Annotated in this window: 42 protein-coding genes and 2 tRNA genes; 6 read left to right on the forward strand and 38 right to left on the reverse strand. The window is 58.2% G+C overall.

Going from position 1 to position 48,344, the window contains the following annotated elements:
* The 34 genes from N3G78_12160 to trmFO form a co-directional block, all read right to left on the reverse strand.
* Positions 1 to 871 (reverse strand): hypothetical protein (locus N3G78_12160; protein MCX8118670.1); only part of this gene is annotated, 871 nt, incomplete at its 3' end.
* 13 nt (positions 872 to 884) lie between these two features.
* Positions 885 to 2,033 carry a DUF1887 family CARF protein gene (locus N3G78_12165; GenBank protein MCX8118671.1) on the reverse strand — a complete coding sequence of 383 codons (1,149 nt, stop codon included), beginning with the start codon at positions 2,031 to 2,033 and terminating at the stop codon, positions 885 to 887.
* A gap of 95 nt (positions 2,034 to 2,128) precedes the next feature.
* Positions 2,129 to 3,133, reverse strand: a complete 1,005-nt coding sequence (gene cas6, locus N3G78_12170; protein ID MCX8118672.1) for a CRISPR system precrRNA processing endoribonuclease RAMP protein Cas6 — start codon at positions 3,131 to 3,133, stop codon at positions 2,129 to 2,131.
* Between the two features lie 357 nt (positions 3,134 to 3,490).
* Positions 3,491 to 4,471 (reverse strand): electron transfer flavoprotein subunit alpha/FixB family protein, encoded by a 981-nt coding sequence (locus N3G78_12175; protein ID MCX8118673.1) that lies wholly within the window; start codon positions 4,469 to 4,471, stop codon positions 3,491 to 3,493.
* Positions 4,472 to 4,504: 33 nt separating this feature from the next.
* On the reverse strand, positions 4,505 to 5,299 hold the full coding sequence (locus N3G78_12180; GenBank protein ID MCX8118674.1) for an electron transfer flavoprotein subunit beta/FixA family protein: 795 nt from the start codon (positions 5,297 to 5,299) through the stop codon (positions 4,505 to 4,507).
* Between the two features lie 72 nt (positions 5,300 to 5,371).
* Positions 5,372 to 7,435: a (Fe-S)-binding protein gene (locus N3G78_12185; protein ID MCX8118675.1), complete on the reverse strand. Its 2,064-nt coding sequence runs from the start codon at positions 7,433 to 7,435 to the stop codon at positions 5,372 to 5,374.
* Positions 7,436 to 7,453: 18 nt separating this feature from the next.
* Positions 7,454 to 8,290: a hydrogenase iron-sulfur subunit gene (locus N3G78_12190; GenBank protein MCX8118676.1), complete on the reverse strand. Its 837-nt coding sequence runs from the start codon at positions 8,288 to 8,290 to the stop codon at positions 7,454 to 7,456.
* A gap of 8 nt (positions 8,291 to 8,298) precedes the next feature.
* Complete coding sequence (locus N3G78_12195) at positions 8,299 to 11,427, reverse strand: CoB--CoM heterodisulfide reductase iron-sulfur subunit A family protein (GenBank protein ID MCX8118677.1); 3,129 nt, start codon at positions 11,425 to 11,427, stop codon at positions 8,299 to 8,301.
* A 64-nt stretch (positions 11,428 to 11,491) separates the two neighbouring features.
* Entirely contained in the window at positions 11,492 to 12,649 is a 1,158-nt protein-coding gene (locus N3G78_12200) for a (Fe-S)-binding protein (GenBank protein ID MCX8118678.1), read from the reverse strand.
* Between the two features lie 22 nt (positions 12,650 to 12,671).
* Positions 12,672 to 13,220 carry a (4Fe-4S)-binding protein gene (locus N3G78_12205; protein ID MCX8118679.1) on the reverse strand — a complete coding sequence of 183 codons (549 nt, stop codon included), beginning with the start codon at positions 13,218 to 13,220 and terminating at the stop codon, positions 12,672 to 12,674.
* Positions 13,213 to 15,174, reverse strand: a complete 1,962-nt coding sequence (locus N3G78_12210; GenBank protein MCX8118680.1) for an aldehyde dehydrogenase — start codon at positions 15,172 to 15,174, stop codon at positions 13,213 to 13,215. Before N3G78_12210 ends, N3G78_12205 begins: the two co-directional genes overlap by 8 nt.
* Positions 15,175 to 15,264: 90 nt before the next feature.
* The gene (locus N3G78_12215) at positions 15,265 to 15,705 is read right to left on the reverse strand and encodes a GNAT family N-acetyltransferase (protein ID MCX8118681.1); all 441 of its coding nucleotides are present in this window, start codon (positions 15,703 to 15,705) and stop codon (positions 15,265 to 15,267) included.
* A gap of 7 nt (positions 15,706 to 15,712) precedes the next feature.
* Positions 15,713 to 15,898 carry a DUF2080 family transposase-associated protein gene (locus N3G78_12220; protein MCX8118682.1) on the reverse strand — a complete coding sequence of 62 codons (186 nt, stop codon included), beginning with the start codon at positions 15,896 to 15,898 and terminating at the stop codon, positions 15,713 to 15,715.
* 285 nt (positions 15,899 to 16,183) lie between these two features.
* Positions 16,184 to 16,258 (reverse strand) — tRNA-Cys (locus N3G78_12225).
* Between the two features lie 2 nt (positions 16,259 to 16,260).
* Positions 16,261 to 16,335 (reverse strand) — tRNA-Gly (locus tag N3G78_12230).
* A gap of 96 nt (positions 16,336 to 16,431) precedes the next feature.
* Positions 16,432 to 16,995 carry a CDP-diacylglycerol--glycerol-3-phosphate 3-phosphatidyltransferase gene (gene pgsA / locus N3G78_12235; protein ID MCX8118683.1) on the reverse strand — a complete coding sequence of 188 codons (564 nt, stop codon included), beginning with the start codon at positions 16,993 to 16,995 and terminating at the stop codon, positions 16,432 to 16,434.
* A 16-nt stretch (positions 16,996 to 17,011) separates the two neighbouring features.
* Positions 17,012 to 17,614 (reverse strand): lytic transglycosylase domain-containing protein, encoded by a 603-nt coding sequence (locus N3G78_12240; GenBank protein ID MCX8118684.1) that lies wholly within the window; start codon positions 17,612 to 17,614, stop codon positions 17,012 to 17,014.
* Positions 17,615 to 17,760: 146 nt separating this feature from the next.
* Positions 17,761 to 20,847 (reverse strand): efflux RND transporter permease subunit, encoded by a 3,087-nt coding sequence (locus N3G78_12245; protein MCX8118685.1) that lies wholly within the window; start codon positions 20,845 to 20,847, stop codon positions 17,761 to 17,763.
* Between the two features lie 16 nt (positions 20,848 to 20,863).
* A complete protein-coding gene (locus tag N3G78_12250) occupies positions 20,864 to 21,976 on the reverse strand; it encodes an efflux RND transporter periplasmic adaptor subunit (protein ID MCX8118686.1) in 1,113 nt (370 codons plus the stop codon).
* Positions 21,977 to 22,009: 33 nt separating this feature from the next.
* Positions 22,010 to 23,326 carry a TolC family protein gene (locus N3G78_12255; protein MCX8118687.1) on the reverse strand — a complete coding sequence of 439 codons (1,317 nt, stop codon included), beginning with the start codon at positions 23,324 to 23,326 and terminating at the stop codon, positions 22,010 to 22,012.
* Between the two features lie 19 nt (positions 23,327 to 23,345).
* A complete protein-coding gene (locus tag N3G78_12260; protein MCX8118688.1) occupies positions 23,346 to 23,957 on the reverse strand; it encodes a TetR/AcrR family transcriptional regulator in 612 nt (203 codons plus the stop codon).
* Positions 23,958 to 24,012: 55 nt separating this feature from the next.
* The gene (locus N3G78_12265; GenBank protein ID MCX8118689.1) at positions 24,013 to 24,480 is read right to left on the reverse strand and encodes a DUF488 domain-containing protein; all 468 of its coding nucleotides are present in this window, start codon (positions 24,478 to 24,480) and stop codon (positions 24,013 to 24,015) included.
* Complete coding sequence (locus N3G78_12270; GenBank protein MCX8118690.1) at positions 24,473 to 25,090, reverse strand: hypothetical protein; 618 nt, start codon at positions 25,088 to 25,090, stop codon at positions 24,473 to 24,475. The genes N3G78_12265 and N3G78_12270 overlap by 8 nt, the downstream gene beginning before the upstream one ends.
* Before the next feature lie 17 nt (positions 25,091 to 25,107).
* Complete coding sequence (locus tag N3G78_12275) at positions 25,108 to 26,361, reverse strand: endonuclease Q family protein (GenBank protein ID MCX8118691.1); 1,254 nt, start codon at positions 26,359 to 26,361, stop codon at positions 25,108 to 25,110.
* Positions 26,362 to 26,436: 75 nt separating this feature from the next.
* Positions 26,437 to 27,528: a DUF763 domain-containing protein gene (locus tag N3G78_12280; GenBank protein ID MCX8118692.1), complete on the reverse strand. Its 1,092-nt coding sequence runs from the start codon at positions 27,526 to 27,528 to the stop codon at positions 26,437 to 26,439.
* Positions 27,529 to 27,565: 37 nt separating this feature from the next.
* Complete coding sequence (locus N3G78_12285; protein MCX8118693.1) at positions 27,566 to 27,823, reverse strand: EF-Tu/IF-2/RF-3 family GTPase; 258 nt, start codon at positions 27,821 to 27,823, stop codon at positions 27,566 to 27,568.
* A gap of 37 nt (positions 27,824 to 27,860) precedes the next feature.
* On the reverse strand, positions 27,861 to 28,901 hold the full coding sequence (locus N3G78_12290) for a glycosyltransferase family 9 protein (GenBank protein ID MCX8118694.1): 1,041 nt from the start codon (positions 28,899 to 28,901) through the stop codon (positions 27,861 to 27,863).
* Positions 28,898 to 29,866: a tetratricopeptide repeat protein gene (locus N3G78_12295; GenBank protein ID MCX8118695.1), complete on the reverse strand. Its 969-nt coding sequence runs from the start codon at positions 29,864 to 29,866 to the stop codon at positions 28,898 to 28,900. The genes N3G78_12290 and N3G78_12295 overlap by 4 nt, the downstream gene beginning before the upstream one ends.
* The gene (locus N3G78_12300; protein ID MCX8118696.1) at positions 29,838 to 30,236 is read right to left on the reverse strand and encodes a hypothetical protein; all 399 of its coding nucleotides are present in this window, start codon (positions 30,234 to 30,236) and stop codon (positions 29,838 to 29,840) included. The genes N3G78_12295 and N3G78_12300 overlap by 29 nt, the downstream gene beginning before the upstream one ends.
* Positions 30,233 to 30,628: a response regulator transcription factor gene (locus N3G78_12305; GenBank protein ID MCX8118697.1), complete on the reverse strand. Its 396-nt coding sequence runs from the start codon at positions 30,626 to 30,628 to the stop codon at positions 30,233 to 30,235. The genes N3G78_12300 and N3G78_12305 overlap by 4 nt, the downstream gene beginning before the upstream one ends.
* Positions 30,628 to 31,944, reverse strand: a complete 1,317-nt coding sequence (locus tag N3G78_12310; protein ID MCX8118698.1) for a M23 family metallopeptidase — start codon at positions 31,942 to 31,944, stop codon at positions 30,628 to 30,630. The genes N3G78_12305 and N3G78_12310 overlap by 1 nt, the downstream gene beginning before the upstream one ends.
* On the reverse strand, positions 31,941 to 32,927 hold the full coding sequence (galT, locus tag N3G78_12315) for a galactose-1-phosphate uridylyltransferase (GenBank protein ID MCX8118699.1): 987 nt from the start codon (positions 32,925 to 32,927) through the stop codon (positions 31,941 to 31,943). Before galT ends, N3G78_12310 begins: the two co-directional genes overlap by 4 nt.
* Positions 32,928 to 33,036: 109 nt before the next feature.
* Entirely contained in the window at positions 33,037 to 33,348 is a 312-nt protein-coding gene (locus N3G78_12320) for a hypothetical protein (GenBank protein MCX8118700.1), read from the reverse strand.
* A gap of 12 nt (positions 33,349 to 33,360) precedes the next feature.
* Complete coding sequence (gene trmFO, locus N3G78_12325) at positions 33,361 to 34,668, reverse strand: methylenetetrahydrofolate--tRNA-(uracil(54)-C(5))-methyltransferase (FADH(2)-oxidizing) TrmFO (GenBank protein ID MCX8118701.1); 1,308 nt, start codon at positions 34,666 to 34,668, stop codon at positions 33,361 to 33,363.
* A gap of 89 nt (positions 34,669 to 34,757) precedes the next feature.
* On the opposite strand from trmFO, the gene N3G78_12330 reads away from it, so the two are divergent.
* Positions 34,758 to 36,074, forward strand: coding sequence for a B12-binding domain-containing radical SAM protein (locus tag N3G78_12330; protein ID MCX8118702.1), 1,317 nt, complete (start codon positions 34,758 to 34,760; stop codon positions 36,072 to 36,074).
* On the opposite strand, the gene topA is transcribed toward N3G78_12330, so the two are convergent.
* The 3 genes from topA to N3G78_12345 form a co-directional block, all read right to left on the reverse strand.
* The gene (topA, locus tag N3G78_12335) at positions 36,066 to 38,297 is read right to left on the reverse strand and encodes a type I DNA topoisomerase (GenBank protein MCX8118703.1); all 2,232 of its coding nucleotides are present in this window, start codon (positions 38,295 to 38,297) and stop codon (positions 36,066 to 36,068) included. The genes N3G78_12330 and topA overlap by 9 nt on opposite strands.
* A gap of 63 nt (positions 38,298 to 38,360) precedes the next feature.
* Complete coding sequence (gene dprA, locus N3G78_12340; GenBank protein ID MCX8118704.1) at positions 38,361 to 39,464, reverse strand: DNA-processing protein DprA; 1,104 nt, start codon at positions 39,462 to 39,464, stop codon at positions 38,361 to 38,363.
* A gap of 129 nt (positions 39,465 to 39,593) precedes the next feature.
* Positions 39,594 to 40,394 carry a LysM peptidoglycan-binding domain-containing protein gene (locus N3G78_12345; protein MCX8118705.1) on the reverse strand — a complete coding sequence of 267 codons (801 nt, stop codon included), beginning with the start codon at positions 40,392 to 40,394 and terminating at the stop codon, positions 39,594 to 39,596.
* 291 nt (positions 40,395 to 40,685) lie between these two features.
* On the opposite strand from N3G78_12345, the gene N3G78_12350 reads away from it, so the two are divergent.
* The 5 genes from N3G78_12350 (at position 40,686) to N3G78_12370 (ending at position 47,361) form a co-directional block, all read left to right on the forward strand.
* A complete protein-coding gene (locus tag N3G78_12350; GenBank protein MCX8118706.1) occupies positions 40,686 to 40,979 on the forward strand; it encodes a hypothetical protein in 294 nt (97 codons plus the stop codon).
* A 1,298-nt stretch (positions 40,980 to 42,277) separates the two neighbouring features.
* Positions 42,278 to 43,762: an ABC transporter substrate-binding protein gene (locus N3G78_12355; protein ID MCX8118707.1), complete on the forward strand. Its 1,485-nt coding sequence runs from the start codon at positions 42,278 to 42,280 to the stop codon at positions 43,760 to 43,762.
* A 4-nt stretch (positions 43,763 to 43,766) separates the two neighbouring features.
* On the forward strand, positions 43,767 to 44,708 hold the full coding sequence (locus N3G78_12360) for an ABC transporter permease (protein MCX8118708.1): 942 nt from the start codon (positions 43,767 to 43,769) through the stop codon (positions 44,706 to 44,708).
* A gap of 8 nt (positions 44,709 to 44,716) precedes the next feature.
* Complete coding sequence (locus N3G78_12365) at positions 44,717 to 45,652, forward strand: ABC transporter permease (protein ID MCX8118709.1); 936 nt, start codon at positions 44,717 to 44,719, stop codon at positions 45,650 to 45,652.
* A gap of 53 nt (positions 45,653 to 45,705) precedes the next feature.
* Positions 45,706 to 47,361: an ABC transporter ATP-binding protein gene (locus tag N3G78_12370; protein ID MCX8118710.1), complete on the forward strand. Its 1,656-nt coding sequence runs from the start codon at positions 45,706 to 45,708 to the stop codon at positions 47,359 to 47,361.
* A 473-nt stretch (positions 47,362 to 47,834) separates the two neighbouring features.
* Here the strand turns inward: N3G78_12370 and N3G78_12375 are convergent, their stop codons facing one another.
* Positions 47,835 to 48,200 carry a four helix bundle protein gene (locus tag N3G78_12375; protein ID MCX8118711.1) on the reverse strand — a complete coding sequence of 122 codons (366 nt, stop codon included), beginning with the start codon at positions 48,198 to 48,200 and terminating at the stop codon, positions 47,835 to 47,837.
* Between the last annotated feature and the right edge of the window lie 144 nt (positions 48,201 to 48,344).

Raw genomic sequence — 48,344 nt, forward strand, 5'->3', positions numbered from 1 at the left:
ATGTGTATAAGAGACAGCCATCTATGCAATGGATCAGTTGCTGATAAGTAGCATTCAAAGCTTCTTGTGTTACCCTGGCAACCGATTGGGAAAATGCACGAATGGCTTGCACATAAACGCGATTGTCCTCCGGCCTTGGATAGGTGTTGGCGATGGCCGCTATGCGCCTGCCCATCCCATTGCCGTCGGTATGGACGACTGCGATGTAACTGGACTCGCCCTTGGTGCGACCAAAATCATCAAAATCTTTTGGAATCTCATACCCGTTGAGCGTTAACTTCTCTGTTAGCCGTTTATGGGCTGCCTCAAAGGCTGCTTCTTTGGCTTTCACCTCGGCAGAAACGCGTTTACCATTCTGATTCTTATCCACTGCTGGCAGGTCAGTGTACTGGCAATCCGCCGTTACGCCTAGGCCCAGCAGCGGGGTAGAAACAATGGGATCATTTTTCTTACGCCGGACTTGCTCAAGGGAATCCTGCACCACCTGCGACAGAGCCTGGGTATCCCAGTCAAACTCGTTGTGCGCGATGACCAATCGCAAGCCGGGAGCATTTTGAAGCGTGCGGTGGGTCAGGCGGCGGGTAAACTCACGCGCCTTTTCCGGCGAGCGGAACAGCACCACCGTGTTGCCGCCGCCGGCATACACTAGTTCGGAGACCAAACTGCCTCCTTCAATGGCAACTTGGTCATCAATCCGACCACCTTGATCCACATTGGTCGCGCCCAGCGCCGCCAACTCCTGGTAAACCCAATCCTGCGTGGCGCAGCGCACCAGTTCTGATGCGCCCACGTTCTGTTTAAGGACGTTGCTGCCAAAGATGTAACCTTGGATTCCGATGGTATCTATGACGGTCACGGTCAGTTTTGCCATTGCACGTCTCCTTTCACGACGGTTGGGAGTTGAACCAATCCCGCAAATGGTCAGGTAAATTCGGCAAGTGTTCGGCGCCAAACACACGCACCTTGCCCGCAGCGTCCCAGGATTCTTCAATTTCCTTCTGAATTGCGGTCGGGTTACTATCCGGATTGTCTTCTGCTTTTGGGGCGCAGCAGACCAGCCCTATTCGGGCCTCGTCGCCGCCCATCTGCCGGGCGCGCACAAAAACTTCAAACAGCTTTTGCTTGGTAAGGCTACGCTTGGTTTCCGTCGTACACGAGATGGCAAATAACTGATACCCCCGCATAGCCACCACATCAAATTCAAAGTTGCGCTCCTTGGGGGTAATACTCATCGCAGTTTCGTGAATCTGGCAGTCTTTCGCTATTTGCTGCAACGACCATAGCGTATAGTGTTCCAGCCATTTACCATCCAACCATTTAGCCACTTCTATCACTTCCCTGTTCCATTGGGTTGCCAAGTCTTTCAAAAACCGGGCGCCTTGCCAATCTATAAAGTTAGGGAGGGAAAGGTCATCTAAACCTTTTTTGCGGATTGGGGTATCAGGCCCATTGCGGAGATTGTCGTCGCACCAACTTCGGAAGTTTTTGCAATTTATCCGTGCTAAAGTCTGAGCAATCTCTGTCCCGAATACGTCAGTTGCCGGTGGCCGCTTGAGCGTATAGCCGTGCAGCACAAGCAGAGTCTCAACTGTAGGCTGTACCTGAAGACCAACAGGGAATAACCGGCTGGGTTGGTCTCCTTGATCCACAACCATACTCAGTGTCCGTGCATCCAAGTAACTGAATACTGCCCCTTGACAATACTCCTCCACGGCCCGATATGCGTGAACGGCCATCGTCTTGGTGCCTCCTGTGTAATTCAGGCCGACATCTTGTTTGCCTTTTACATGCTCCGCTATTTTGTTGAAAATTTCTTCCCCCTGGGCTTCTTTGACTTCGATTTTGGTTACCCGACCTTTTTCAGCCTGCAAAGCCGCAATCAGACGGTCGGCCACCGTGGCGGTCTCGTCGGTGTGGAACAGGTAGATGTGTCCGCCCGGTTTTAACAGCAATTTCGCGGCGACATAGTTGGGCAGAGGATTTGTCCCCACCAAGAGAAAGAGGTTTTCTGATTGAGGAATATTATGGCTCATATCTTGTTGTTCTCCCGAGGGGCTGGGGTCCTGAAAGACAAAATATCGACATTAATCCTCTTCCAATAATGACTTACGGACCAAGCCGTAGTTCGTCAAAAAGATCGGGGGGTTTGGAGAAAACGTGAAGTTATTTGCTCCCCAATTTCATACCACCCATTGCCGAAGACGGCGTCTTCGCCGACGTGGAGGTATTCTCCGGCCAGAAGCAGAGGAAGGAATTCCTCTAGGTCCCCTTCAAAGGTCATCTCTCCTATGAATCCGCTTTGGTCGTGATAGGTTTCCTGGGTTCGGCTTCTTCGCCGCATCCCGACCCATTCGAGGTTGGAATGAACTTTCATAACCTTTGTGGCCCGCTCGGCAAGCCCAGAAAAATCAACCTCCAGGGGTCCTCCGCAATAGGAGACGGAGAGGGCATTGATCCGATCCCGAAGCCGTCGGACAAGATGGTGGAATTCGGGGTCTCTGACGAGCCTGCTCTCCCCTTTCCGTCCGGTGGGGTTGTATCGGACCCGGGTCGGGGTCAGGAATCGGAGGGTCAACCGGTCGCCCCGGAACTTTTCGCTCCTTTTGAGCAAATCTTCCCCTCTGATCTGGGCCTCGAAATTGGAAACCACGTTGGTCTCGGGATCATAGATCGAATCGTATCGGCCCCCTCGTAAAACTTCGATTCCATCGAGACTGAACCTCCCCCTGTTCAAACCGATCCCGAACCTGCCGAGCTCTTTGAATGGAACGATCACATAAGGGAGGCCACGGATCCGATCCCCCACCAGGACCATCTCGAACCTGAGGGGGGTGGCGGAGGTGTATTCCGTGGCCCCATCCAAAGGGGGTTTGATAACGAACCCCCGGGGGAGATTCTTGAGCCTCTTAATCTTCCCTGCGTCAATGGGGTTGAAGATCAGGGTGTAGGCACACCTCTCTTGCATGCTGCAGGCGTCGCAGGTTTCTTGATCTCGATTCAAACAGGCCAGCCTTCTCAGGGAAGACCCAAAGGCGCCCCTCAGGACACTCCCCTTCCATTGACCAAAAAATCGTATGGCGAAGTTGGGTCTGAACGTGAATCGATAGAGGGAGAAATAGAGTCTCTCGATCATTCCGAGGTCCTCGCGGGCGAGGCCGAGCCTCGGTTTTCTCGACTATACCAAAAACCGGATCAGGGTTCAATCATTAAAACACTATCCCCCATTGCGTTTGGTATGAAGGGCCCACCCCGAAGGGTCCAAGCGGTCATTTCATTTAAACACAGGACCTCCCCCAGGGAGTGTCCTATGTTTTTAATTTTCGAAAAAAGGAAGAGGGGTTCGAAGGTCCGATTCTCTGCGATTTTTTGGGGGTGATTCGATCGAAAGAGAGGACGAGGGGGGCGCTAAAATCGAGGAGGGAGCCAAAGGCCCCCTCCTCGGTCCCTAAAAGGTTCGCTGCTGCGAGGGTTTATTTCCCCTTTAATTCCTTCAGTTTGGCGGTGAGGGCGGGGAGGACTTCTTTAAAGTCTGCGACAATGCCGTAGTGGGCCACGTTGAAGATGTTGGCCTCTTTGTCCTTGTTGATCGCCACGATGTACTTGGATCCCAGGTGGCCGGAGATATGGGACAGGCCCCGGAGAGGGCCACGGCAATATAGAGCTTGGGGCTCACCACCTTTCCGCTCTGGCCGATCTGGGCCGATACCGGCGCCCAGCCCTCGTCGCAGGCAGGTCGGGTGGCTCCCACCGCACCGCCCAACACCCGGGCAAGCTCCTGGATCATCTCCCAATTCTTGGCGCTTCCGATGCCCCGGCCTCCGGCCACGACGACCTCGGCATCTTCGAGCTTCACGCCCTCGACCTCCTCCTTGATCCGCTCGACGACCTTCACCTTGAGCGTCGAGGGATCGACTTTCCCTTCGACCGGGATCACCTTCCCCTGCCTCGAATCGTTCCGCTCGGCAGGGGGCAAAGTTTTGGGCCGGACCGTGGCCATCTGAGGACGGGCCGCTTTGGCCACCATCGTCGCATGGGCATTTCCTCCGAAGACCGGCCGGGTCGTGACGAGCAGTTTTGTGGAGGGATCGATGGAAAGGCTCATGCAGTCCATCGCAAGGCCTCCTCCCAACCTTCCGTTGAGCCTCGGGGCGAGGTCAGAACCGATATCCGTGTAACCCATGAGCACGATCGAGGGAAGAAGGGCTTTGCAAAGGTTGGTCATCACCTGGGTATAGGCCTCGGGATGATACTGATCCAAAAAAGGGTCCTCCGCGATGTGGACCTGGTCGGCCCCGTAGGCGATCGCCTCCTGGGCCAGGCTCGAGGCCTTGCTTCCCATGAGAAGGGCGTTCAATGGCTCGCCGAGGTCATCGGCCAGTTTCCTTCCCGCTCCGAGGAGTTCAACGGTGACCGGTGCGAGCTTACCCTCCACCATCTCTCCGAGGATTAAAAGACCTTTATGCGCTTCCATAGGACCTCCTCCGTCTCCTGATAGGCTCTTTCATCAAATCAATTTGGCGATCTTTTCTGCCAGGGCGACCCCGGCCTCGGCCGGAGTGTTTGCGGCGATGATCTCGCACTGGGTCTTTCGGGTCGGCACGGAGAGGCCGATCACCTCCATATGGGCCTTCCCTTTATCCAGTTGGGAAGGATCCACCCCGATGTCCTGGGCCTTCCAGGTCGGGATCTGCTTTTTCCGGGCCATCATCAACCCCATCCCGCCCGGAAGTCGGGGGAGGCCGACCTCGCTGCTGACCGTCACCAGGCAGGGCATTGGCGCCTCAAGCACCTCGTAGCCGTCGCTCACCATTCGCTTCACCCGGACCGTCTTCTCCACCGCCTCGACCGATGCGGCGATCGTGATGAGGGGCAGCCCGAGCAGCTCGGCTAAGATCGGCCCCACCTGACCATCGCCCCAGTCGGCGGCCTGCCGTCCACAGAGGACGAGGTCGTAGGCCCCGATCTTCTGAATGGCCTTGGAAAGGACGTGGGCCGTTCCGAAGCTGTCGAGGTTTTCGAAAGCCGGGTCACTCAGCACATAGCCCTCATCGGCCCCCATGGAGATGGCATGTCTGATCACGTCGGCGGCTTTGGCCGAACCCAGGCTCAATACGGTGATCTTTCCCTTATGTTTGTCCTTGAGTCTGCAGGCCACCTCCACCGCCCTCTCGTCATAGACGCTGATCACGGGCGGAACGCCTGGTGGAGGGATGACCTGTTTGGTCGCCGGATCGATCTTGAATTTGGCCGGCGGGATCTCGGGGTCGAGAACCTGTTTGACGCAGACGACGATGTTCATAAGCTTCCCTCCTCGATGTGTTCCTAAATTGCTGTTCCTTCTCGCTTTGGAAAGGGCTCGGGCGGATGAGGCTTAGGACCTCATGGCCTCTTCGACCACCTCGACCAGATCCATGGCCTTCAACGCATTCTGGATGCCCTTATGATTGATCGCATCCTCGAACATCTGCAGACAGTAGGGGCAAGCGGCGACCACGGCCTCGGCGCCTGTCTTGACGATGTCTTCCAGCCGGGTCTGGTTGATCTTCGTCGTGCCGGGCTGCTCTTCGATCCACATCAATCCCCCTCCGCCGCCGCAGCAGAAGCCCGTCTGCCGGGAGCGCGCCATCTCCCTCAGGTGCCCTCCGGTGATGGAGCGGAGGATCTGCCGCGGTTCGGTGTAGAGGCCATTGTATCGGCCAAGGTAGCATGGGTCATGGTAGGTGAGGGTCGTCGGGAGTCCCTTCGGGCTCAGCCTCAACCTCCCCTGTCGGATCAGGTCGGCCAGCAGCTCGGTGTAGTGAAGGACCTTGAAGGCTCCCCCGAATTTCGGGTATTCGTGCTTCATCGTGTGGTAGCAGTGGGGACAGGTCGTTATGATCTCCTCAACGGCGTGGCTTTTAAAGACCTCGATGTTCTGTTCGGCCATCATCTGGAATTGAAATTCATACCCTGCCCTTCGGGCCGGGTCTCCGCAACAGGTCTCGCCATCTCCCAGGACCGCGAAGTCCACCCCGGCCGCCCGAAGGACCCGGGTCATGGCGAGGGTCGCCTTGACGTTTCGTTCGACCAGGGCGCCGGTGCAACCCACCCAGAAGAGGGTCTTGGCCTCTTCCCCATCGCCCAAAACCCTCACCTCGGCCTCGGACGTCCAGTCTCCCCTCAATCGCATCGACTGGAGGCCGGCCCAGGGATGGCCCCTCTGCTGCATATTTCTCAGCATGAGCTGGGCGCTTTCGGGCATCCGGCTCTGCTCCATCACTAAGTTCCGTCTCATGTCGATGATCTTCCGGATGTGTTCGATGCTGACCGGGCAGACCTCCTGACAGGCCCCGCAGGTGGTGCAGGCCCAGATCTCCTCCTCTTTGACCACCTCGCCGATCATCGCCTTGGCAGAGGTCTCGGCGGAAGGTTCGGCCGTAGAGCCAGCCTTTTGGCTTAGAAGGGCCGGCCCCGATTCGAGGAGATGCTCCTTCAGGTGATGGATGACCTCCCTTGGAGAGAGCGTCTTTCCGGTGAGCTGGGCTGGACAGTTCACATGGCACCGGCCACATTCTGCACAGGCGTAGAGATCGAGGAGGTCTTTCCAGGTGAAGTCCTGGATCTTCGAGGCCCCGAGGGTCGCCGTCCCTTCGGCCGCCTCGAGGGCCTCGAGGGGAATCGGACGAAGGTCGACCTTCGTATCGAGGGGCTTGAAGAAGGCATTGGCGATGGAGGCCAGGATGTGAAGGTGCTTCGAGCGAGGGATGTAGACCATGAAGCTGAGGATGACGAGGTAGTGGAGCCACCACATGAGGCGGTAGCCCGATTCGAGGGAGGCCTTTGAAAGTCCGGTGCCGGAAAGGTAGTGTGCCAGGGCCGATCCAAGGGGTGGCCAGGAGGCCTGAACCCCCCGGCTGGCGTGGTCGAAGCCCACGCTCAATACATGAAGGGCCATCAGAGAGAAGACCATCATCAGGATCACCCCTGCTTCGGCCGTGGGCTCGAGCCTCGGCGGTCGAATGACGTAACGCCGGATCGCGGCCACGATCAGGGTGAGGGTGACGAGGAGGGCCGCCAGATCGAGGATCGAAAAATAGAAGGTCTCGAAGGGGGTCCGTTCGATGTATTCAGAGAGGCCGAAGCCTCCTGCCAGTCCGACGAAGATGATATAACTGAGGAAGAAGAGGCTGAAGGACCAGAAGAGGAGGGCATGGGCCAATCCCGCCCGGTCCTCCCGTGACAGGGTCTTCAGGGTGCACCACTGGGGGACGACCTCCAGGACCATCTCCTTGAACCTTCGACCTTTCCGGTCGAAGCGGTTCTCTGGCCCGCCGAGCCGCATGAGGCGATAGAGGAGATAGGCCCTCTGGAGGAAGAGGCCGAAGGCAATGGCGAACAGAGCCCAGAAGATCACATAGCCGGGAAGCCCCCAGTAGGTCGCGCTGACCGGTGACACGGGATTCTCCTTTTCAGGTTAATTTTCCTTGCCTTTTCTGACGATCTTTCGTTTCTCTTCGGGAATGGGTGGCGGGACGGGGCCTCCGACGATCTTCGTCACCGCGCTGAATTTGGGCGGGCAGGCCTCGAGACAGGTCCCGCATTTGATACATTTCTCCTGATCGATGATGTGGATCAGGTTCTTGCCGCTGAGAATGGCATCGACCGGACAGCGTCGGGCGCAGCTCATGCAGGCCTGACACTTCTCCGGATCGATATAGTAGGAAGGAAGCTCCCGGAAGAGCGCCTCGATCTCCTCCCGGGTGAAGAGCTGGTCCCAGGATTCGCGCTCCTTCTGGCGGGTGAGGAGTTTCTCCCTCTTGGCGATCTTCAGGTACGGGATCAACGCCATGATCCGTTGCACCCTGGCCGCGGCCTCGCCCTCGTCCAACCCCTCGGCCTTGCCAAAGGGGCCGAGGGAACGGATCTTTTTGATGAAGTCGTTGACCGTCTCGGCGAAACGGCCTCCCTCGGCCGAAGACATGAATTCGATCCGGATCCGCTCCGGGTTCAACCCCACATACTCCATGATCCGCTTGCAGAGGAGGACCAGGTTCAGGGCATGGTAGTTGCCCTGGGTGATGTATTTGCATTCGTCGAGCCGGCAACCGGCGATATAGACCCCGTCGAGACGGTTCTGGAAGGCGCGGAAGACGAAAGAGAAGTCCACCCTTCCGGCGCACATCATCCGGACGATTCTCACCTCGTTCGAATATTGCAGTCTGGAAACTCCAGCCAGGTCAGCCGCCCCGTACCCTCACCAGTTGCAGACAAAGCCGATGATCCGGGGTTTGAACTTCGTGGCAGCGCTCATCTCTCCACCTACTCCTTCGATCGGGATGGGGTCTCCTTAAGCATCGCCCTCCAGTGTTCCTCGATCGCAGAATCGATCTGGGCAAAGAGTTGCCGATCGGTATAGTGCTTCAACTGAATCGCCCCCGTGGGGCAGACCGCATTGCAGAGGCCATCGCCCTTGCAGAGGACCGGGTTCATCTTCGCCTTCTTCCCCTGACGGGTCTCGTAGAGGTCGATGGCCCCATAGGTGCAGGCCTCCACACAGGCCCCGCAGCCGATGCATCGCTTCTCCTCCACCTCGCAGATGGAGCCGGAGGCGATGACCGTATCGTGGGAGAGCAAGGTCAGCACCCTCCCTGCGGCGCCATAGGCCTGGCTGATCGTCTCGGAGATGTGCTTGGGATAGTGGGCAAGGCCGCAGAGGTAGACCCCGTCGGTGCCGAACTCGACGGGCCGCAACTTGACATGGGCCTCCTGGAAGAAGCCGTCCGTCCCGAGGGCCACCTTGAAGAGCCTCGAAATCTCTTTGTTGTCGGCCGCAGGGATCGTGGCCGCGGCCAGGGCGACCAGGTCGGCATCGATCTCGAGTCTGTTTCCGAGGATATAATCCGTAGCCGTCACCTTCAGGACGGGCCTCCCCTCCTCTGAGGTCCCAGGTTCCACCGTGGGCCGATCCTCCGGTTCATACCGGATGAACTTGACCTCCTTGTTGGAGGCCTCCCGGTAGTAGTCCTCGCTGAACCCGTAGGTCCGCATATCCCTGAAGAGGATGTAGACCTCCGTCTTGGGATTGATCTCTTTCAACCGTAAGGCGTTCTTCACCGATTCGCTGCAGCAGATCCGGGAACAGTAATTCCTCTCCTCGTTTCTGCAGCCCACGCACTGGATCATCACGACGCTCTCGGCCTGAAGGACCTTCTCGTCTTTCCGCTCGATCGCCTCCTCCAGCTCGAGCTGGGTCATCACCCGATCGTCCTCTCCGTAAAGGTACTCCCGGGGACGGTAGACCTCGGCGCCCGTTGCGATGACCGTGGCCCCATGTTTGATCTCGGCGATCCTTCCGTTTGACTTCACCTTCGTTACAAAGTTCCCGATATAGCCGGTGGCCTCCGGGATCGTCGCATTGGTATAGACATGGATCTTGGGATGCCGATAGACCTTTTGGACGAGATCCTTCAGGAAGGCCTGGACATCCATGCCCTCCAGGGTATGGTGTATCCGGCGGGCAAGCCCTCCCAACTCCGGCGCCTTCTCCACCAGGTGGACCTCGTGTCCCTGATTGGCGATGGAGAGGGCGCAGGTCATTCCGGCGATGCCGCCACCGACCACCAAAGCGGTTTTGTTCACCGGAAGGTCGAAGTCCTTCAGGGGTTCGAGAAAACAGGTCCTCGCCAGGGACATCCGGACGAGGTCGTTGGCCTTTCGGGTCGCCTCCTCCTTCTCCTTCGAGTGGACCCAGGAGCAGTGCTCCCTCACGTTGGCCATGTCGAGAAAGTACTGGTTGAGCCCCCCTTCGCGGAGGGAGTACCGGAAGGTGGGCTCGTGCGTCTTCGGGGTACAGGCCGCGACCACGACCCGATTGAGCCTCTTCTCCCGGACGACGTTCATGATCTGGTTGGTCGATTCGGTGGAGCAGGAGAAGAGCTGCTCCTGGGCGTGGACGACGTGAGGCAGGGTCAGGCTGTACTCGACGACCGCGGGCACATCGACGACCCTGCCGATGTTGGCACCGCAATGGCAGACGAAGACGCCGATCCGGAGTTCCTCCTCGGAGACATCCCTCTCAGGCGGAAAGACCCGCTCCTTGGTCAGCTTCCCCCTCCGGTAATTCAACATCTCGCCGCACTGGGAACTGGCCCCGTTGGCCGTGAAGACCGATTCGGGGATGTCGGTGGGGCCTTGGAAGGTCCCGCTGACGAAGATCCCCTGTTTCGAGGTCCTCATCGGGTTGGTCAGGCCCGTTTTACAGAAACCGTGGGGGTTGAGCTCGATGCCCAGTTTTTGGGCCAGGGCTTGCGCCTGGGAGGGAGGGGTCAGGCCGACCGAGAGGACGACCATGTCGAAGGCCTCCTCTTTGACCCCCTCCTCGGGAAGGGAATATCGGACGATCACATCCTTGGTCGCCGGGTCCTCTCCGACGATCGTGGCATAGCTCCGGATGAAGCGGACCCCTGGAAGCCCCGAGGCCCTGGCGTAGAACCGTTCGAAATCCTTTCCAAAGGACCGGATGTCATTGTGGAAGACGACGCACTCGGCCTCCGGGTGATGGTCTTTCGTCAAAATCACCTGTTTCTGGGTATAAGTGCAGCAGACGGTCGAACAGTAGCTGTTCCCCCCGGGGATGACCTGTCTGGAGCCGACGCACTGGATCCAAGCGACCTTGTGGGGATGCTTCAGATCGGAGGTCCGGAGGATCTCCCCCTCGTAGGGCCCAGTGGAGCTGAGCAACCGTTCGTAGTCCATGCTGGTGACCACGTTCTGGAGGCTTCGGTAGCCGTATTCGTCCCTGACCCTCGGGTCGTAGGGCTCGAAGCCCGGTGCCAGCAGGATGGCCCCCACGTTGACGGTCACCTTCTCCGGGGTCTGGGTGAAGTCGATCGCCTTCTTCTCGCAGACGGCCTCGCAGATCCGGCACTTCTTCTCCTTTAAATAGAGGCAGTTCTCGTCGATGTAGGTGATGAGGGGGATGGCCTGGGCGAAGTAGATGTGGATGGCCTTGTTTTTGGAGATCTCCTGGTTGAACGGGTCGGGCACCTTGACCGGGCAGTACTCCACACAGGTGTTGCACCCGGTGCACTGACTTTCGATCACGTAGCGGGTCTTTTTCAGGATGGTGACGCGAAAGTCCCCTGCCTCGCCCTCGACCTCGTCCACCTCGGCGTAGCTGAAAACCTCGATGTTGGGATGCCGGCCGACCTCGACCAGTTTGGGCGAGAGAATTCAGATGGAGCATTCGTTGGTCGGAAAGGTCTTGTCGAGCTGCGCCATCCTCCCGCCGATGGAGGGACTGCTGTCGACGAGGTAGACCTTGAACCCCGCATTGCCAAGATCGAGGGCTGCCTGAACGCCGCTGATCCCTCCGCCCACGATCAACACGTCGCCGAATCGCTTGGTCGCCAATTCCCGAATGAACCGTTCGATCTTTTCTCTTTCCACGACTCTCTGACCTCTTGCCGAACCCTTGACGGGTTCCGGTCCATGGAAGGGGGTCCACCCCCTTTCAAATCACTTCCCGCACGACCTCGGTGAGGTCCATGATCTCGATCGTCTTTCCTTCCTTCAACGTCAAGCGGCTGTCTTCGAACTGGGTGATGCAGTAGGGGCAGGCCGTCACCAGGACCTCCGCACCGACCCCGATCGCCTGTTCGAGCCGGATGTCGGAAAAACGCTCCCCCTTGGCCGTCTCCATCCAGATGCGACCTCCACCCATGCCGCAGCAGAGGCTCTTGTCCCGGATCTCTGGCAGCTCGACGAAGGTCAAGCCCGGGATCTTCTTCAGGATCTCCCGCGGCTCGTCATAGATTCCGTTGTGCCTCCCCAGGAAGCAGGGATCGTGATAGGTCACCTTCCGAGGATAGTCTTTTTTGAAGGTGATCTTCCCCTGCCTGAGGAGCTCGAAGAGAAACTGGGTGACGTGGAGGACATCGAAGTTGACCTTGAACTCGCAATACTCGTTCTTGAAGGTATGGAAGCAGTGGGGAGAGGTCGTCAAGATCTTCTTCACCCCGGTCTCGATATAGGTCTTGATGTTCTCCTTGGCCAGGTGTTTGAAGAGGGTCTCGTTTCCCGTCTTTCGGACGCTCTCTCCGCAACAGACCTCCCTCGGCCCTAAGATTCCGAAGTCGACCTCCGCCGATTTGAAGATCGTCGCGGTGGCGGCCGAGACCTTCTTCAACCTCGGCTCGTAGCTCGGGTAACAGCAGGGGAAGTAGAGAAATTCGGTCCCCTCGGTGAACTCCTTCACGTCCAGGTCCCTGGCCCAGTTGGCCCGGTCCATCGGCTCCTGTCCCCAGGGGTTGCCGACGCTGGCGATGCTGGTCGTGACGGTCCGGAGGTTTGGGATACTCGTCGGGACTACGCCGTCCGGCACGAGAAGCCTCCGCATCGCCCTCATGACGTCGATGATCTCCACGCCCCTCGGGCAGCGCTCCACACACTGACCGCAACTGGCGCAGAGCCAGAGGTCCTCTGCCTCGAAGGGGACCAGCCCGTACTTGGCCTGATTGACCAGCCGTCGGAGGAAGAACGTCCTGACCCGGTTCCAGGGGCAGACCGTATCGCACTTGCCGCACTGAAAGCAGAGTTTGGCCGCCTCCCCTCCGGCCTCCTTCAGGCCGTCGATGACCATCTTAAAAGGTGTCAAGGGAACGGTTTCCATTCGTCTCTCCGATCTTCCTGTTCTATCCCTTCCTGGCCGCCAACCGGGCGACCGCATCGGTCACCTTCTCCAGCCCGTACTTGTCTACAAGCGCCTCAAGCCCCACTTCCATCTCCTCTTTCTTCGCCCCCTCCTCTTCGTCCACCTCCTCCTCCCTCTCCTCGTAGATGAGGGCCTCGTTCAAGCACCACTGGACGCAGAGGGGTTTCTCCCCTGGTGGATTGTCCTCGCACATATCGCATTTGAGGGGAAGTCCTGAATCGGGCTCCTTGAAGAGGTCCCTTGAGGGGCAGGAGGCCCGGCAGAAGTCGCATTCGTTATACTCCTTCCCGTCGATCACGTATTTGTCCCGGCCCATACATTCGGCGGCCGTATACTCTCCTGCATAGACCGGCAGGTAGACGTCCTTGAGGGGGGAGCGGATCAGTCGGATCCGCGACCGGGCCGGGTTGTTGCTGCTATATTTCGGATTGGCATGGAAGGCCGAACAGATGAGCTCACAGGCCCGGCAGCCGTTGCACTTGTCGAGATCGATCTTGATCGTCTTGATCTTCTTCTTGATCTTAGCCATTTTTGATGATCCCTCTCTCTTCTAAATCCCTGGCGACATAATCGAGCCCCAGCCGCTCCAGGGTCTCCTTTTTCGGGATGCCGTTGTAATCCCAACCTTTATATTCGTAGTAGCTGGTGAGGAGTTTTTCTTCGAGCTCGGGGAATCGCTTCTTCCAGTGGTCTTCGGGCGGTTTCTCCTCCTCCCGGGTCAAGCCCCTCCTCACGTTGATGGCCCGGATCAGGTTCCGGTTCCGGTGGTAGATCTCGTTGAGCCCCTCCTCGTCCATGTCGATCCCAAGGGCCGCCGAGATGAAGTGGGGGTAATTGTGGATGTGATAGGGAGGCTTGAGGGGGAAGGAGGAGAGGCCGGCGCAAACGCCGAGGGCGTCATCGATATAGTGCATCTTCTCCATCCACTCGACGATCTCGCAGGCCATGGGGACCGTGGGATAGTAGGGGTTGGCCTTCTCTCCCCTGGGTTCCCAGTCGAGAAAATACTGCTTAAACCGGTCGTCGGGCACCTGAATCCAGTCCTTGACGAACTCCTCCCGCTGCTCCCTCAAGGGGAATGGCTCCTGGGGGAACTGGCCCTCGATCTGGGTGATGTTGGCCTTCTCTCCCGTGCAGTACATGAGAAAATAGACCGGGTTGAACATGTAGAGCTTGAGGGGAAGTTGCTCGTGCTTCTTGATGTTGTTGTGGGCGAATTCCTCGGCCCCTTTTCCGATCTGCTTGGCCGCCCAGTAGGTGCCATTGGCCAGGATGTCGCCGATCCCTTCCCGCCTCACGATCCGGTCGAGGAGCCAGTAAAACCTCCCTTCGGTATCGGCGGGCATCCCGGGCATGTCCTGATCGGTCAGGATGCCGGCCTCGTAGAGTTCGAGGGCGAAGGCCATGACCTGGGGCGTCGAGAACCCGTCGACGCCGTATTCGGTCGCCCTCTGGGCGATCCGGAACCCGAAGTCGAGATCCGAATAGGCGGCCATCGTGTAGGTGAGCTTGGAGTAACATTTCATCATGTAGGTCGAAAGGCCGGGGACGGAGATGATCGCCCCGCACTTGAGGGGGCAGTTATAGCAGCTGATCAACCGGGTCCGGACGCTCTCCTGGACTTGCCGCCACTTCTCCTCGACCTCTTTCGTCCAGAAGTCTTTCCTGCGGGTGCGGGCGTTGCCCCACATGAAGCCGGTCGTATGCCACCTCTCGTCGACCAGCTTCAGCTCCTGGGGAGAGCCCAAGCCCTCGAAGATGGGCTCGACGTACTTGATGGGATTCTCGGCACGGTACCGGATATATTGGAGAACCTCGTTGCAGAGCTGGATGAACTCGGCAGGCCGGGCCACGCTGATGTCCTTGGTCCCCCGGACCGCGATCGCCTTGATCCCCTTGTCCCCCATCACCGCGCCGATCCCGAGCCGGCTGGCGCTGGAGCGTCCCTGCTCGATGGAGGCCATATAGACCCGGTTCTCCCCTGCCAGGCCGATGGCGGCCACCTGGATGTTCGGATCCTTCAGCTCCTGTTTGATGAGCTCGGCCGTTTCGATGGCGCCCTTGCCCTTAAGGTGGGTCGCATCCCGGATCTCGACCTTATCGTTGTGAATATAGACGTAGATGAGCTGGGGAGACTTGCCCCGAAAGATGATCTTGTCGTATCCCGCATACTTCAATTCGGGCGCGAAGAACCCTCCCATCATGGAGAAGCCCATATAGAGGGTTTGGGGCGAGATCGTCGTCAGGATGGTCCGGTTGGCGCCTATGGCAGGGGTGCCACAAAGGAGGCCCGCGCCGAAGATGAGGAGGTTGTCCGGCGAAAAAGGCTCGATCTCGGGGGGGACCCGATCCCACAAGATCTTGGCATTCGTCCCCAACCCGCCCAGATGGAGTTCTGTCCATTTCGGGTCGGTCTCGACGCGCTCGATGTTCCCTGTGGAAAGATCGATCTCTAAGTTATATCCGGTCTCTGCATACCTCATATGAACGCCTCCCCATGATCATCCTTTCACAAAGGTTTGGCCTCTTTACGATACGGGCCCTCATCGCCTGCGGCCCACAAAGCCGAAGGATCAATCCAAGTTCTTTCTGAGATTGATGAAGGGCGAACGGTCGAACCCGATCGCCTTGAAGAAGGAGAGCATATCGCCGGCATCCCAGCGCACGGAGGTGTGGATATCCCGGATGCCTTCCCTCTTGAAGAACTGAAAGAGCTTTTCGGCCAGTGCCCTTCCGATCCCCTCTCCCATCCGCCGAGGATGGACCCCGACCACCTCGATCCACCCGCTCTCGGCCAAGCCGAACCCCTCCCCTTTGATCTGCCCGATGATGAACCCGACGACCTCCCCATTTTTCAAAGCGACCAGGCCTAAAGCCCCCTCCTTTTTGAGATGGTTCTCCACCATTTGAATCCACTTCTTCGAGACCTTTTTCTGCAAGATGGACTCCTGGATCGTTGCGATTTGGGAGAGGTCCTCTTCCCTGATCTTACGAATTTTGATCCCCTTGACCATCTCGTCCTCAATCGATCCGGATGATTTTGACCCGCTTTCCGACCCATTCGGGCGGAAGGTAAACCCGGCCGCTGTTTCCGCTCTGCTTTACCTCTTTCTCGATCATCTCCTCTCCATAGACCTCAAACTTCGACTTGTTCTGAGGAGTCGGGGGAGGAGGGGCCTCGGATTTGGGTTCTCTTTTCGGGACCATAGCGTATCGCCGAATTAAAGGGATCTCATTAAAGTGAACGATTTCAAACTCTTGACCATCCCTTATAATGAAGCCCTTCCCGGTTGTCAAGTGGTGCGAGTGTCTATATAGTAGCTACAAAGTAATTATAGCGGAGTCCCCACCCCCTGTCAAGGAAAATGTGAGGCCGAATTGGTGGAAGTGAGGGGATGGCCGATCGAGGAGGACGAAGGAGGTGAGAGACCCCCCCATAAATGAAAGGGCTACCGGAAGCCGTCCATGCTCCGTAGCCCTTTAGGTTTCCCCTGGAGGCGGCAACCGGATTTGAACCGGTGAATAACGGTTTTGCAGACCGTCGCCTTACCACTTGGCTATGCCGCCCATGGAGCGGGAAACGGGATTTGAACCCGCGACTTCAACCTTGGCAAGGTTGCACTCTACCGCTGAGTTATTCCCGCCCCTTTCCGGAATAGAAAATTAAACGATTTGAACCCTAAAGTCAATAGGCCATCTCATTCCGGTCAGGAGATCGTCGCAGGACGATCCCCATGGCCTCAGCCGAGGACCTTCCCGAGGAATTTTCTGAAGTAATCGATCCCCGAGACCACGGCCAGGATCAGGGCCAACCAGAGAAGGACCATCCCGATCAGCTGGAAGTCGACCGACAGAATTGAGCCCGGCAGGAGGAGAAAGAAGACGGAGGCCATCTCGAAGGCGGTCTTGTATTTCCCGATCGGGCTCGCAGAGATGACGATCCCTTCGGTGATGGCCATCCCCCTTAATCCGGTCACCGCGATCTCCCGGCCGACGATCACGATCACCATCCAGGAGGGAATCCCCCTGCAGGGGATCAGGCCGATCAGGGCTGTCACGATCAGGAGTTTATCGGCCAGGGGATCGAAGAATTTTCCAAGGACCGTGACCCGTTTCTGACGTCTCGCAAAGTAGCCGTCCACCCAGTCGGTGAGGGCCACGAGGAGAAAGAGGAAGGCCGACAGGATCTGAAAGGCCTTCTCCGTCCGGTAGAGGAAGAAAAGAACGAAGGGGATGGCCACGATCCGAATGGCCGTCACTCCATTCGGCAGGCTCAACAATTGATTCCAACCGGTATGGGTCATCCGAGAGGGGAACCGATCAATGTTTATAGAGCTGATAATAGGTCAAGACTTTCCGCACATAATCGATGGTCTCTCGATAAGGCGGGATGGCTCGCAACTCCGATACGATCTTCTCTCCCGCGTTGTAAGCGGCGAGCGAGAGGCGGAGGTCGTTGTTGAAGAGAGAGAGGAGGTATTTAAAGTACCGAACGCCCCCGTCGATGTTCTCCCTCGGGTTGAAAACGTTGGCCACGTTCATCCGCTGGGCGGTCTCAGGCATCAACTGCATCAACCCCATGGCCCCTTTCCTCGAAACGGCCTGGGGATTGAAACCCGATTCGACCCGGATCATGGCCTTGAGCAGCGCGAAGTCGATGTTGTACCTCCTTGCGAATTCTTCGATCAACCCGTCGAACCGGTTTTGAAGAGGGTCGGAGGCCCCGGCTCGATAGGCAACCTCCTCGGCCCCCCCGTCATCTCGGGCTTCCTTGATATAGAGTTTGAACCTGGCATCCGGCGGGCAGTTCGTAAAATGGACCACGCCGTTCTCATCCACCCACTTGTAGATTCCGGCCGAAGAGCTACCGGGATTGAGAAGAAGCCCTCCGATGAGGATCGAGAGGATGACCAGGGGGATCAAAAAATGGGCCTCCTTTGAAGGAAGATGCTAAAATTCTTACCAGTTTTTCTCGGATCTGTCAATATCGGTCTTTTAATTTCCTTTTGGATTCAATGGGTTTTGAGAGAGACGCCAGATCCCCTCGCCTTGACCCGACTCCCGATAATTTAAGAATGCAAACCTCGTGCCTTCCTTCCCCTCAAGGTCTTCCCCAACCCGATCTTGAGGTCATCGATCAAGGTATAGGCCACCGGGATGACGAAGAGGGTCAGGAGGGTCGAGGCAAACATCCCGCCGAAGGTCGCCCGGCCCATTCCAGCCCTCAGCTCGCCACCGGCGCTATATCCCAAGGCCACCGGCAGGACGCCGAACATGGTGGTCACCGCCGTCATCAGAATGGGTCTAAGCCTCACCGGCGCCGCCTGGAGGAGGGCAGCCTCCCTCTCCATCCCCCTCTCCCTCAACTGGTTCGTATAATCGACCAGGAGGATCGAATTCTTGATCACCAGGGCCGTCAAGGTGATCATGCCGATCATGCTGATGATGGAGATCGTATCGCCGGTGACATAGAGCGCACCAAAGGCCCCAACCGTGCTCAGGGGAAGGGCGAGCATCACCGTCAGGGGGTGGAGGAAGCTGTTGAACTGCATGGCGAGGACGATATAGATGATGACGATGGCCTGGATGAGGGCCTGGATCAGGTATCGAAAAGATTCCCGGAAGGCCTCTGCCTGGCCGAAAAAACTGTGGGAATAACCGGCGGGGAGATATCTTTTTGCCAGGGCCTCGGCCTCCTGGATCGCCTCACCCAAGGTCTTCCCCGGCCCTGTATCGGCATAGAGGGTGGCGCTTCGCTGCCGGTCTTTCCGGGTGATCACATTGGGGCCCACCCCCTCCTCGACCTTCACGACTTGGGCCAGTTTGATCAGCCCGCCCTTGGGGGTCCGCAGGGTGATCTGACCGATATCGTCCGGAGACATCCTCTGATCCTGGATCAGCCTCATCCTCACATCGTACCGCTTAGCCCGTTCGACGTCCTTAAATTTCGAAACCTCCTGCCCTCCGACCATCTGAAGGATGGAGAGGGAGATCTCCCGGACATCCACACCGAGATCGGAGGCCCTCTCCCGATCAATATAGACCCTCACCTCCGGTTTGGTCAGCTCGATGTCCGAACTGATGTCGACGAATCCCTTCAGGTTGAGCATCTCTCCCATGATCTGGTTGGCGATCTTCTCGAGTTCCCGGATGTCCGGCCCCTTGAGGTCAAGCTGAAGAGGGGCTCCCCGTCTCCCTCCCAGGGCGACCGGTTCGAAATCCTCCACATAGGCCCTGACCCCGGGCACGGTCTTGAATCTCTCCCGGAGGGCGGCCATGATCTCGTGCTGAGAACGCTCCCTTTCGTTCCGATCCCTCAGGGCGACCATCAAAGTCCCCTTGTGCACCTCCTTCCGGGCGCCCACCCCGATCGCCGAAAAGACGCTCTTGACCTCGGGAAGGCCGAGGATCATGGCCTCGAGCCTCTCCATCCTCTCGTCCGTGTATTGAAGGGAAGACCCGGTGGGGGCCTCCACGTGGACGATGAAGCGGCTCTCATCCGATTTCGGGACGAACTCCGTTTTAAGTTGCTTGAGGATCCAGAGGCTGCCGAGGAAGACGAGCCCCGCCACGAGAAGGACCATCCATCGATGGCTCAAACAGAATCGAAGGGCCTTTCGATAGCGTCCCTCCAGCCTTTCGTAGGAGGTGTGAAAGAGGTGGTAAAGCCGGCCATGGCTTGCCTCGACCCTGAGAAACCTTGAGCAGAGCATCGGGATGAACAGAAGGGCCACGACCAAGGAGGCGACGACCGACGTGGCCACCGTAACGCCAAATTGGAAGAAGAAGCGGCCGATGATCCCGCCCATGAACGCCACAGGGAGAAAGACCGCTACAATCGAGAAGGTCGCCGCCGCGGCCGCAAAGGCGATCTCCGAGGTTCCCTCCCTGGCCGCCCTCATGGGATCCTTTCCCTCCTCCATATGACGGTAGCAATTTTCGAGGACGATGATGGCGTCGTCGATCACCACCCCCACCATCATGGAGAGGGCCAGCATGGTCATGTAGTTCCGGGTAAACCCCATGAAATACATGATCCCGAAGCTCGAGATGAGCGAGGTCGGAATAGCCACGGCGGTGATGAGGGTGGTGCGAAGGTTGAGTAGAAAGACGATCATCACCGCAGCGGCCAGCAGCCCTCCCAAGAAGACGTCATAGGAGACATCGGAGATGGCCTCCTCGATGAAGGTGGAGGAGTCGAAGGAGAGGGCGATCTCCACCCCCTGCGGAAGGGATCTCTGGATCTCGGGGAGTTTCGCCTTGACGATCCGGGCCACCTCCACCACATTGGCCCCGGACCGCGGGACGATGCTCAGGCCGACGGACGGAATCCCGTTAAACCGGGCGATGGACCGAAGGGGCTCGACCCCGTCCTCGGCCCAGCCGACGTCCTTCAAACGGACCGGGCCGCCGTTCTGATAGGAGAGGATGAGCTGGTTGAATTCCTCGATATTGCGAAGCTCCCCCAAATTCCGGACGGTAAATTCCCGATCGACGCTCTCGATCAGCCCCCCGGGAAGCTCGATATTCTTCTCCCGCAAGGCCCGGGCGATATCGGTTGGGGTGAGGCGATGGGCCTCCAGCCTCCTCCGATCCAGCCAGATCCGGATCTCGCGCTTCGCATACCCCTCCAGTCGAATCGTCCCCACGCCCTTGATCGACTCCAGCTGGGGCTTGACGATCTCGTCCGCGATCAGCCCCAGCTTCTGGAGGGGCAGCTGCCCCTTCATGGCGATCCAGAGGATGGGCATCGCATTGATGTCGAGCTTATCGATGATGGGCGGGTCGATGTCCGACGGAAGCCTCCTCTTGGCCAGATCGACCTTCGCCCGCACATCCTGGACCGCCGAGTCGATATCCCGGTAGAGTTCGAACTCCACCACGATCTGGGAAAAACCGTAACCGCTCGTCGAGGTGATGTGCTTGACCCCCTCGATCGTGTTGATCTCCTCTTCGATCGGATCGGTCACATCGGTGTCCATCACCTCGGGCGCGGCCCCCACCAGGGTCGTCGTGACGGTCACGTAGGGAAAATCGACCTGCGGAAAGAGATCGATTCCGAGGCGTTGGAAGCCGAGGAGGCCGAAAAAGACCGTGGCCACGATGACCATCGTGGCCACCACAGGCCTCCGGACGGAGAGATCGGAAAGAAACATCGCCTTCCCTCGGAGATTATTTCCGGCCGAGGTTGACCTTCAGGCCTTCCCGGAGCTGCTCGTGGCCGGCCACGACCACGCGCTCCCCCGGCTTCAGACCTTTGGAGATTTCCGCTTGGCCGTCGGCCCTCATCCCTATGGCCACCTCCCTTCGATGGGCCACCCCATCCTCGACCACATAGACATAAGGTTTCCCCTCGTGGCTCAGGAGGGCCGATTCGGGGATGAGAATCCCCTCTACAGGCTTGCCCGCCGGGATGGTCACCTCGGCAGAGAACCCGGGTTTAAGCCGAAATTGAGGATTCGAGACGATAGCCTTGACCCGGACATTTCTTGTGGCAGGATCGGCCGTCGGGCTGATCATCTGAAGGAGGGCGAAGTGCCTCTCCGCCGGAAGGGGTTTGACCGAAAAGGTGATTCGGGCCCCCGCCTGGATCCTTCCGACCCAGTCTTCGGGGATGTGAAATTCGAGCTCCAGGGGGTCCATCTGGACAATCCGGAGGATCTCGTCCTTCGGCGCCACATTGACGTGTTCGCCTGTGGCGGCGAGCTTCAGATTGACCACTCCGTCGATCGGGGAGAGGAGCTGGTGATCGGAGAGGTTCTGCCGGGCCAGATGGAGCTCGGCCCTCGCCAGGTCGAGCCTCGCCTCGTCCAGCTTCACCCTCAGGAGGAGGTCGTCAAAGGTCTGCTGGGAGATGACCTTCGACTCCAGGAGCCTCTGATATCGGGCCAGGGTGGTCTGGCTTGTCACCAGGGCGGCCTCCGCCTCCCGGAGCCTCGCCTCGGCCCGCTCTAACTGGAGCCTCGCATCGACGTCATCGAGCTCCACCAAGATCTGACCCTTCCGGACGGGATCTCCCTCCCTGACAAAGATCCTTTTGATGATCCCCGCCTTCTTCGGGCTGAGGACCACCTGTTCGGGGGTCCGGAGGGTCCCGATCGCCGTGAGGGTGCTAACAATCGGCCTGGGATTCACCTCGAGGACCTCCACCCACCGTTCCTCGACCGACTGAGCCAGAGGTCCTTCGGTCTTGCTCGCCCCTTTCGATCCACACCCGGCGAGGACGAGCAGTAGCCCAATGAAGAGCAACCCCCTCGCTCCAAACCTTTTCACTTCGGGCTTCACAGGTTCTCCTTCTTGTCGACCCCTTCCGCCTCCTCACATTCGGCCCATGGCCCGCTCCAGTTTTGCCTTGGCGATGTTAAACTCACTCAGGGCCCCATAGTAGTTGACCCTCGCCTGGGCCAGCAGGGTGACCGCATCGAGCACATCGGTGGCCGTGGCGACCTGATGTTTGTAGCGCTCCTCGTTCATCCTCAAATTCTCCTCCGCCTGTTCGATCGCCTTCTCGGCCACGCGGATGTTCTTCTCGGCAACGACCATCGCCTGATAACCGCTCTTCACCTCCAGGGCGATCCCCTCCACCAGCTCCGTCTTGGCGAGCTCGGCCTGGGAAAGCTTCACCTTGCTCTCCCCCACCTTGTAGGCGGTCTTCCCCCAATCGCCCAGGGTGAGGGTCGCCTGGGCCTGGATGGTCCACCGTTCTCCGCGTGTCCCGCCCACGAGCAGGGGCTCCTCGGAGACCCGGGTATAATTGCCGGCGAGGTTGATGGAGGGATAGAGATTGCTCTTGGCGATCTTCACCGCCTCCTTGGCCTGTTCGATCTTCAACTCGGCGGTCCGGATCTCCGGCCGCTGGCGAAGGGCCTCCTGAAGGGACTCTTCATAGGTCAACGGAAAAGGGGTGTAGCTGAGGATATCGACGATCTTCAGAGGGGTGTCGAGTTCGTTTCGCAAGAGGAGATTGAAGGCGGCCTTCGCCAGGACGAGATCGCTTTCCGCCTTCACCAGTCCCTGTCTGGCATTGGCCAGGCGGACCTCGGCCTGAAGGAGATCGTTTTTCGCCACCAGACCCACCTCGAAGAAGGCCCGGGCCACTTCCAGCTGGGCCTCGAACTGTTTGACGGTCTGACGGGCCACCTCCAAGAACTTCTCGGCCCTCAGAATGTTAAAATAGTCCTCCTTCACCTGTAGGACGATGTCGCGTTTGACCCTCTCCACGTCGACCTTCGAGAGATCGACGCCCAATTTTTCGACCCGATAATTGGAGATCAGGGCTCCTCCGGCGAAGAGGGGCTGGGTGATCGTGGTGCCCAGGCTGAAGACCTCCCGATCGGTATTGACCACGCCCACGCCGGGAACCGAGACCGGCGAAAACCCCACGGTGACCGGATGGTTGTAAAAGGTATATCCATATTGTCCTGTCCATTTGGCGAGGAGATCGGTGAAGGCCCCTCTCCTTCTCAGCTCCGACCCCTTCACCCCCTCCATCGTGGAGCGAAGCTTCAGATTCCGCTCCAAGGCCAGCCGGATGCTTTCCTCAAGGGTGAGCGCTTTTCCGACGTCCTGGGCCTCGACCCTGAAGGCCAACAGAAGGATCCCTATCAGCATCCCCAACCACCTTTTGATCGCCATCGGTCCCCGGCCTCCTTTCTCAACGTTTTGCCCCTCTTAAGAAGATCTCGAGAATGGTCGCTGCCTTGGACGGAAGGGAGTAGGGTTTGGGATGGATCATCCATTCGAAAATGAAGGAGTGGACGATCCCTTCAAAGGCATGGGCCAGGTCGAGGGGGTCCATCGGTTTGAACTCGCCCCTCTTCATCCCTTGTTTGAAGACCTGACTGAGAAGATGGAGGTATCGGACCATCTTATCGTGGATCTTCTTGCCGTACTCCTCCTTGATGAGCCAGGCGAAGCGACTGCTCTCGGAGGTGTAGATCTTGAAAAAATCCCGGTTTCGCTCCATGAATTCCAATTGAAGGCTCAAGACCCTTTCGATCCGCTCCAGGGCGGGGGCCTTTCTCCGGAGCTCGGCCTGGATCTTCCGATAGATCTCATCGGTCTTCTCATCGATGAGGGTGAAGTAGAGTTCCTCCTTCGATTTGAAATAGGTGTAGAGCGTCCCCGTTCCGAACTCGGCCGCCTGGGCGATCTCGCTCATGGGGGTATGGTAAAACCCCTTGGCCGCAAAGAGCCTCTCGGCGGCCCGAAGGATCTCCTCCCGGTGGGTGAGGCGTTCTTTCTCCCGGCGGGTCAGGGTCTTCATGAAGCCCCTTTCATTTTGGGAAATGAAAATTCATTTTTTGAACCGATATTCATTTTTAAAACAAACCCGGAAGGATGTCAACCTCCTCCGGGCCAGGCTCCCAGATCTCCCCGGGCCCGAGGATATGGAGGACCCGCCATCCCCGCCGGATCAGCTCCTCTGAGATCCATCGCCGGTGACATCGCCACGGAAACCTCTCCGCGCAGAAGAAGGCCGTCCGCCTCTTTTGACCGATCCTCTCCAGCCGTCCCATCCCTCTCCGGAAGGCCTCGCTGGCCATGTGGCGGAGATAGCCTTCCTTTCGGAAGCCGCCCAGTTCCTCCCCCAAATAGAGGTAACCGATCCCCTCGGAGGCGAGTTCTCGAGAGAGGACCGGCCTCGAAAAGTGGGGAAAGCGGCTTTGCGGAAAGCTCCGGACATCGACGCCGACCTCGATGGCGTGTTCCCGGAGGAGGTCGACGAATTCCCTGAGGGAGCGGCGGCTCGTCCCCAAGGAGTAGATCACCCGGGGAGCCTTAGGCATCGGAGGGGAGGCTGACAAGCTTGCCGCTCACCTCCAGGGTGTGAAAGATGATCCCCTTGAGGGATTCGAGGAGCCCGAGATAGATGGGGGAGGACTTCGGCATGCAGATCCCCTGGATCAACCGTTCTTCGTGGGCTTCCGAGAACCCGTTGGCGATCTTCAGGATGGACCGCACCTGTTCTCCGATGTGTTGGGCAAGGAATTTATTCCGGGTGCGGATGAGGTCGGGAAGATTCTCGAGCAGGTCCATCGCCACCTGAAAGACCTCGTTGACCTCCTTCACGGCCCGATCGCTGAAGAGAATGTGTTGCCTCACCATCGCCCTCAGGCGATCGACCATCCCCTCCATATTATAGAGCATCCGCTCGAAGATCGAGCTCAGGGAGAGGTAGGGTTTGGCCCAATCCCGCCCCCCTTCGGTGTGGGTGGACCCCTTCTGGATCAGAAATCCCGTCAGGTCAGTGAGCTCGCTCCGGATCTCTCCGATGGCCCGCTCCGCCTCCTCGATCGCCTCCATCTTGAGCGTCCGAAATCCCTTAAAGATCAGCTCCAGCAGGTGGAGCTCGCTCCGGCAGAGTTGGATCAATCGCTCCTCAACCTCCCTCTCCATCGTCCTCTCCTTTCTCCTTAAAAGAGTTTGAGCTGGGCCTCGGCGGCCTCCGAGGCCCTTCGCTTCTCCGGGAAGAGATCGATCTTTCCGTAGACCCCGTCATGGCCCGGCGTGATGGAGACCTTCCCCTGTCTCATCCGGAGGATCCCTTCCAAGATCTCCCGGGGGACGAAGGTGCTCAGTTCTTCGGGCGTGGCCTCCAGGAGGACCCGAAATTCGGACCCTCCTCTCTCCACCAGACGGTCATACTCCATCTCCACCGCTTTGGTCCCCACCCGTACCCCCAAGGCCTCGGAAATGATCTCCTCAAGGGGGATGAGGTGGATCGAGGGGACGGCCTGTTTGGGGACGAAGCCTTCCGGACGGTCCGCGAGCTCCTCGACGCGATGCATGACCCCGATGGTCAACCGCTTCTGACACCTTGGGCAGAGATATTGATGGGCCCGGGTCTGGGCGGGTGAGAAGAGCACGCCGCATTGGCGGTGGCCATCGAAGTGGTACTTCCCTTCCTCGGGGAAGAACTCGATGGTGAAGAGGAGCCTCCTTCGGTCCTTCGTGCGGAGCGTTTCGATGATCGCCCGGTAGTCCAGCTCGCAGTCGAAGCCATTGGCCTCCCGGCCCAGACGATTGGGGGAGTGGGCATCGGAATTGGAGATGAGGGTGACCTCATCCAGCGCCGAAAGCCTCCAGTTCATCTCGGGATCCGAAGAAAGGCCGGTTTCGATCACCCGGATATGAGGGGAGAGCTCGCCGAAACACTCCTCGATCGAATCGAATCCAGAATGGGCCCCGAAGATGGAGAACCAAGGGGTCCAGGCATGGGCCGGGACGATCAGGCAGTCCTCCGAGATCTCGAGGATCATCTGGACGAGCTCTTTCGCTGTGAACCCGAAGATGGGCCTCCCATCGGAGGAGAGGTTCCCGTATCGTCCCAACCTTAAACGGATCGCCTCGGCCACCTCAAAGGTCGGGGCGAAGATCATATTGTGGATGCGCCTGACCTTCCCGCCTTGGGAATAGATATTGCTCACCTCGGTCGTGAGGATGAAATGGACGGCCTCCTCCCCTTTCCTCAACCGAAACAGACCGTTGCCCAGGGGCCTGAGCTTCGATTGCAACTCGGCAAAGTAGGTCGGGTGCGTAAAATCTCCCGTCCCCACCAGGGCGATGCCCTTCTTTTTGGCCCATCGGGCGAGGGTCTCCACCTCCATGTCCTTGCTGGTGGCACGGCTGTACTTCGAATGGAGATGAAAATCGGCAATGAACTTCATGCCGGATCCCCCTGATAACGGTACTCCGAAAAAGGGATGGCTCCAGGCCTCCCCCGAACGGAGGACGGGTCTCCTTCAGGCAGACTCCCATAAGGGGTGGCGGGCGAATCCGGAAAGGCGGCGGATGGCCTCGATCCTTTCCCGCTCCCCGATCTTTGCTTTTTCGATCGCCTCTGCCAAGAGCTCGATCGTCCGATCGTAGGCCTTCCGGTTAACCGGATAGGGATGCCCGTCCTTCCCGCCGTGGGCGAAGCTGAATCGCGTCGGGTCCTTGAAACTGGGGCTTACCCCCTCGACCAGTTCGGCGATGAGGCTCAAGGCCCTCAGGGTCTGGGGACCGACGCCCTCGATGCCCAAAAGCTCCTCGAACCCCTTGGGCGCCCGCTCATGGATCCGCCTGAAGACCTTCTCCAACCGCTCCAGACGGACCCTCTCCCCTGGGACAGGGTGGGCTCGGGGAAGAAAGAGTTCGTTCACCTTTCTCCCCTCGCGAGCGAGGAACTCTGGCCCTTCGTTGGCCACCGCGGTGATCGCCCGTCTGCTTCTTTCGCTTTCGAGGGCAACGAGGTTTAAGCCTCCATTCCGCCGATCGCAGCAGACCGCCCAGTGGGGTTCGCAGACGAAATCCTGCACCCCCTGACTCAACCAATGGTACCGCCGGGCGTACCGGGTTTCATCGTTCATGCCCTGTTGAATGACGGCCCAGTGGCCAGAGGAGGTAAAGAAGAAGGTATGATGGTAGAGGGAGTATCCGTCCTGGAGGGCAGCGCTGTCGACCTTGGCGGCCATCCGACTGGCATAGATCAGGGGGGTTCCGTCGATGGACCGAAGCTGACAGATCTCCTCGATTTCGAAGGGCGTCTGTCTCGAGGCCCTTCCCTTCCCGCCGGCGATGAAAAGCCCCAGCTCTCCCTCCATCCCCTTAAGCCCCTCCTTCAGGGCGCCGCAGACCGTGGTGGTCACCCCGCTCGAGTGCCAATCGAATCCGAGGACACATCCGAAGGCCTGAAACCAGAAAGGATCGGAGAGCCTGAGAAGCATCGCCTCCGGTCCGTGGAGGTCGATGAGGATAAAGGCAATCTCCCCGGCCAGCCTCTTCATCCTCTGAAAGAGCCAGGCAGGCGCCTTCCCCTGATGGAGTGGAAGATGGGCTATCCCTGTCTTCATCGCCTCTCCCCAGGAGATCGTTCTGGAGGGCTCCTCCTCAACCGACCACCTTGTAGACGGTGTCGTGCTCTCTCACCTTCTCCTTGACCTTGATCCCGATATCCGCGCCCGGCCCCGCCTCCTGGACATTTCGGTTCTCGATCTGCATCGATTCCACGGTCTGGGTGAAATCGGTCGTATGGCCCACGATGTGGATCTGGTCGCCTACCTTCAGGGACCCTTCCGAGAGCCGAATGGCGGCCACCCCGATCTTGCCGAAATATTTGATCACCTGTCCCACCTTCTTCTCTTCCATCGCCTTCCTCCTTTCCTTTGGAACGAAATGGACGGGCTTAAACCTTAAGCCCCATCTGACGGAGCCCTTCTATGACGTCGCTTAGGGTGATCTGATCCAGGCAGGCCATCTCTTTGCAGAGAAAGAATCGTTCTTCCGCGCACGGGGTACAGGGCAGGCCCTTCCGGATGACCACCACCTTCTCTCCCCGTGGAGACCAGACCCGGGGATCGGTCGGGCCGAAGATGGCCACGACGGGGATCCGTAGCGCAGCGGCCAAGTGGGAAATCCCGGAATCATTTCCGATGAAGAGCCGGGCTCCCTCCATCACCGAGGCAAGCTCCACCAAGGAGAGCCCCCTGGCGATCACCGGCCGAGGTCCATCCACCTGTTCGAAGGCCTTCTGAACCTCCGGACCTTCGGCAGGGCCGAGGACCACCAGAAACCTTCCCTCCAGGCGAGGGGAAAGCCAGCGGAGAAGATCTAAAAACCGATTCAGGGGCCAGACCTTCTTCCTGCTCCCGCTTCCAGGGTGGAGGAGGATGATCTTGGATCGCTCCTCAGGATTTACCCCGTGGGTCAGCCAGAAATGGTTTGCCCAGTCCCGATCCTCACCTTTTAAAAAGAGCCTGGGAAGCCTCTCCCCGGGAGAGAGGCCGTATTGGGATAGCTGGTTCAATAGATGGTCGGCGAGGTGGACCCCCTCATCCCACTTGGGCAAGGAGTCCAGGTGAAGGATCTCTCCCCGGGAGACCTTTCTTAGATTCTGAATCAACGGGCCTTCCCGATCCTTTCCAAAAACGACGATGAGGTCGAAGCCGCTGAAGAAACGGGAGAGGTCGTGGTCCAACCCCCCCTCCCGGACGAAAAAGCTGGCCATGCCCCTCTGGTCGACCGAATAAATTTCGTCCGCATAAAAACGGTCCTTGGCCAGTTGAAGGATTCTGGGATAACCCATCATCGCTGTCCGGGCCTGGGGGAAGGTCTCGCGGAGGGCAGAAAGGGTGGGAAGGGCCAGGATGAAATCGCCCAGAGCCCCTTGGTGGATGACGATCATCGACCGAACCGTCCTGAACCTTCCCGTTCCGGATGGGATCATCCCCTTTTCTCCAGAATCCGTTCGAGGCGTCTTTTTACGTGCTCATCCTCCGGGGTGAGCTGGAGGACCCTCTCGTAGGCCTGTTGCGCCTTTTTCCATCTTCCGGTCTTTTCGTAGAGGTCTCCCAAGTTGATTCTCGCGAAGAGGTAGTTGGGATTGAGGCGAAGGGCCCTCTTCAATTGGGCGATGGCCTCCGGATACCGCCTCTGTCCGCTATAGAGGAGGCCGAGCTGGTAGTGGAGATCGGCGTATCGGGGGTGGAGCGCCACGGCCCTCTCCAGGTGTCGAATCGCCTCCGAAATCCTTCCGGTCAGCCCGTAAAGTTCCCCGAGATGGGCATGGGCCATCCCGTGGTGAGGATCGAGGCTCAAGGCCTTCTTGAATTCAGCGATCCCCCTCCGGTAGTCGCCGCTATGATAGTAAATCATCCCTTTGTAGTAATAGAACTGGGACGTGGGAGGGATCCACTCGGCCGCCTTTTCCAGGTCCTTGAGCGCCTGGCCGAGCCTCCCCTCGCGGGCGAGGAGGATCGCCACCAGAAGGTGAAATTGTCCCCGGAGACGCCGGAGGTGAGGTTTAACGTCACGGAGGCGCTGGCCCTTTTCGGGAGGCGAGGCCCGATCGGCCTCCGATTTCGGTCTTCCCCCTTGGGCCATCTGGCCTAAGATCTCTCGAAAGAGGGGGGTTTTCGACCTCTTTCTCGCGATGGAGCGGGTGACCGACCTCGCCTCCTCCCACCTTCCCTGCTCCAGATAGAGACAGCCGAGATGGAGGGCGGCCTCCTGATATTTGGGGTTGAGCCGAAGGGCCTCAAGCAGCTCCCTTTCAGCGCCCTCAGGGTCTCCCTGAGCAAAGTGAAAGAGGGCGAGCTGGTGCCGGAGATCCGGGTAATCGGGGTTCTCCGCCACCCGGGCCTTCAACGCCTCAAAGAGCTTCTCATACCGTTTTAGTCTCGGGATTCCCATCGTTGGCAGGGGTTCGTTTCTGCTCTTCCGACTTCCTCCCGGCCTCGGAGGCCTCTCCCCTTTTGGCCTCGGTCTTGAGGGATTGGATCGGAATCCACTGCCCCTTCTCCTTCGCCCAATTATTCAACTGGAAGACCACGTCGACCACCCCCGGGATGCTCCGAATCCTCCTCTCCAAGGAGACCAGGGCCTTGGTGGCCATCGACCGTTTTAATTCCTCGTGACTTTCGACAGCGGAAGCCAGCCGGAAGGCCCCCCGGAGATAGACCACCCCGTTTACTGTCCCGAAATCGATTTTGGAATAATCGATATTGGCCCGGACGAGCAGACGCCGTACCTCCGTTTGAATGACAAAATCCTCTCTCTTCATCGACCCTCTGTTTCAAGGGGGGCCTCAAGGGCCCTTCGGACCGCATCGAGCAGTTCTTCCGGGTCGTAGGGCTTCTTGATGTAGTATCGAACCCCTAATTCCCTGGCCCTATCTTCACCGTTCCTTTCGGGGCTCCCCGTGAGAAAGATGACGGGGATCCGGCCCATCCGTTTCGACTCCTTGAGCTTCTCAACCACGCTGAACCCGTCGCCTGCGGGCATCCGGATATCGAGGATGATCAGATGGGGCTTCTCTTTGTGCGCCATGAACAGGCCTTGGGCGCCATCGTAGGCCACCACGGTTCGATAACCCTTCGACTGGAGCCTGAGGGTCAACGCCTTGACAATGTCCCTTTCGTCATCGATGATGAGGATCTTCTTCTTGGGGGCCATCACCCACCTCCCTTGATGGGGACCCCATCGGATCCTCGTCTCCCTTCTTCGACCCGCTCTCCATTAAGCCAGGCCAGTACCTGATCCCTCCTCTGTTGAAAGCCCTCCATCTTCCTTGGATCGATGGGGTGCCCGAGAGGAAACTTCTCGCTCAGGGGGTTTCTGAATCTCCCGTCCTTCGCCAACCGGTAATCGAGGTGGGGCCCTGTGGAAAGCCCTGTGGAGCCCACGTAACCGATCACCTCCTTCTGCTTCACCTGGACTCCCTTCCGGATCCTCGGCCCGAACCTCGAGAGATGGCCGTAATAGGTCTTGTATCCATTCCGATGGTCGAGGACGACCTGTTTTCCAAATCCTCCGCCCCAGCCGCAGGAGACCACGACCCCGTCGGCCACCGCCCAGACGGGCGTCCCTTCGGGCGCCGCATAATCGACCCCGTAATGGGGCAGGAGGCCTCCAAGGATGGGATGTTTCCTCGCCCGGCTGAAGCGCGAGCTGATCCGGGTAAAACGGAGGGGCGATTTCAAAAAGGCCTTTTTCAACGAGAGGCCCCTTTCATTATAATAGTCGCCCTCGAAATGGATCCCTCGGATCACCCTCTCCCCCCGATGAAATTCGATCGCATGGATCAGGCCATACCGGATGAACTCGCCTCCTTTGTAGGCCTTCTCGACGAGGATCCGAAACCGATCCCCCTCTTTCACCTCCTTGTAGAAATCGATCTCAGCCGAGAGGATATCGGCCACCGAGAGGACCAGGGTCTCCTTCTCTCCGGCAGCCTCCATGGCCTCAAAAAGGGAGGAGCGGATCACTCCCTCGACCCTTTCGAGGCGGGTCTGGAGCGGGACCTCCTTCCTCCTCGCCACATATCCCTGGGGGCCTCGGTCGATCTCATAGATCTCGATCGGGCCGGCCTCAAAGACAAAGGCCACCATCTCTCCCGCTTCATCCGCCGTATACCGGAAATGCCCGGCCTTCAATCTTCTAAAATCGATGAGGGGTTTGAGCAGGCCGACGATCTGATCGACCCGATCCGGAGGAATCCCGCTCCGCCTCAACGAGTCAGAAAAGGAGCCCTTTGGCAGAAGGGCGCCCTCTTTGACCTGGTAGGTCGGTTGAAGGGGCGGGGAGATCTTCTGTTCGATCGTCTCCGCCTCCGAAGGCCTCTGCCTCGATGGGATGGGTTGATGAGGCAGGAGGAAGAGATAAACCGTCAAGGCGATCACCGCCGTTCCGAGAGGGCCGAGCAAGAGGAGTCGCCTAACAAACCTCCTCCGATCCCTTTGAAACCGGTCTTGGAGATGGGGGCGTCTCAAGGGCAGACCTCTCTCAGATAGGTTGCCGCATCCTCCGGAGGCGTCGGGTTAACGAAGAACCCCGTCCCCCATTCGAACCCTTCCCTCAAACCGATCCGGAGACGGGTCTCGATATGCCAGTGATATTCTGGGCGATGGAATCGCTCCTGCACGGGAGAGGTATGGAGGGCGAGACTGAAGGGGGGATCGGAGAGGAGCCGTTCAAACTTCGAAAAGAGCGCTGGAATGATCCGGGAGAGATCCTCCCGCTCCGGTTCGGAGATCCGATGAAAATCGGACCCGTGGGCCTTGGGGAGGATCCACGTTTCGAAAGGGAAACGGGAGGCGAAGGGTGCGAAGACCAAAAAATGGCCGGTTTCGAGGACCACCCTCTTTCGGGCCGCCATCTCCTCTTTGAGGATGTCGCAAAGAATGCAGCGTTCCTTCCTCTGATAATAGTCCATCACGCCGGCGATCTCCTCGTCGATCCGCCGGGGGATGACCGGCATGGCGATGAGGTGGGAGTGGGGATGGCGGTTGAACATCCCCGGGTAATTCTTTAAGATGAGGAATTGAACGAACCGTCGGTCCCTCTCCAGATCGACCATCCTCTCCTTGAAGGCGATCAGGATCCTTCCGATCTGTTCGGGCTCCATGGTCGAAAGGGTCCGATGATGTTCGGGGGCTTCGATGATGATCTCGTGGGCGCCGATGGCCTCCATCATATCGTACATGCCTTCCGGCCTTCGGTCGAATTCCCCTTCGATTCGAAAGAAGGGAAACTTGTTCGGAACGACCCTCACCGACCAACCCATCTCCTGTCGAAAGCAGAAGGTCTCGGGCGGGGTCAGGGCCTCGTTGCCCGGACAGAAGGGACAGGCGCCTTCCCCTGACGGAAATTGATAAGGCGGTTTAAAGGGAAGGTAATCGGAAGGCCCCCTCGGATGGTCGGTCGTCACGACGACCCACATCCGCGTGATCGGATCTCTCCTCAGCTGCGCCATCTGCCCCTTTTCCTTCCTCCCACGCCTTCTCTCGAAGCGGTTCCGTCGCCCTGATTAAAGCAGAAGGATAGAGACCTTGTCAAGGCAGGCCGGGTCTCCTCCGGTGCCATCATTGAATCATCGGGGCGGGAAGGCCCCAGGGATGTTCGATCTCCCTCACCAGCCGATCCCTGCAACTCGGACAGAGGACGAGATGGAACTCCTGGTACACCTCCTTCTCGAGCTCCTCGGCCTCCATCTGCTCCGCCTGCCGGATCAATCGGCGTAGCTGGACCTCTACCCCCTCCTCAGGCTCGATGAGAACGCCATCGAACCCCGCGAAGATCCTGATCTCGGCCACGTAGGTGAGACTCCCTGAAGGGAGGGCTTTGCCGCACCGATAGCATCGTTGCCCTTCCGGGTCGTTTTTGGGCTCGGTCATCTTCGGGCTCCCTCAAATCGCCTCTCTCACGATCCAATCCTCCAGCTCCCGTAGCGCCCGCTGTCGGATCAGGGCCTTCCTTCTCCTCCCTCTGGCCTTGATCTCGAGATCGGGAAAGAGGCCGAAGTTGATGTTCATCGGTTGAAAGGGGATCGCTCGGGACCCCGCCACGTGATGGACGAGCGCTCCCAGGGCGGTCGTCAGAGGGGGGATGGCCAGCGCTTCCCCCTTCGACCATCGAAGGGCGTTGATCCCTGCGAGCAGGCCCGTGGCCGTCGATTCCATGTAGCCCTCCACCCCGGTGATCTGGCCTGCAAAAAAGAGCCACGGCCGGCCCCTCATCTGGAGGGTGGAGGTCAAGAGACGGGGAGAGTCGATGAAGGTGTTCCGGTGGACCGATCCGAAGCGGACGAACTCCGCCTTCTCGAGGCCCGGGATCATCCGAAAGACCCTCACCTGCTCCCCCTGCTTCAACCGGGTCTGGAAACCGACCAGATTATAGAGCGTCCCGAACTCGTTCTCCTGCCTGAGCTGAACCACCGCATAAGGCTGCCTTCCTGTCTTGGGGTCGATCAGCCCCACGGGACGCAGGGGACCGAAGGCCAGGGTGTCTCTTCCCCGGCTCGCCATCTCTTCGATGGGCAGGCAGCCTTCGAAGAGATACCCCTTCTCGAAATCTCTCAGGGGGACCTTTTCGGCCCGGCAGAGGGCCTCGACGAACCGCTCATAGGTCTCCCGCTCCAGGGGGCAGTTGAGGTAATCGTCCCCTCCTTTCCCGTAACGGGAGGCCCGGAAGACCTTGTCCATGTCGATCGACTCCGCGGTGACGATCGGCGAGATGGCATCGTAGAAGAAGAGGTGGCCGGAGCCGGTCAGCGATTCGATCGCTTGGCTCAACGCTTCGGACGTGAGAGGGCCGGTGGCGACAATCGTCGGACCTTCCTCCGCAAGGGAGGTCACCTCACCCCGGATGATCTCCACACCCTCCAGCCGGCTCAGAAACTCCGTCACGCCCATCGAAAAACGTTCCCGGTCCACGGCGAGGGAGTCGCCCGCCGGGACCCTCGTCTCCTTCGCTATCCTGAGGATAAGAGAATCGAGCCTCCCCAGCTCCTCTTTGAGCAGCCCGGATGCGTTTTCCAGAGATTCCGATTTGAGGGAGTTGCTGCAGACCAGTTCCGCAAGGTGAGGAGACCGGTGGGCGGAGGAGAATCTCTTCGGTTTCATCTCGAAGAGGCGAACCCGCCCTCCCCTCTTGGCGATCTGCCAGGCCGCCTCGCAACCGGCCAGCCCGCCTCCGACGACGACGATCGGCTCCATGGTCGTAATTTTAGGCCTTTTCCGGTCGGTTTGCAAAAGGGAACCCAGGCCAATTAAAATGAATTGACCCCCCTGGCCGCCATAGATCCATGAAGATCGAGCTCATCTCCCCTGCCGCTGAGGAAAACGCCCCTGTCCCCAACCTCGCCCTGCCCATCCTGGCCAGCCTCACGCCCTCCGACATCGAGGTCTCCTTCACCGACGATCTCCTGACGCCCATCGATCTCGAAAGGGGGGTGAAACCTGTCGATCTCGTGGGGATTACGGTCCTCACCAAGACCGCGAAGAGGGCCTACGAGATTGCTGATGCCTACCGCCGAAGGGGAATCCCCGTCGTCCTGGGAGGCATCCATGTCTCTGCCCTTCCGGAAGAGGCCAGGGAGCATGCCGATGCGGTGGTCATCGGCGAGGCCGAAGAACTCTGGCCAAGGCTGATCGACGATTTCAGAAAAAAGGATCTTAAGCCCTTCTACCGACAAGCCCAGCCCGTCCCTCCCTCAATGATTCCGAGGCCGAGAAGGGATATCCTTCCCCGACGAGGGTACTTTCCTCTCGACGTCGTCCAGTACAGCCGGGGATGCCCCTTCCGGTGTGAATTCTGTTCGGTGAGGCGGTTCTTCGGGGAGCAGTACCGGTTCAGGCCCCTCGAAGCAGTGGTCGAGGAGATCCGCTCCCTCCCCCACCGGCTGGTCCTGTTCAACGACGACAACGTCCTGGGCCACCCCTCCTATTCGAGGGAGCTTCTGCAGGCCTTGGTCCCCCTCAAAAAGAAGTGGGCTGGTGAGAGCTCCCTCGCGGGGCTCAAGGAGATCGGTCAGATCGAGCTCCTTGCCGAAAGCGGCTGCATCGGCCTCCTGATCGGTTTCGAATCGCTCTCGCCCTCGAACCTCCGCCTCTCGAAGAAGTTCCAGAACGATCCCGAATCCTACCGGGAGATCATCGATGCCCTCCACCGCCACGGGATCACCGTCTGGGGCTCCTTCATGTTCGGATTCGACGACGACCTGCCCGAAACAATTCATGAGGCCGTCTCTTTTGCCATCCAAACCAAGCTCTTTGCCGTCAACTTCGCCATTCTGACGCCCTACCCGGAGACCGACTTCTATCACCGGGTCAAAAGGGAAGGCCGGTTGACTCACGACCGATGGTGGCTGCTAAAAAATCCCAACGAGGTCGCCCCGTTCTATGAACCCAAAAGGATGAGCCGAGAAGCCCTTCGGAGGCTGTGGAAGGAGGCCTGGCAGGAGTTCTATTCCCACCGTTCCATTTTAAGACGATTCCAGTGGGACTATCCTCCCACCCTCGCCAATCGCCTCGTCTATTTTCCGTTTCAGTGGATGCACCGGCGGTTCATCCGGAAGAAGATTCTCGAAGGAAGGCCCCGATACCGGAGGCGTCTATTCTGAGGAGCGGTACCCGCATTCGGTCCGATGGCATCGCTTTTCGATGCCCATCTTCCCCTGCTTTTCGACCAGGAAGGGAGCGCCGCATTGGGGACAGGGTTCGCCGAGGGGCCTGTCCCAGAGGGCAAAGGTACATCGGGGATAATTTGAGCAACTATAGAAGGTCTTGCCCTTTCGGGTCCGCCGTTCGACCAGCATCCCGTCGCACCCCTCCTGGGGGCAGGCCACGCCGGTTTGGATCGAACGGGTCGATTTGCAGGCGGGATAGTTGGAGCAGGCAAGAAACCTCCCGAATCTCCCGTTCTTCATCACCATCGGGCTTCCGCACTTTTCGCACTTCACCTCAGGCTCGACCCGTTCGTTGTTATCCTCGACCTCCCGCGTAAAACGGCATTTGGGATAGTTGGAACAGGCCAAAAAATAGCCCCTCTTCCCCCATCGCCTCACCATCTTCGCCCCGCACTTCTCGCAGAGGACGTCGGTGGGGATCTGCTCCCTCTTCACATCCCTCATGTGGAGCTTGGCCATCTCCAGGTCCTTTTCGAAGGGGGTGTAGAACTCCTTGAGCGTCTCGATCCAGCTCTTCTCACCCTCTTCGACCTTGTCCAGGTTCTCCTCCATCAGGGCGGTGAATTCGACGTCGAGGATGTCGGGAAAGTTGACGACGAGGAGGTCGTTGACCAGAAAACCCAGGTCCGTGGGGACGAACCTTCCCTTGTTAAGGGTGACGTATCCCTTCTCCCGGATGGTGCTCAGGATGGTGGCATAGGTAGAAGGTCTGCCGATGCCCTTCTCCTCCAGCTCCTTGATGAGGGTCGCCTCGGTGAACCGGGCAGGGGGCTGGGTGAAGTGCTGTTTGGGGAGCAACCCCAACAGGTCGAGCACCTCCCCTTCGGTGAGGGGGGGCAATTTCCCTTCCGCCTCCTCCGCCCCTCCGTCCGAGGCCCCGTTGTCTTCCGATTCGACATAGACCGCCATGAACCCCTGAAAGATCGGAATGCTGCCGGTGGTGGTGAAGATCGCCTCGTCGGCCTGGATCTCGACCGAGGTCTGTTGAAAAACGGCGGAGGCCATCTGGGAAGCGACGAACCGATCCCAAATCAACTTATAGAGGGCATACTCATCGGGGCTGAGATAGGACTTGATCTTTTCGGGTTCGAGCTCCATCGAGGTGGGACGGATGGCCTCATGGGCATCCTGGGCGCCTTTGCGGCTTTTATAAACGTTCGGCTTGGAGGGAAGGTACGATTCACCGTAACGGGCCTGGATCCAGCTCCTCACCTGGTGGATGGCCTCGTTGGAGACCCGGGGAGAATCGGTGCGCATATAGGTGATCAGGCCGATGGTCCCAGCCTCTCCGAGGTCCACGCCCTCGTAGAGCTTCTGGGCCACCCGCATCGTCTTATGGGCGCTGAAGGAGAGTTTCCGAGAGGCCTCTTGCTGGAGCCGGCTCGTGATGAAGGGGGGGAGGGGATGGCGTCTCTTCTCCTGCTGGACGATCTTCGAGACGACAAAGGGGACGGATTCGAGCCGCCGCTTCATGGCCTCGGCTTCTTCCTGATTGGTGAGGGAGACCTTCTTCCCTTTCCATTTCACCAACCGGGCGTCGAAGGGGGTGGGAGAGCCTTTTCCTTTGAGGGTCGCCGTCAGGCTCCAGTATTCCTGGGGCACAAACCCCTCGATCTCCCTCTCCCGCTCGCAGATGATCCGGACGGCAACGGACTGCACCCGCCCCGCGCTCAGCCCCCTTCTCACTGTCTCCCACAGAAGGGGGCTCACCTGATAGCCCACCAGCCGATCCAAGATCCTTCGGGCCTGCTGGGCCTCGTAGAGGGTCTGCTGCAACTTCCCGGGCTTCTTCAGGCCCTCGAGAACCGCCTTCTGCGTGATCTCGTTGAAGAGGACGCGGTGGATATTCTTCCCGTTCTTTCCGATCTCCTCGGCCACATGCCAGGCAATGGCCTCTCCCTCCCGGTCTGGATCCGGGGCAAGATAAATATCGTTCACCTTCTGGCTCGCCCGCTTCAACTCTGCAAGGATCTTCTTCTTGCCCGGGATGACCACATAATGGGGTTGAAAATCCTTTTCGATGTCGACCCCGAGTTCGTCCTCGGGGAGATCCTTCACATGTCCCACGGTTGCCTTAATGATATATTCATCCCCCAAAAATTTCTGAAGGGTCTTCACCTTCGTGGGAGATTCGACCACGATCATTCCTTTAGCCATAGATGCCTCTGACCTTACCTCCGAAAGGGGATGATCTTTTTTTAACCGAAATCGGAAGGTTTTTCATCCCATCTTTCGACTGAAGCATTTCCCGGGCCACTGGAGGACGAGCCCCTTCAATTCCAAGTTCAGGAGGAGGCTCGACACCCGTCCCGGTTCAAGTTGGGTCTCTCGGATGATGGAATCGATATGGAGCGGGGCTTCGGTGAGCACGGCATAGAGGATCCCTTCCTCCTCGCTCAGCTCCGGCCCCTTCGGTTTCATTTCTTCCCGACCCTCCCGTTCCCTGCTCCATTGAGGCAGAATCTCTTCGAGAATATCGTCGCTCGATTCGACCAGCTTGGCGCCCTCTTTGATCAAACGATTCGTCCCACGGCTTCCCTCCGCTCCTACATTTCCGGGGATGGCAAAGACCTCCCTCCCCTGTTCGAGGGCATATTGGGCGGTGATGAGAGAGCCGCTATCCGGCCCGGCCTGGACGACCACCACGCCGAGAGAGAGGCCGCTGATGATGCGGTTCCGTTTCGGGAAATGGCTCCCTTCGGGGGGAGAGCCCATCGGAAACTCCGAAAGAACGGCGCCGTGGTCGATGATCTGCTGGAATAGATTTCGATTCTCCCTCGGATAGATCACGTCCACCCCGCACCCCAGGACGGCCACCGTCCGTCCCCCGCCGGAGATCGCCCCCCAATGGGCCACCGCATCGATCCCCCGGGCCATCCCGCTCACGATGGTCACACCGTGCTGGACGAGTTCCCGGCTGATCTTCTCGGTGATCCATCGGCCGTAAGGGTTCGTCTTGCGGCTTCCCACGATCGAGACCGCCAGTTCATCTTCCTTCTTCAACGTTCCCCTCAGATAAAGGATGGGGGGAGGGTCATAGATAGTCCGGAGCCGGCTCGGGTAATCTTCGTCTCCATAGGTCAAGATCTGTGCCCCGACCTGCTCGGCCAGGGAGAACTCCTTCTTGACCAGCTCTTCCCGGGGACCTCTGCGAATCTCGCTTGCGACCTTCTCCCCAAGGCCCTCGACCTCGAGCAACTCTTTGGTCGAGGCGTGAAAGACCGCCTTCGGGGTCTGGAAACGCTCGAGGAGCCGTTTCATTAAGACGCATCCCACGCCCGGAACCAGGCTGAGCGCCAACCAATAAAATTGGGCTTCGGACATCGCCTCACCTCGAAGACGTCCTGAGGCCGAGGAAGGGAAAGGATCGAATGACAAAAAAAGCCTTGGAGGCCCTGAGGCCCCCAAAGCTCCTTGGACTCCCTCGCTTCTCTTTTTTATTCCCTTAGGCCCTTATCTCCTCGTTTCGATCTCCATCTTCTCTTTGTTATAGGGCTGGATCATATCGCCCTTGTAAATGGCGTCAAAGGCCTCTAAAACCCTCGCCGTGTAAAACCCCCCGTGTTGGTCGATGATCTCGATGTTTCCGGCGATGTTATACTTCCGGGCGATCCTCTTCTGGGTCACCGGGTCCAGGATGAAGTCGGAGGCCCGAAACACGGTGTATTTGTTGCCTATCGCAATCTTCTCCCTGGTGTTGAAAGAGAGGTAGATGACATCCCCTTCGGCCATCAAATTCTTGCCTTCTTTGTTGTCTAAAACGTATCCGATGCCCTTATAATTGAATCCCGCGATGAAGCCTGCTGAGCGAATCTCCGGATAGACCTTCTTCTCCTCGACGGGTTTCTTCTCCTCGACGACTTCGGGCTTCTTCTCCGCGACCGGCGGGGGTTCGACCTTCTTCGCCTCGACGGGTTCGGGTTTCTCTACTTTCTCCTCCTTGATCTCCTTGGGTCTTTCCTCAGGGATCGGTTTGGGTTGCTCTTTCTTGGCCTCTTCGACGGGAGAGAGGCGAATGGGATTTCCGGGATAGATCCAATGGGGGTTCGTGATATAGGGGTTTCGCTGCCACAATTTAGGCCAGAGGAATGGGTCCTTTAGGAACCGTGCGGAGATATCCCAGAGGGTGTCTCCCTTTTTGATGGTGTAGATCCCCTCTGCCTCCTTCTTCTCTTCCGCGAAGGTGGCGGGGGAATTGATTGAAAAAATCGCAACCGTTGCGAGGATGCCCCAAATTATCGAAAACTTCTTCATGCCAACTTCCCCCTTTTTGCCTGAATATGGACGGTGGCTTTAAAATGATGATTCAAATTAGCCCCTTACCGAGGTTTTGTCAAGAGAATTCTTAAGCAATTTTTATACCACGCGGACCTTAAGTGCCCCAACCCTTTAATTTTACAATCAAAAAGCAATTGATTTCCCCTTTTTGGTTGTCCAAAGGCCTTCGATGTGACTAATTTTTTTGCAGTCAATACCCCTTAATGAACAATTTTGGGCCGTTTATAGGAGAGGTCCGCCCCCGACCCTCGAGCCGGTTTTTTACCGATGATGAAGATAGAGGCCCTTGATCACGGCATTAACCAAAGAACAAAGGACCCAATTCTCATCCTTTTCCCGCAGAAAAACCAGACACTCCCTATACCCTTTAAAAAGGGAAAACCCTTTCCATTCGAAGCTTGCGATCTCACGATCCTGAAGGTCTTTGACCACTCCCGACCTCTTGCCTTTTGGACCGAGTCTGGAAGGGGGGCAATAGGCGAAGAGTTCTCCGTGTGCGTCGAGAATCTCCCGCCGCAGGAAAAGAAGTCCTTTCCTTCTCTCCTCGAAAGCAAATTTTAAACCACCATCCGGAGTCAGAAGGCGATAATGGCTGGAGGTCCACCCACGATCTCTCCAGAGCACAAACTTCAATTCGGAATGGGCGTCCAAGAATTCGAGCTCGAGCGAAAAAAGGGTCCGAAACTTCGTCAGCCGAATCAACGCCCTCCCCGGAGCCGAGCCCCTCTCTTTAATTCTGAAAAGGAGCTGGCCGGCTTCATCTATGGCCTCGAAATCGACAGGGGACAAAAAGGCGCTGAGATTTCTGATTAAGAAAAAGGGGACGGTTCTATTTTCCATCTTGGATTTTCTTCGGCCTCCCGATGGGCGGCATCAACTCTTCCACAAACTCTTATATCTCTTCCTCCGATTCGCCTTGTCCTCGGAGAGCTCTCCACAAACCGGATGTTCGTCAATCAAGAGATCCTCCTTCCATAAGCTTAATAACCGATCCACCGATATTCCCCAAACCCTCACGACCCCCGTCCTCACAGGATTGAGCTTCACATATCTTCCCCAGGCTGAAAGATATCGATACTACGATATGAAATGACCGATATGATCATACCCCATCTTGTCATGTAGAAGGTAGGAAAGGTTTATCTCCTCCTGGATCTCTGTTAGGCTCCTCCCTCCTCCTGTGGCTATAAAACCAGATGGACAGGATTTCTCATCAGAAGATAATGGTAGAATTGAAATCGATACTTCTCTTTTTATCGTCCAAGATTCTCAAGATTTTTCTAATGTTCCATATCATCCCTGAAAATATCCTTACGGTTTATTCCCTTTGGCAAGGATGTGTCCCTCGGGGGCTGTCCTTTCCACTCGGGGCACAGGGCGATTCTATGGATCTCCTTATGAAATGTCAAGAAAAATCGAACCGTCCCCTTTGGTCCCTTTTTTTTGCTCCAGACTACCTTTTCGAATCTGTCGCATATGAAGTGAACGAGTACACAAGCTTGATTTTCCTCGATCCTTAGGGTAATAAAACAAATTGGTAACCGGTAGTATCTAACGTTTTTTCTGATGGCGCAGGGTTAGGGAATAAAGGCGCATGTCCCCCACCTGACCGCCCATCGCTCTTTTAACCCACTCCAAATGGCTTGGCTCGAACAATGGGATTTCTCCTGGTCCCGAAAAGAGCCGATTAATCGTATGGAGATAGGAATTTGTTCGAATTCAACTCGAAAGGAGGCGATCATATGTCATTTTTTATTTCATGGAGGAAGGCGGCAGCGCCAACGTTATTGGGGATAACCACCCTATGCGCGATTTTTGCTCTTGCCTCCTCTGGTGAGGGGCAAACCCTAACGGCCGTGATGCATTCCGGTTTGAGGGTCCTCGACCCAATCGTCACCACGGCCCACATCGTCCGGAACCATGGCTACATGATCTACGATACCCTGCTGGGGACGGACGCTCATGGGAAAATCCAGCCTCAAATGGTGGAGAAGTGGACGGTATCCGCCGATGGAAAGACCTATACTTTCACCTTGCGGAGCGGTCTGAAATGGCACGACGGCCTGCCGGTCAAGGCCGAGGATTGCGTGGCATCGATCAAGCGCTTTGCGGAACAGGACAAGATGGGCCAGATCATGATGACCCTGGTGACGGCCATGAAGGTTTTGGATGACCGGACCTTCCAAATCGTGGTCAAGGAGCCGACCGACACCGTGCTGACCGCCTTGGCCAAACCGAGCGGCCTCGTCTGTTTCATGATGCCGAAGCGGATCGCCGAAACCCCTCCCACCACGCCGATCAAGGAACATATCGGCTCGGGCCCCTTTAAATTTGTCTCCGCAGAATTCAAGCCCGGCCTCAAAGCCGTATACGAGAAGAACAAGGACTACGTCCCCCGGAGCGAACCCCCGAGCGGAAGCGCCGGGGGAAAGGTCGTTCATGTGGATCGGGTCGAATGGGTGACCATGCCCGATCACATGACCGCGGTCAACGCCCTCCTGGCCGGAGAGATCGACTACATGGAGTGGGTGCCTTACGACCTCCTGCCCATGGTCGAGGGGAAGAAAGAGATCGTCGTGACGGTGATGGAGAAACAGGGTTTCCAGACGATGCTCCGCTTCAACCATCTCCATCCGCCCTTCAACAATAAGCTCGCCCGTCAGGCGGCCATGTATGCCATCAGCCAGGAAGAGGTTTTGAAGGCCCAGGTGGGTAACCCCAAATACTATCGGACCTGCCCTGCCGTCTTCGGTTGCGGAACGCCTTTCGAAAGCTCCTGGGGCGCGGAGATGGTGGTCGGAGCCAATCTCGAAAAGGCCAGGGAACTCCTGAAAGAGGCCAAGTACGATGGGTCGCCGGTGGTCCTCCTCCAGCCCACGGACGTCTTCACCATTCGGGCCCAACCCTTAGTGATCGCCTCGGCCCTCCGGAAGGTCGGGTTCAACGTCGACATGCAGGCGATGGATTGGATGACGGTGGTGACCCGCCGAGCCAATATGGAACCGCCCGCCAAAGGCGGTTGGAACCTCCACTGCACCAACTGGCTGATCGTCGAGATCATGGACCCCCTGCGATCGCCCATCGCTGCAGCCAACGGTCCGAAGGCCTGGTTCGGCTGGCCCGACGTCCCGAAGATCGAAGAACTCCGTCTGAGATTGGCCCGTACCCTGAAACCGGCGGAACAGAAAAAACTGGTCGAAGAGATCCACAAACTGGTGATCGAAGAAGGGGTCCTCTTGCCGCTCGGGGAATTCTACATTCCGAGCGCCTATCGCTCGACCCTGACGGGCATTGTCGACTCTCCCGTTCCCTTCTTCTGGAACATTAAAAAGGCCGCAAAGTGACCCCATGCTGTCCTACATCGCACGGCGCCTACTCGCCACCATTCCCGTCATGGGAATGGTGGCGGCCATCGTATTCGCCATCCTGAGGCTGACACCTGGCGACCCAGCGGCCATCCTCGCAGGGGACGCAGCGACCCCCCAGCAATTGGAAAGGATACGCAATCAGATGGGGCTGGACCGTCCCATCCACATTCAGTTCCTCCTTTGGTTGGGGCAACTCCTTCGAGGCGATCTGGGGGTCTCCCTCATCTCGGGCACCTCCGTAGGCGGGATGATCGCCGACCGTTTCGGTCCCTCTTTGGCCCTGGCTCTCTCCACGATCCTCTTCACGGTCCTCATCGCGATCCCCTTAGGGGTGATCGCTGCCTGGAGGCAGGGGACCCTTCTCGATCGGGCCGTGATGGCCTTCTCCGTCCTCGGATTTTCGACCCCCGTTTTCGTCACAGGCTACCTGCTGGTTTTTCTCTTTTCCATCAAGTTCGGCTGGTTCCCCGTCCAGGGTTACCGACCTCTCGCTTCTGGGTTCTGGCCCTTTTACCACAGGCTGATCCTGCCGACCCTGGCCCTAAGCACCATCTACATCGCGCTGGTGGCCCGCATCACCCGCACGAGCGTCCTTGAGGTGATGGGAGAGGACTACATCCGGACGGCCAGGGCGAAGGGCGTCAGAGAGAGCGCGGTTCTGATCCGGCATGCCCTTCGCAACGCCGCCGTCCCCATCGCCACCATCGTCGGGATCGGCCTGGCCATGTTGATCAGCGGCGTCGTGGTCACAGAGTCGGTCTTCAATCTCCCTGGACTGGGACGCCTGGTCGTGGAAGCCGTCCTGGCCCGTGATTATCCGGTGATCCAGGGTCTGATTCTGCTCTTCTCTTTGATCTACATCCTGATAAACCTTGCCGTCGACATCCTCTACACCCTTTTCGATCCCAGGATTCGTTACTGACCAGATCCATGTCGGAGAATCTGAAAGAAAGTCGGACAGAAAGAACCTCGAGGGGCCTTCCCGGTCCATCGGAAAACGGTTCGATCCCATCGCCGGAGGGCGAATCCTTTCTCCTCGGACACTTTAAAAGAACGGTCTTGAAAGGGCCCTCCCTTTTGGCTCTTTTGGTGGTTGGGACCATCGGATTAGTGGCCCTCCTCGCCCCCTTTCTGAGCACGAGCGATCCCATCGCCCTCAATCCCGCCCAACGCCTGAAACCACCCTCCTTCGCCCATTGGTTTGGGACAGACTCATACGGTCGAGATATTTACTCCAGGGTCATTTACGGTTCCAGGGTCTCCCTCGTAGTCGGCTTGGGCGCCGCCCTGATGAGCGTTGCGATCGGATTGCTCATCGGAATGATCGCGGGATTTATCCGTTTGGCCGATGCTTTCATCATGCGTTTCATGGACGGGCTGATGGCCATTCCCGGCATCCTCTTGGCGATCGCCATGGTTTCCGTCGCGGGGGCAAGTCTGTTCACGGTCCTCGTGGCCATCACCATTCCCGAAATCCCGCGGGTGGTGAGGCTCGTGCGGGGGGTGATTCTGACCGTCAAGAACGAACCTTATGTGGAAGCCGCCCTTTCCCTCGGGACACCCATCCCAATCCTCCTCCTCCGCCACATGCTTCCCAACACCATCCCTCCGGCGATTGTCCAGGGGACCTATATCTTCGCCTCGGCGATTCTGACCGAGGCCATCCTCGGCTTTTTGGGAGCGGGCATCCCGCCGGAGAACCCCTCCTGGGGAAATATCATGGCCGAGGGAAGGATGTTCTTCCAATTGATGCCAGGGCTCATCCTCTATCCCGGCCTCTTTCTCTCCCTGACGGTATTGAGCGTAAACGTTCTGGGCGATGCCATGCGGGACGCCCTCGACCCAAGGATGGCTCGGAGGTTGTGACCGGTGCGAAGGCCATCCACAGAGGGTTTAAGGAATTCCGAGGACGCCATCCGATGAATCCTGAGATCAACACCAGGGTCTTGATCGTCGACGATCTGTCGGTGGCTGTGGTAGGAGCCTCCACAGTCCACAGGGTGGTCGAAAACGTCAGCTTCGATGTGCGATCGGGCGAGACCCTCTGTGTCGTGGGCGAGTCAGGATCGGGGAAATCGGTCACCGCGCTTTCCATCATGGGTTTGCTTCCCAAGGGGGCCCTCGAACCCCATGGGGCCATCTACGTCGACGGCGAAGACGTTTTGGCGGCGAGTCAGAGGCGGCTCCGGGAACTCCGGGCCACGCGCATGGCCATGGTCTTTCAGGAGCCGATGACCGCACTCAACCCGGTCCAGCCCGTTGGCAACCAGATCGATGAGGTCCTGCGTGTCCATACCCGGCTTTCCAAAAAAGAGCGCCGCGAAAGGGTCTTGGAGATGCTCGATGCCGTCCACCTGCCCGATGTGAGACACCTATACGAGGCCTATCCTCACCAACTCTCAGGGGGGCAGCGCCAGCGGATCGTCATCGCCATGGCCTTGATCCTCAACCCGAAGCTCCTAATCGCGGATGAACCCACCACCGCTCTAGACGTCACCACGCAGAAACAGATCCTCTCTCTCATCCGGGAACTCCAGGAAAAACACCAGACGGCCGTGATGTTCATCACCCACGATTTCGGGGTCGTAGCGGAAATTGCGGATCGGATCGTGGTCATGAACCGCGGCCGGGTCGTGGAGACTGGAAGGAAGGAAGAGATCCTATCCAGTCCTCGCCAACCCTATACCAGAATACTGATCTCTTCTGTGCCGAGCCTGATCCCAAAGAGTCGTCAGAAGCCCACCGGAGGAACCGTCCTTCGGGTCAGGGGCTTGAGCAAGATTTTCGCAGAAAGGAGGTTCTTGGCCGCCCGTCGCACGGTCGTGGCCGCCCGGGAAGTCGATCTGACGATCCAACGGGGGGAAATCGTCGGGGTGGTGGGCGAGTCGGGTTCGGGCAAATCGACGGTGGCCCGCTGCATCGTGCGGCTGATCGAACCTACCTCTGGCTCCATCTTCATCGATTCGACCGACTTAGCCAAACTCTCCTGGAAAAAATTAAGGCCCTTCCGGAAACGGATCCAGATCATCTTTCAGGATCCCTACCGGTCCCTCAATCCCAGGCGACAGGTAGGGGATTCGCTGGTCGAAGGCCTGTTGAATTTTGGAACGCCCCGGTCCCAGGCCCTGGCGAAAGTCCGAGAGCTACTGCGGCTGGTGGGGATGGATCCCGACTGCCTTCAGAGGTTCCCCCACCAATTCTCCGGAGGAGAACGCCAGCGCCTTTGCATCGCCCGTGCGCTCACCCTCGATCCAGATATCTTGGTCGCGGACGAGCCGGTTTCCTCTCTCGATGTCTCGGTGCAGGCCCAGGTATTGAAGTTGATCGAAGAGATCCGAGAACGAACCGGCGTCGCCGTCCTCTTCATCACCCACGACTTGCGGGTGGCAGCCCAGATCTGCGACACGATCGTGGTCATGCAGAGGGGCCGCCTCGTCGAGGCCGGCGCCGCGGAGGAGGTCCTGACCTCCCCACGTGAAGAATATACGCGTACTCTGATCGAGGCAGCCCCCGGCCGCCACTGGGATTTTCAGAACTTCAGACCGCTCTTGACAAAGGTCGCTCTGACCCCCTGACTTTCTTAACAAATCTATGAATTCCTTCATGAAGCATCCCTACACACAAACGGCATAGTCCAAAATTTAAGGGCACTCTCGAAAAAAGTGCCTCTCCCCATCCCTCATTTCCAACACCATAAGAGGACGAAGGGGTTCGAGGCCCCACCGGCGAAAACATCTCAACATATGTTTTCTTCTTGCACCATTCAAACCTTCCTCTGAAACTCCTTGTCGAAATAGGTTGAATAAGAGCCCAGGAGAACCCTCGCCAACCTGAGATCCTCTGCCCCGCTCCCGTCCCTATCCGCCAACTAATCCCTAATCTCTAATCTCTAATCCCTCCGACCGAAGGTCGCCGTCGCAATCCCTTCTTAATCAGGTCTCTCTCTCCAACCGTGATTCCTTGGGGGTCATGGTACTGGGAGGATCTGTCGCAATCCCTTCTTAATCAGGTCGGCCCGCAAGGCGGGAAGGGATCAGACATCAGGGATTTAGGGATGAGCTTTCGAGATAAGACCTACCATCTTGTTCAACATCTTCAAGATCTCCCCCACCAAAGCCTCCCGATCACGATATGTCTCCTCATCCATCCACCCTAAATCATAAGCCTTAACCAACCAATTGAGCGTCTCCGTCGCAGACCCCCTGGCAACCATTAAATAATGCACATACTCCCTCCCCCTACGGCGACCAAAACCCTCACTGATATTGGCACTAATCGACCCAGAAGACCTCAACACCTGATCCGCAAGGACTCGCCCCGCTACCCCCCTCGGAAATCTCCCCACATCTTTCACTATACTCAAAAATAGCTCATGACTCTTCTGCCAAACCACCAAATCCCGAAAATCCCTCACCCTCTCCAAAACCAATCCCCCTTATCCCTAATCCCTGATCCCTAACTCCTCCCGACCGAAGGTCGCCGTCGCAATCCCTTCTTAATCAGGTCTCTCTCTCCAACGACTGGGCATACTGAAAGGAGGGTGGATGATGCAGTTGTC

It is taken from the genome of Thermodesulfobacteriota bacterium (assembly GCA_026415035.1).
Taxonomy (GTDB): domain Bacteria; phylum Desulfobacterota; class BSN033; order BSN033; family UBA1163; genus RBG-16-49-23.

What these genes read in the sequence shown, in the direction of transcription:
- N3G78_12165 (MCX8118671.1), bottom strand. Translation starts at nt 2,033, where the DNA reads ATGAGCCATAATATTCCTCAATCAGAAAACCTCTTTCTCTTGGTGGGG.
- cas6 (MCX8118672.1), bottom strand. Translation starts at nt 3,133, where the DNA reads ATGATCGAGAGACTCTATTTCTCCCTCTATCGATTCACGTTCAGACCC.
- N3G78_12175 (MCX8118673.1), bottom strand. Translation starts at nt 4,471, where the DNA reads ATGGAAGCGCATAAAGGTCTTTTAATCCTCGGAGAGATGGTGGAGGGT.
- N3G78_12180 (MCX8118674.1), bottom strand. Translation starts at nt 5,299, where the DNA reads ATGAACATCGTCGTCTGCGTCAAACAGGTTCTCGACCCCGAGATCCCG.
- N3G78_12200 (MCX8118678.1), bottom strand. Translation starts at nt 12,649, where the DNA reads ATGGAAACCGTTCCCTTGACACCTTTTAAGATGGTCATCGACGGCCTG.
- N3G78_12205 (MCX8118679.1), bottom strand. Translation starts at nt 13,220, where the DNA reads ATGGCTAAGATCAAGAAGAAGATCAAGACGATCAAGATCGATCTCGAC.
- N3G78_12210 (MCX8118680.1), bottom strand. Translation starts at nt 15,174, where the DNA reads ATGAGGTATGCAGAGACCGGATATAACTTAGAGATCGATCTTTCCACA.
- N3G78_12215 (MCX8118681.1), bottom strand. Translation starts at nt 15,705, where the DNA reads ATGGTCAAGGGGATCAAAATTCGTAAGATCAGGGAAGAGGACCTCTCC.
- N3G78_12220 (MCX8118682.1), bottom strand. Translation starts at nt 15,898, where the DNA reads ATGGTCCCGAAAAGAGAACCCAAATCCGAGGCCCCTCCTCCCCCGACT.
- pgsA (MCX8118683.1), bottom strand. Translation starts at nt 16,995, where the DNA reads ATGACCCATACCGGTTGGAATCAATTGTTGAGCCTGCCGAATGGAGTG.
- N3G78_12245 (MCX8118685.1), bottom strand. Translation starts at nt 20,847, where the DNA reads ATGTTTCTTTCCGATCTCTCCGTCCGGAGGCCTGTGGTGGCCACGATG.
- N3G78_12255 (MCX8118687.1), bottom strand. Translation starts at nt 23,326, where the DNA reads ATGGCGATCAAAAGGTGGTTGGGGATGCTGATAGGGATCCTTCTGTTG.
- N3G78_12260 (MCX8118688.1), bottom strand. Translation starts at nt 23,957, where the DNA reads ATGAAGACCCTGACCCGCCGGGAGAAAGAACGCCTCACCCACCGGGAG.
- N3G78_12265 (MCX8118689.1), bottom strand. Translation starts at nt 24,480, where the DNA reads ATGCCTAAGGCTCCCCGGGTGATCTACTCCTTGGGGACGAGCCGCCGC.
- N3G78_12270 (MCX8118690.1), bottom strand. Translation starts at nt 25,090, where the DNA reads ATGGAGAGGGAGGTTGAGGAGCGATTGATCCAACTCTGCCGGAGCGAG.
- N3G78_12275 (MCX8118691.1), bottom strand. Translation starts at nt 26,361, where the DNA reads ATGAAGTTCATTGCCGATTTTCATCTCCATTCGAAGTACAGCCGTGCC.
- N3G78_12280 (MCX8118692.1), bottom strand. Translation starts at nt 27,528, where the DNA reads ATGAAGACAGGGATAGCCCATCTTCCACTCCATCAGGGGAAGGCGCCT.
- N3G78_12285 (MCX8118693.1), bottom strand. Translation starts at nt 27,823, where the DNA reads ATGGAAGAGAAGAAGGTGGGACAGGTGATCAAATATTTCGGCAAGATC.
- N3G78_12290 (MCX8118694.1), bottom strand. Translation starts at nt 28,901, where the DNA reads ATGATCCCATCCGGAACGGGAAGGTTCAGGACGGTTCGGTCGATGATC.
- N3G78_12295 (MCX8118695.1), bottom strand. Translation starts at nt 29,866, where the DNA reads ATGGGAATCCCGAGACTAAAACGGTATGAGAAGCTCTTTGAGGCGTTG.
- N3G78_12300 (MCX8118696.1), bottom strand. Translation starts at nt 30,236, where the DNA reads ATGAAGAGAGAGGATTTTGTCATTCAAACGGAGGTACGGCGTCTGCTC.
- N3G78_12305 (MCX8118697.1), bottom strand. Translation starts at nt 30,628, where the DNA reads ATGGCCCCCAAGAAGAAGATCCTCATCATCGATGACGAAAGGGACATT.
- galT (MCX8118699.1), bottom strand. Translation starts at nt 32,927, where the DNA reads ATGGCGCAGCTGAGGAGAGATCCGATCACGCGGATGTGGGTCGTCGTG.
- N3G78_12320 (MCX8118700.1), bottom strand. Translation starts at nt 33,348, where the DNA reads ATGACCGAGCCCAAAAACGACCCGGAAGGGCAACGATGCTATCGGTGC.
- trmFO (MCX8118701.1), bottom strand. Translation starts at nt 34,668, where the DNA reads ATGGAGCCGATCGTCGTCGTCGGAGGCGGGCTGGCCGGTTGCGAGGCG.
- N3G78_12330 (MCX8118702.1), top strand. Translation starts at nt 34,758, where the DNA reads ATGAAGATCGAGCTCATCTCCCCTGCCGCTGAGGAAAACGCCCCTGTC.
- topA (MCX8118703.1), bottom strand. Translation starts at nt 38,297, where the DNA reads ATGGCTAAAGGAATGATCGTGGTCGAATCTCCCACGAAGGTGAAGACC.
- dprA (MCX8118704.1), bottom strand. Translation starts at nt 39,464, where the DNA reads ATGTCCGAAGCCCAATTTTATTGGTTGGCGCTCAGCCTGGTTCCGGGC.
- N3G78_12345 (MCX8118705.1), bottom strand. Translation starts at nt 40,394, where the DNA reads ATGAAGAAGTTTTCGATAATTTGGGGCATCCTCGCAACGGTTGCGATT.
- N3G78_12350 (MCX8118706.1), top strand. Translation starts at nt 40,686, where the DNA reads ATGATGAAGATAGAGGCCCTTGATCACGGCATTAACCAAAGAACAAAG.
- N3G78_12355 (MCX8118707.1), top strand. Translation starts at nt 42,278, where the DNA reads ATGCATTCCGGTTTGAGGGTCCTCGACCCAATCGTCACCACGGCCCAC.
- N3G78_12360 (MCX8118708.1), top strand. Translation starts at nt 43,767, where the DNA reads ATGCTGTCCTACATCGCACGGCGCCTACTCGCCACCATTCCCGTCATG.
- N3G78_12365 (MCX8118709.1), top strand. Translation starts at nt 44,717, where the DNA reads ATGTCGGAGAATCTGAAAGAAAGTCGGACAGAAAGAACCTCGAGGGGC.
- N3G78_12370 (MCX8118710.1), top strand. Translation starts at nt 45,706, where the DNA reads ATGAATCCTGAGATCAACACCAGGGTCTTGATCGTCGACGATCTGTCG.